49 protein-coding genes and 2 tRNA genes (1 of these 51 running past the window's edge) are annotated in these 57,671 nt (G+C 50.3%); 32 read left to right on the top strand and 19 right to left on the bottom strand.

All coding sequences use genetic code 11. The features are described from left to right. Nucleotides 1-175, top strand: a 175-nt coding sequence (locus HMPREF3119_RS19820) for an MT-A70 family methyltransferase (protein ID WP_246829274.1), incomplete at its 5' end; no start/stop codon positions are given. A gap of 486 nt (nt 176-661) precedes the next feature. Continuing rightward, nucleotides 662-1,825, top strand: a complete 1,164-nt coding sequence (locus HMPREF3119_RS11165; RefSeq protein ID WP_070579739.1) for a tyrosine-type recombinase/integrase — start codon at nt 662-664, stop codon at nt 1,823-1,825. 26 nt (nt 1,826-1,851) lie between these two features. On the opposite strand, the gene HMPREF3119_RS11170 is transcribed toward HMPREF3119_RS11165, so the two are convergent. Beyond that, nucleotides 1,852-1,927: transfer RNA gene (locus HMPREF3119_RS11170), tRNA-Thr, on the bottom strand. Between the two features lie 5 nt (nt 1,928-1,932). Further along, nucleotides 1,933-2,020, bottom strand: a tRNA-Ser gene (locus tag HMPREF3119_RS11175). Nucleotides 2,021-2,227: 207 nt separating this feature from the next. On the opposite strand from HMPREF3119_RS11175, the gene rcsD reads away from it, so the two are divergent. Both rcsD and rcsB read left to right on the top strand, forming a co-directional pair. After that, complete coding sequence (rcsD, locus tag HMPREF3119_RS11180) at nt 2,228-4,942, top strand: phosphotransferase RcsD (RefSeq protein ID WP_046024347.1); 2,715 nt, start codon at nt 2,228-2,230, stop codon at nt 4,940-4,942. After that, nucleotides 4,935-5,585: a response regulator transcription factor RcsB gene (gene rcsB / locus HMPREF3119_RS11185; RefSeq protein WP_004236763.1), complete on the top strand. Its 651-nt coding sequence runs from the start codon at nt 4,935-4,937 to the stop codon at nt 5,583-5,585. The genes rcsD and rcsB overlap by 8 nt, the downstream gene beginning before the upstream one ends. 70 nt (nt 5,586-5,655) lie before the next feature. Here the strand turns inward: rcsB and rcsC are convergent, their stop codons facing one another. After that, nucleotides 5,656-8,502 carry a two-component system sensor histidine kinase RcsC gene (rcsC, locus tag HMPREF3119_RS11190; protein ID WP_070579742.1) on the bottom strand — a complete coding sequence of 949 codons (2,847 nt, stop codon included), beginning with the start codon at nt 8,500-8,502 and terminating at the stop codon, nt 5,656-5,658. A gap of 174 nt (nt 8,503-8,676) precedes the next feature. After that, nucleotides 8,677-11,292, bottom strand: a complete 2,616-nt coding sequence (gyrA, locus tag HMPREF3119_RS11195; protein WP_004236765.1) for a DNA topoisomerase (ATP-hydrolyzing) subunit A — start codon at nt 11,290-11,292, stop codon at nt 8,677-8,679. Between the two features lie 187 nt (nt 11,293-11,479). On the opposite strand from gyrA, the gene ubiG reads away from it, so the two are divergent. The 5 genes from ubiG to tyrP all read left to right on the top strand — a co-directional run bounded on the left by ubiG (nt 11,480) and on the right by tyrP (nt 17,640). Next, nucleotides 11,480-12,205 (top strand): bifunctional 2-polyprenyl-6-hydroxyphenol methylase/3-demethylubiquinol 3-O-methyltransferase UbiG, encoded by a 726-nt coding sequence (gene ubiG, locus HMPREF3119_RS11200; protein WP_036418410.1) that lies wholly within the window; start codon nt 11,480-11,482, stop codon nt 12,203-12,205. Nucleotides 12,206-12,581: 376 nt separating this feature from the next. Further along, a complete protein-coding gene (gene nrdA / locus HMPREF3119_RS11205; protein WP_004236767.1) occupies nt 12,582-14,876 on the top strand; it encodes a class 1a ribonucleoside-diphosphate reductase subunit alpha in 2,295 nt (764 codons plus the stop codon). 12 nt (nt 14,877-14,888) lie between these two features. Next, on the top strand, nt 14,889-16,019 hold the full coding sequence (nrdB, locus tag HMPREF3119_RS11210; protein ID WP_004236768.1) for a class Ia ribonucleoside-diphosphate reductase subunit beta: 1,131 nt from the start codon (nt 14,889-14,891) through the stop codon (nt 16,017-16,019). Continuing rightward, nucleotides 16,019-16,285: a class I ribonucleotide reductase maintenance protein YfaE gene (yfaE, locus tag HMPREF3119_RS11215; protein ID WP_070579745.1), complete on the top strand. Its 267-nt coding sequence runs from the start codon at nt 16,019-16,021 to the stop codon at nt 16,283-16,285. The genes nrdB and yfaE overlap by 1 nt, the downstream gene beginning before the upstream one ends. A 209-nt stretch (nt 16,286-16,494) precedes the next feature. Then, nucleotides 16,495-17,640, top strand: coding sequence for a tyrosine transporter TyrP (gene tyrP, locus HMPREF3119_RS11220; RefSeq protein WP_247711739.1), 1,146 nt, complete (start codon nt 16,495-16,497; stop codon nt 17,638-17,640). A 36-nt stretch (nt 17,641-17,676) separates the two neighbouring features. Here the strand turns inward: tyrP and metC are convergent, their stop codons facing one another. Further along, nucleotides 17,677-18,870, bottom strand: a complete 1,194-nt coding sequence (gene metC / locus HMPREF3119_RS11225; RefSeq protein ID WP_004236772.1) for a cystathionine beta-lyase — start codon at nt 18,868-18,870, stop codon at nt 17,677-17,679. 208 nt (nt 18,871-19,078) lie between these two features. Between metC and HMPREF3119_RS11230 the strand changes: the two genes are divergently transcribed. From HMPREF3119_RS11230 to HMPREF3119_RS11260, 7 genes are all read left to right on the top strand, one after another. Further along, a complete protein-coding gene (locus HMPREF3119_RS11230) occupies nt 19,079-19,750 on the top strand; it encodes a CDP-alcohol phosphatidyltransferase family protein (protein ID WP_070579747.1) in 672 nt (223 codons plus the stop codon). Beyond that, complete coding sequence (locus HMPREF3119_RS11235) at nt 19,747-20,424, top strand: lysophospholipid acyltransferase family protein (RefSeq protein WP_004236775.1); 678 nt, start codon at nt 19,747-19,749, stop codon at nt 20,422-20,424. Before HMPREF3119_RS11230 ends, HMPREF3119_RS11235 begins: the two co-directional genes overlap by 4 nt. Then, nucleotides 20,414-21,340: a phosphatidate cytidylyltransferase gene (locus HMPREF3119_RS11240; RefSeq protein WP_004236776.1), complete on the top strand. Its 927-nt coding sequence runs from the start codon at nt 20,414-20,416 to the stop codon at nt 21,338-21,340. Before HMPREF3119_RS11235 ends, HMPREF3119_RS11240 begins: the two co-directional genes overlap by 11 nt. Further along, complete coding sequence (locus tag HMPREF3119_RS11245; protein ID WP_032098778.1) at nt 21,340-21,924, top strand: hypothetical protein; 585 nt, start codon at nt 21,340-21,342, stop codon at nt 21,922-21,924. Before HMPREF3119_RS11240 ends, HMPREF3119_RS11245 begins: the two co-directional genes overlap by 1 nt. 206 nt (nt 21,925-22,130) lie before the next feature. Continuing rightward, complete coding sequence (locus HMPREF3119_RS11250; RefSeq protein ID WP_024473826.1) at nt 22,131-22,898, top strand: basic amino acid ABC transporter substrate-binding protein; 768 nt, start codon at nt 22,131-22,133, stop codon at nt 22,896-22,898. Between the two features lie 68 nt (nt 22,899-22,966). Continuing rightward, entirely contained in the window at nt 22,967-23,731 is a 765-nt protein-coding gene (locus HMPREF3119_RS11255; protein ID WP_004240080.1) for an amino acid ABC transporter permease, read from the top strand. Further along, nucleotides 23,718-24,440, top strand: a complete 723-nt coding sequence (locus tag HMPREF3119_RS11260; RefSeq protein ID WP_070579748.1) for an amino acid ABC transporter ATP-binding protein — start codon at nt 23,718-23,720, stop codon at nt 24,438-24,440. Before HMPREF3119_RS11255 ends, HMPREF3119_RS11260 begins: the two co-directional genes overlap by 14 nt. A gap of 59 nt (nt 24,441-24,499) precedes the next feature. Here HMPREF3119_RS11260 and adeD read toward each other — a convergent pair whose 3' ends face one another. Next, entirely contained in the window at nt 24,500-26,266 is a 1,767-nt protein-coding gene (gene adeD / locus HMPREF3119_RS11265; protein WP_070579751.1) for an adenine deaminase, read from the bottom strand. Between the two features lie 221 nt (nt 26,267-26,487). Here adeD and HMPREF3119_RS11270 point away from each other — a divergent pair, with 221 nt between their 5' ends. Further along, entirely contained in the window at nt 26,488-27,822 is a 1,335-nt protein-coding gene (locus HMPREF3119_RS11270) for an NCS2 family permease (RefSeq protein WP_004240076.1), read from the top strand. A 38-nt stretch (nt 27,823-27,860) separates the two neighbouring features. On the opposite strand, the gene HMPREF3119_RS11275 is transcribed toward HMPREF3119_RS11270, so the two are convergent. Then, a complete protein-coding gene (locus HMPREF3119_RS11275; protein WP_070579753.1) occupies nt 27,861-28,274 on the bottom strand; it encodes a putative signal transducing protein in 414 nt (137 codons plus the stop codon). A gap of 382 nt (nt 28,275-28,656) precedes the next feature. Here HMPREF3119_RS11275 and HMPREF3119_RS11280 point away from each other — a divergent pair, with 382 nt between their 5' ends. Both HMPREF3119_RS11280 and HMPREF3119_RS11285 read left to right on the top strand, forming a co-directional pair. Continuing rightward, entirely contained in the window at nt 28,657-30,201 is a 1,545-nt protein-coding gene (locus HMPREF3119_RS11280) for a phosphoethanolamine transferase (protein WP_070579778.1), read from the top strand. A 208-nt stretch (nt 30,202-30,409) separates the two neighbouring features. Then, nucleotides 30,410-31,399: a glycosyltransferase family 2 protein gene (locus HMPREF3119_RS11285; protein ID WP_004236789.1), complete on the top strand. Its 990-nt coding sequence runs from the start codon at nt 30,410-30,412 to the stop codon at nt 31,397-31,399. A gap of 241 nt (nt 31,400-31,640) precedes the next feature. Here the strand turns inward: HMPREF3119_RS11285 and HMPREF3119_RS11290 are convergent, their stop codons facing one another. Continuing rightward, the gene (locus HMPREF3119_RS11290) at nt 31,641-32,153 is read right to left on the bottom strand and encodes a hypothetical protein (protein ID WP_225806412.1); all 513 of its coding nucleotides are present in this window, start codon (nt 32,151-32,153) and stop codon (nt 31,641-31,643) included. A gap of 462 nt (nt 32,154-32,615) precedes the next feature. On the opposite strand from HMPREF3119_RS11290, the gene cycA reads away from it, so the two are divergent. Next, entirely contained in the window at nt 32,616-34,013 is a 1,398-nt protein-coding gene (gene cycA, locus HMPREF3119_RS11295; RefSeq protein ID WP_004236791.1) for a D-serine/D-alanine/glycine transporter, read from the top strand. A 48-nt stretch (nt 34,014-34,061) separates the two neighbouring features. Here the strand turns inward: cycA and putP are convergent, their stop codons facing one another. Next, nucleotides 34,062-35,549, bottom strand: a complete 1,488-nt coding sequence (putP, locus tag HMPREF3119_RS11300) for a sodium/proline symporter PutP (protein WP_032098801.1) — start codon at nt 35,547-35,549, stop codon at nt 34,062-34,064. 527 nt (nt 35,550-36,076) lie between these two features. On the opposite strand from putP, the gene putA reads away from it, so the two are divergent. Next, nucleotides 36,077-40,051, top strand: coding sequence for a trifunctional transcriptional regulator/proline dehydrogenase/L-glutamate gamma-semialdehyde dehydrogenase (gene putA / locus HMPREF3119_RS11305; protein WP_070579755.1), 3,975 nt, complete (start codon nt 36,077-36,079; stop codon nt 40,049-40,051). A gap of 86 nt (nt 40,052-40,137) precedes the next feature. On the opposite strand, the gene fliZ is transcribed toward putA, so the two are convergent. From fliZ to HMPREF3119_RS11325, 4 genes are all read right to left on the bottom strand, one after another. Next, nucleotides 40,138-40,650 (bottom strand): flagella biosynthesis regulatory protein FliZ, encoded by a 513-nt coding sequence (fliZ, locus tag HMPREF3119_RS11310; protein ID WP_070579758.1) that lies wholly within the window; start codon nt 40,648-40,650, stop codon nt 40,138-40,140. A gap of 57 nt (nt 40,651-40,707) precedes the next feature. Next, entirely contained in the window at nt 40,708-41,430 is a 723-nt protein-coding gene (locus HMPREF3119_RS11315) for an RNA polymerase sigma factor FliA (protein WP_004240062.1), read from the bottom strand. Nucleotides 41,431-41,753: 323 nt separating this feature from the next. Beyond that, complete coding sequence (locus HMPREF3119_RS11320; protein ID WP_004236796.1) at nt 41,754-42,824, bottom strand: FliC/FljB family flagellin; 1,071 nt, start codon at nt 42,822-42,824, stop codon at nt 41,754-41,756. Between the two features lie 230 nt (nt 42,825-43,054). Then, complete coding sequence (locus tag HMPREF3119_RS11325; protein WP_032098787.1) at nt 43,055-44,206, bottom strand: FliC/FljB family flagellin; 1,152 nt, start codon at nt 44,204-44,206, stop codon at nt 43,055-43,057. A 329-nt stretch (nt 44,207-44,535) separates the two neighbouring features. On the opposite strand from HMPREF3119_RS11325, the gene fliD reads away from it, so the two are divergent. Genes fliD through fliT form a run of 3 tightly spaced genes read left to right on the top strand, consistent with a single transcriptional unit; the run spans nt 44,536 to nt 46,764 of the window. After that, the gene (fliD, locus tag HMPREF3119_RS11330; protein WP_015422629.1) at nt 44,536-45,981 is read left to right on the top strand and encodes a flagellar filament capping protein FliD; all 1,446 of its coding nucleotides are present in this window, start codon (nt 44,536-44,538) and stop codon (nt 45,979-45,981) included. Nucleotides 45,982-45,986: 5 nt separating this feature from the next. Continuing rightward, the gene (fliS, locus tag HMPREF3119_RS11335) at nt 45,987-46,385 is read left to right on the top strand and encodes a flagellar export chaperone FliS (RefSeq protein WP_004236802.1); all 399 of its coding nucleotides are present in this window, start codon (nt 45,987-45,989) and stop codon (nt 46,383-46,385) included. Then, a complete protein-coding gene (fliT, locus tag HMPREF3119_RS11340; protein ID WP_004240057.1) occupies nt 46,375-46,764 on the top strand; it encodes a flagellar protein FliT in 390 nt (129 codons plus the stop codon). The genes fliS and fliT overlap by 11 nt, the downstream gene beginning before the upstream one ends. 94 nt (nt 46,765-46,858) lie before the next feature. Here fliT and HMPREF3119_RS11345 read toward each other — a convergent pair whose 3' ends face one another. The 3 genes from HMPREF3119_RS11345 to HMPREF3119_RS11355 all read right to left on the bottom strand — a co-directional run bounded on the left by HMPREF3119_RS11345 (nt 46,859) and on the right by HMPREF3119_RS11355 (nt 48,071). Further along, nucleotides 46,859-47,257, bottom strand: coding sequence for a CrcB family protein (locus HMPREF3119_RS11345; protein ID WP_004236804.1), 399 nt, complete (start codon nt 47,255-47,257; stop codon nt 46,859-46,861). Nucleotides 47,258-47,267: 10 nt separating this feature from the next. After that, complete coding sequence (gene crcB / locus HMPREF3119_RS11350) at nt 47,268-47,648, bottom strand: fluoride efflux transporter CrcB (RefSeq protein WP_004236805.1); 381 nt, start codon at nt 47,646-47,648, stop codon at nt 47,268-47,270. Nucleotides 47,649-47,810: 162 nt separating this feature from the next. Then, complete coding sequence (locus HMPREF3119_RS11355) at nt 47,811-48,071, bottom strand: hypothetical protein (protein WP_226890186.1); 261 nt, start codon at nt 48,069-48,071, stop codon at nt 47,811-47,813. Between the two features lie 204 nt (nt 48,072-48,275). On the opposite strand from HMPREF3119_RS11355, the gene HMPREF3119_RS11360 reads away from it, so the two are divergent. After that, nucleotides 48,276-48,779 carry a DUF4377 domain-containing protein gene (locus HMPREF3119_RS11360; protein ID WP_004240055.1) on the top strand — a complete coding sequence of 168 codons (504 nt, stop codon included), beginning with the start codon at nt 48,276-48,278 and terminating at the stop codon, nt 48,777-48,779. Between the two features lie 65 nt (nt 48,780-48,844). Here HMPREF3119_RS11360 and HMPREF3119_RS11365 read toward each other — a convergent pair whose 3' ends face one another. Then, entirely contained in the window at nt 48,845-49,177 is a 333-nt protein-coding gene (locus HMPREF3119_RS11365; RefSeq protein ID WP_070579761.1) for an MliC family protein, read from the bottom strand. Between the two features lie 222 nt (nt 49,178-49,399). Between HMPREF3119_RS11365 and HMPREF3119_RS11370 the strand changes: the two genes are divergently transcribed. Further along, entirely contained in the window at nt 49,400-49,993 is a 594-nt protein-coding gene (locus HMPREF3119_RS11370) for a cytochrome b/b6 domain-containing protein (protein ID WP_070579763.1), read from the top strand. Between the two features lie 85 nt (nt 49,994-50,078). On the opposite strand, the gene HMPREF3119_RS11375 is transcribed toward HMPREF3119_RS11370, so the two are convergent. Both HMPREF3119_RS11375 and fliE read right to left on the bottom strand, forming a co-directional pair. Continuing rightward, nucleotides 50,079-50,771: a DUF7424 family protein gene (locus HMPREF3119_RS11375; RefSeq protein ID WP_036418438.1), complete on the bottom strand. Its 693-nt coding sequence runs from the start codon at nt 50,769-50,771 to the stop codon at nt 50,079-50,081. Between the two features lie 204 nt (nt 50,772-50,975). Next, nucleotides 50,976-51,287: a flagellar hook-basal body complex protein FliE gene (gene fliE / locus HMPREF3119_RS11380; RefSeq protein ID WP_004236811.1), complete on the bottom strand. Its 312-nt coding sequence runs from the start codon at nt 51,285-51,287 to the stop codon at nt 50,976-50,978. A gap of 274 nt (nt 51,288-51,561) precedes the next feature. Between fliE and fliF the strand changes: the two genes are divergently transcribed. The 6 genes in view from fliF to HMPREF3119_RS11410 are tightly spaced (at most 11 nt apart) and all read left to right on the top strand, a layout consistent with a single transcriptional unit that may run on beyond the window. Further along, nucleotides 51,562-53,262 carry a flagellar basal-body MS-ring/collar protein FliF gene (fliF, locus tag HMPREF3119_RS11385; RefSeq protein WP_036418440.1) on the top strand — a complete coding sequence of 567 codons (1,701 nt, stop codon included), beginning with the start codon at nt 51,562-51,564 and terminating at the stop codon, nt 53,260-53,262. Further along, nucleotides 53,259-54,251 (top strand): flagellar motor switch protein FliG, encoded by a 993-nt coding sequence (fliG, locus tag HMPREF3119_RS11390; protein WP_004236813.1) that lies wholly within the window; start codon nt 53,259-53,261, stop codon nt 54,249-54,251. The genes fliF and fliG overlap by 4 nt, the downstream gene beginning before the upstream one ends. Next, the gene (gene fliH, locus HMPREF3119_RS11395; protein ID WP_036418442.1) at nt 54,244-54,975 is read left to right on the top strand and encodes a flagellar assembly protein FliH; all 732 of its coding nucleotides are present in this window, start codon (nt 54,244-54,246) and stop codon (nt 54,973-54,975) included. The genes fliG and fliH overlap by 8 nt, the downstream gene beginning before the upstream one ends. Further along, the gene (gene fliI, locus HMPREF3119_RS11400; protein ID WP_004236815.1) at nt 54,972-56,336 is read left to right on the top strand and encodes a flagellar protein export ATPase FliI; all 1,365 of its coding nucleotides are present in this window, start codon (nt 54,972-54,974) and stop codon (nt 56,334-56,336) included. The genes fliH and fliI overlap by 4 nt, the downstream gene beginning before the upstream one ends. A gap of 11 nt (nt 56,337-56,347) precedes the next feature. Next, the gene (gene fliJ, locus HMPREF3119_RS11405; RefSeq protein ID WP_070579766.1) at nt 56,348-56,791 is read left to right on the top strand and encodes a flagellar export protein FliJ; all 444 of its coding nucleotides are present in this window, start codon (nt 56,348-56,350) and stop codon (nt 56,789-56,791) included. Continuing rightward, nucleotides 56,776-57,671 carry the 5' portion of a flagellar hook-length control protein FliK gene (locus HMPREF3119_RS11410; RefSeq protein WP_246829273.1) on the top strand. Its footprint extends 487 nt past the window's final position, so 896 of the gene's 1,383 nt are visible here — the first part of the coding sequence; the start codon lies at nt 56,776-56,778; its stop codon lies off the right edge, out of view. Before fliJ ends, HMPREF3119_RS11410 begins: the two co-directional genes overlap by 16 nt.

The raw sequence follows: 57,671 nt of genomic DNA on the forward strand, positions 1-57,671 counted from the left end.
CGTCCGGCAGATAGTGTATTCCTGCCTCGGCAAGCACAGCGAGAAACCGAAGGAGGTTCATCACCGACTGGAAGAGTTATATGGGGATGTCCCGCGCATTGAACTGTTTGCCAGGGAGAAATACGGCGAATGGGATGTGTACGGGGATCAGGTGGACGGAAGCGTTAAGTTATAACACCACAGAAAGCAGAGAACGGACGCAGACGAATAGCAAGGGATTGCCTTACGGAATTAATGCAGCACACATCAGACGAACAACACACCGCAATACTCGGCAAATACACACCGAAATTCAAACCACTTAATCACCCGTGCTTTCCTGAGAAGAAAGTGCCCGGGTATTACGTGCGTACGTTACAGCAGGAGGATGAAGTATGGGGGTTGCAACTAAACCCACTTTAACCAGAGGCAGAGCCCTAACTTTATATTGGCCGACGGTAGACTCCTACCCGATGGATAGCCGTGAAGCCTGTGCCTTCATGGGAATATCTTACCCTACCCTGAAAAAGTGGATTGATTCCGGCAGGCTGTCCGGTTCGAGAAAAGATCCGCTTAAGCCCAAATCGCCGTGGCAGTTTACACGGGCAAATTGCATTGCAGCCATCAACTACAAAATGCACAATACGCCGGAAAGCGTGATTAGTGCGGAAGAGGAAAGGATATGTCAATCTTCCGGAGAGGCGAGGTATGGTACGCCAGTTACTCGCACAATGGTAAAAGAATTAAGGAGTCGCTTGGTACAACGGACAAAAAACAAGCGCAGGAGTTGCATGATAAACGAAAGGCCGAGCTGTGGCGCGTAAGCTCACTGGGTGAAACTCCGAAGGTTACTTTTGAGGTTGCCTGTACGCGGTGGCTCGAGGAAAAATCAGGCAAAAAATCTCTTGATGATGATAAAACCAAAATACTGTTTTGGCTCGATCACTTTGAAGGGATGCACCTGGCAGATATTGATGAGATTAAAATCTATGATGCTGTCAGTAAGCTGAAAAATCAGAAGCTGAAAGAAAATTGGGAAAAGCATATTTCCGGCAGGAAGCGGCGCGCAGTCAGTAAAAAATCAGAGCCGGTTTCTGTAGCAACCAAATCTGCTTACCTGGCTTTCATCAAGTCACTGCTCCGCGCCGCTGAACGCGACTGGAAGTATCTCGATAAAGCCCCGAATATCCGGGTGCCAAAACCGAAGAATAACCGGGTCCGATGGCTCGAGCCACGGGAAGCGAAACGCCTGATCGATGAATGCAGTGAACCTCTTAAATCTGTTGTGACATTTGCTCTGGCTACCGGCCTGCGGCGCTCCAATATTATTAACCTGGAATGGTCACAAATAGATATGCCGAGAAAAGTAGCGTGGATTCCCCCGGATCAGACCAAATCAGGGAAAGCATTGGGTGTTGCTCTTAACGACACTGCGTGCCGCGTCCTGCGTGAGCAGATAGGCAATCACACAAAGTATGTTTTTGTGCATACGAAGGCTAAAAACAGATCTGACGGCTCAATGACTCCGGTTGTCAGAAAAATGCGCGTTGACGGTAATACTGCGTTCAGGACTGCACTTAAACGTGCCGGTATAGAAAACTTCCGTTTTCACGACCTTCGCCATACATGGGCGAGCTGGTTAATTCAGGCAGGAGTACCGCTGTCCGTATTGCAGGAAATGGGGGGATGGGAATCAATAGAAATGGTACGCCGGTATGCTCACCTGGCACCGGGTCATCTGAGCCAGCATGCGCAGCAAATCGATGCTGTTTTTGGTGAGGATGTCCCAAATATGTCCCACCCGACCCTGATCGTGGTTGGTGAGCACAAAAGAAAAACCCGCTAACTGGTTGAGAGTTAACGGGTTTAATATGGTGCCGGCTACCGGAGTCGAACTGGTGACCTACTGATTACAAGTCAGTTGCTCTACCAACTGAGCTAAGCCGGCGAATTTGGCGGAAGGATAGAGATTCGAACTCTAGGACGGTCTCCCGTCGGCGGTTTTCAAGACCGCTGCCTTAAGCCACTCGGCCATCCTTCCATGGGGCGCGATTATGCTGAAAAATGAGGAACCTGTCTACCCCTATATGCAAAAAAATCCGATTTTTTTGTCTGCCTGCTCAACATTCGTGCATCATACCGGCCCTGCGGCGGAATACTGCTGTTATTGTGACGGGAATTAGTATGATAGAATTAATTCCCGGTGAATTTACAGTCAAGTACTTACTATAAGGTCGCAACGGAACATATGTACAGACAGTCACATTCCAAGCCTTATGCGATACCCGGCTTTTATGCATCATTTGTTTCGTTATTAGTCTTATCTCTCTTTTTATACGGATATAACTATTACGATGCCTGGCTGGGAAGCAAAAAAGGCGCACTCTACAGTTTCAGCACACGGATAGAACATCAGGTTGAAACGTACCGCTATCAGTCCGCTGAGCTGTTCCGGCTCGCCAATACCACGGACACCGAGAAGCGGCCTGAGCTCGTTCCGCCGCATAAGATCCTGAATGATATTTACTGGATTGACAGCCGTGTACCGGTTGTGGATGCCATCCTGTTCGGCCAGACCAATGATGAGACCTACGCCATCGCACGGCGTTTTTCAGACTATCTGACCATTCTGTGGGGCGGTGAAAATCAGTTTAATTCTGTATATTACCTCAACGGACTGGATAACAGTCTGCTGCTGGTGACATCCCATTCTGCCCTGCGTCCGGAGCTGCGCTACCGCGAAAGCCCGCTGACATTGGGTGCCGATGAAAAACGGGCGGAAATGCTGGCGGATTCCACAGCGCTGGATGAGCGGGAAACCCTCTCCTCCTTTACCAAGATGCCGTCAGAATCAACCTATTACTATACCTACCGCGCAATGTTTAATAACCCCGGTCAGCTGACCAGCGTGGTGGCGTTTGATTTACCGGTGAATAACCTGGTGCCGGATAATCTGGATCTGTCCAATCTGTCACTGATCCCGGCCGAGACCCACACCCTCAGCAACCGTCCGAATGCGGTGCAGATCAGTATTAACGGCCTGTCACTGAAACTCAGTTACCGTCTGCGTGAAATGCCGTATCAGGTGGTTTATCAGCTCTCACTGCTATCTCTGGCCGAAGAGATGCTGGCGGCCAATATCTGGCTGTTAATTTCTGTCTTCCTGTTCAGTATGCTCTCCGTCGGCGGCCTTGTTTATATCCGCAAACGGTTCATTTCCCCGCTCAATACACTGGTCCGCCAGGCCAGAAACAGTGAGGCGATAACCAATGAAATTGTGGCGCAACTGCCTATCGGGCTGGCGATTTATGATTTTGCCGCCAATAAACGGCTGGTCAGTAATACCATCGCCAGTCAGTTGCTGACCCTCAGCGACCTGAACAAAACCCGCGATATGGCCCGCGAGCACCAGGGCCGGATCCAGACCACCATTGATAACGTGGTTTATGAAGTCAGTATGAATCCGGTCCGTAATATGAATGATACTTATCTGATTCTGTTCCGGGATGTGGATCAGGAAGCGCTGACCGCACGCCGCCTGCAATTGTCTGACCGTGAGTATAAGAAAAGTATCAAAGCCCGTCAGTCTGTGCTGTCAAATATCCGTTCAGAGCTGGTGGTGCCGGTCAAACAGCTCGGTAATGACCTGCATACGCTGGCACCGTATGTGACTGATCCCGCCGGCGGCATGCTGATGGATAAAGTGGTAACGGAATCCGGTTATCTGTGTGAGTGGATCGAAAATATTATTCTGCTGGCTGACCTGGAAAGTGATGACTGGAAACCGACCAATGATGAATTCCTGTTGTCACAGACCGTCGAAGATATCGTTAAACAATTCTCACGTCAGATAAATGACAAAGGCATTCCGCTTTATTTCCATAACAGTATTAATAAACAGCTGAATTACATTGGTGACGGCCCTATTATCAGTAAGATATTTTTATTATTACTGAATTATGCTGTCAGTAATTTAAAATACGGTAAATTGGTTATTCGCCTTAAGAATATATTTAAAGATGAACATAATAATATCAGATTGGAAATAATCGCCAGCGGCTCCGGTCTGCCGCAATCTGATCTCGTTAATCTGCACGATCCGTTTATGTTTCAGGTCGCGGAGACGGAAGGTCGTCCGAACTCGGGGCTGGCATTCTATTTGTGTGATTTATTATGTAAAAAACTCAGCGGAGAGCTGAAAATAGACAGTAAACCGGACATCGGCACACACTACACTGTTGAGTTGCCGCTGCCTGCCACCGAGATGATCGGTGAGCCGTCAGAGGTGCTGGAAGATACGCTGTTTAAGATCAATATCATTAATCCGAGTATTCGGGAAATAATTAACGCAATTATAATTGAAAACGGCGGAATTTTATTTGATAAAAATCGCGCATTATTGCAAGATGAATATGACATCCTGATAACTGACTTTGATAAGAAAGCGAGAAAGCCAATACTCTTTTTACGAAATGACATTATTGAACACAGAATGATTACGCCTTCCCTGGTGGAGTGTAATTATAATTTCAATGATGAAATTCTGAATGCTATTACGCTGCTTATCGAACAAAGCTTAACTTCGGATGAGTTTGATGATAGATTCTTACCCGGGAATCCGGGTATTAATACAGCAGCGCTTTCCGTCGGGGAAGTTGTTGCGTTATATAAAAATCAGCTGGCACAAAGTACGTATAAAGACTTGTTTGCCACCACAGTCCCTCCTGATATAAGTAAGATGTACACGGAAGCAGAATTAAGTGAATTGCAGCCACTGGCGCTGACAGTACATCGGGTCAAAGGGGTCTTTGCTGTGCTCGACTTTGATTATCTGAAATCACGCTGTGAAGATATAGAACGCTGTATCGCTGACAAAAACAAAATGAAGGTGGATGAAGGTATCCGGGAAATTGATGCCATTGTCACTGAATTGCTGCAGCAAGGTAACCAAGAGTATGAATAACCTGAATGTTATTATCGCTGATGACCATCCTATTGTTCTGTTCGGGATAAAAAAGTCCCTGGAACAGCTGGAAACGGTTAATGTTGTTGGTGAATTTGAAGATTCCACTTCACTCATCAATAACTTAGCACGCCTGGACGCGGATGTTCTGATCACTGACCTCTCCATGCCGGGAGATAAATACGGTGATGGCATCACGCTTATCAAGTATATCAAGCGCCATTATCCTGACCTGGCGATTATTGTGCTGACCATGAACAATAATCCGGCGATCCTCAGTGCCGTACTGGACCTCGATATCGAAGGTATCGTACTGAAGCAGGGTGCACCGGCTGATCTGCCGAAAGCACTGGCCTCTTTGCAGAAAGGAAAGAAATTCACCCCTGACAGCGTTTCCAAACTGCTGGAAAAAGTGAATGCCAACGGGTACGGCGATAAGCGCCTGTCTCCGAAAGAGAGTGAGGTTCTGCGTCTGTTTGCCGAAGGGCATCTGGTCACTGAGATTGCGCGTAAACTGAACCGCAGTATCAAAACCATCAGCAGCCAGAAAAAATCCGCCATGCTGAAACTGGGTGTGGATAACGATATCGCTCTGCTGAATTACCTTTCGTCTGTCACTATCGACAGCCACAGAGACGAGTAATCCGGACACGTTTTACAGTACTGATACAAAACCGCCATTCATCTGAACGGCGGTTTTTTTATGTGCCCGCTTATTCTGCCCCGGGCGGTGTGACCTGCGGGATATAATGCTGCATCATGGTGCGCAGCGCCTGCATAGAGACCGGTTTGGAGAGACAATCGTTCATGCCGGAAGCCAGACAGCGCTCGCGCTCTTCCGCCATCGCGTTGGCGGTGATCCCGATAACCGGCAGTGTCATCCCCTTCTCTCTCAGTGCACGGGTCAGGTCATAACCGTTCATATTCGGCATGTTGACGTCTGACAGAATAATATCCACCTCGTGGGTTTCGAGGAAGTCGAGTGCATCCAGCCCGTCATCCGCTGTTGCGGTGTGGAAGCCGAACAGATGCAGCTGATCTGACAGCAGATGGCGGTTAATCGGATGGTCATCCACAATCAGGATCCGGACATGTGCTGCCTGCTGACTGTCCGGCAGTGGCGGCGGCGGCAGATCATCGGCTTCCTGACGGCGGTTGTTCAGGCGGTCAGAGACAAAATCAAACAACCCGTCAAGCTGATGGGTATTATGCCGCCAGTGATTGCCGCCCATCGGCACCGGTTTGTCGGTATACCCGGCATCCAGTTCAATCAGCAGACGCGCCTGTTTCATCGCCGGGGTCACCACGTCCGTGATCACCACGGCACAGGCAATGTCAGGGCATTCAGACAACGGAACCGCTGCCGGGGCAATATCCTGCCAGTAACGCTGCATATAATCCGCCAGCACGCCATTGCGGAACTCAAAGACCAGCGGTACGGTCAGCGGCACAATATCCGCATGATGACCGGACGGATAGGCGGTATAGCACGGGAAGCGGATCCCGAACAAGCTGCCGACCTCTTTCTGCGATTCCACCATCATGTCACCGTCCATCAGTGAGATCAGTTTTTCACAGATAGGCAGCCCGAGCCCGGTACCCTGCGACGGGCTGTCCGTGTTCGGCATAATCTGATAGAACGGGTCGAATAACTGGCGCAGCTCGTCCTCACTGATACCGCCGCCGGTATCCTGAATATCCACATGCAGATATTCACCGCAGACATAGACGTGAATGCACACCATCCCGACATGCGTGTATTTAATCGCATTATTAAACAGGTTGGCGATCACCTGCTGCATCCGTACCGGGTCATTACAGACCAGCTCCGGCACATCTTTTTCAATAAAGCAGTACAGAGAAAGGTGTTTTTTCGCCACCAGCGGCAGGTAGTTTGCCACCACAAAATGAATATGTTCGCGGAAGTTAAACTCTCTCGGCTCAATTTTCAGCTGTTTGGATTCAATTTTGGAGAAGTCGAGAATATCACTGATAATTTTCAGTAATAATGACGAGGAGTTATTCATCGTACCGAGCAGGCGCTGGGCATCCCGCGAATGCGCCATGGACTGTAACAGCTCCAGGTTACCGATGATACCGTACAGCGGCGTGCGCAGCTCATGGCTGACCGTGGCAAGGAACATGGATTTCGACTGGTTAGCCTGCTCTGCCGCCTGTGCCGCATCCTGTAACGAGCTTTCCAGCTGCACACGGGCGCTGATATCCACCAGCACACAAATCGCCACTTCCTCGTTCTGGTAACGGGAATGCACAAAACTGACCTGAAGGTGCCCGCCGTTACGGGTCACCATATCTTCCATCCCCTGCCGTTTATCTTTTATCAGCAGGCCGATACGGTTGCGATCCTCAAACGAAAGCATACGCCAGTAATTATGAGCCAGCTCATTACTCAGCAGTGCCGTACCGTCGAGTGTGCGCAGAATGCAAATCCCGACCGGTGCGGAGGCCACAATTTTGTGGTTGAACTGCTCGTGCTCCTCCAGACGCATGGCGCTGTTTTCGGCCGGCATAAATATCCGCCGTTCCAGCAGCCAGGTAAACAACCCGATAATAATGGCAGAGATCAGATTAAGAATCGCCCCGTTGAGGATCTGAAATTTCAGTTTTTCATAGATTGAGCTCAGCGGCGTGGTATATACCACACTCAGCAGCGACGGCGTCAGTCTGCGTTTAAAGACCAGTTGGGTGAATTCGTCGTCATAGCCGAAATAATTATCGTCCACCAGATAACGGTCTTTATTTTTCTGTGTGTTAATTTCTTCCGGATAAGAGAGCACGACATCATCCTGCTCATTAATAATCACCATATTGGCCGGGAAATCGCGCAGGCGGTTAAAGTTTTCCAGCTGCAGATTACGCTCAATACCCATCAGTGCCAGAAAACGCCCGTCATAATACAGCGGCATCATCACAAACAGGCTGGCCATTCCCTGATTACTACCCGGCGCCGCCCAGTAAATGGTGCGCTCTTTCCCCTGACTTTTCAGGCGGAAATAGTTCTGAGAGTAATCATTGACCATTCTGCGCAACGTTTCGCTGCTGGTGGAAAGGTTGCGGATCGGAAATGACACCATACACAGGGTTTTTGAGCCGACCAGAAAGACCTGATTCAGCCCCATCGGTGCGGCGATATTGTTCTGCCAGTACGTCAGGAGATCTTTGAATGCAATAATATACGGGCCGCTGCCGGTGCGGAAGGCCGCGCAGTCGCCTTTGGTATTCAGTGCCCGGTAATCAATAAAAAAGCCGTCGGTGGTCCGGTCTGCGGGCTCTCCCGGCCGTACTTCTTTATTTTCGACAAACCGTTCATTCATATAACGGATATCGCGGGTCATATCGGTGGATTGCCGGAAATAGGCTAATAAGGCATCGTAATCGGAATAATATTGCTGGCGGATATCATTGCGCATCCCGTTATAGATATTCAGTAAATAGAATACCGTCACCAGCGCCCCCAGCCCCCATAACATCACACCGACGATCCGGAACAGGTAACGCGAAATTTTCAGTGATGTCTGGAAAGATGAAAAGTATCTCAAAGGGGCTCCGCCAATAATGAATCTGATATATTCACGAGGTTTCAGACTGTTATGTCTAGGATATACCACTGTGCAATGTTTACAAAACCCCCGGGGTAAATAAAAAGCAGGAACAATATTATTGTTCCTGCTTTATCGGTTTTTCTGATTTTATATTACCGGAAACCGGTGATATTAATCGTTATTCTCTTCTGCATTATCATCAGATGCCGCATCCGTCACTTCACCGTCTTCAGAGAAATCATTTTCATCCTCTTCCGGCTCCGCAACACGCTGCAGACCGACCACTTTCTCTTCTTCTCCGGTACGGATCAGCGTCACACCCTGGGTATTACGGCCCACGATACTGACTTCAGAGACGCGGGTACGGACCAGCGTACCGGCATCGGTGATCATCATAATCTGATCATCCGCACCGACCTGGATTGCCCCCACGACTTTCCCGTTACGCTCACTCACTTTAATGGAGATAACCCCCTGAGTGGCGCGGGATTTGGTCGGATACTCCGCTTCCGCTGTCCGCTTACCGTAGCCGTTTTCGGTGACCGTCAGAATTTCACCTTCACCACGCGGAATAATCAGCGACACGACCGCATCGTCGTCACCCAGACGAATACCGCGCACACCGGTGGCGGTACGCCCCATGGCACGGACAGCATCTTCCGCAAAGCGGACGACTTTACCGTCAGCAGAGAACAGCATCACTTCGTTGCTGCCGTCAGTCAGATCAACGCCAATCAGCTCATCACCCTCATTGAGGTTGACGGCGATAATACCGGCGTTACGCGGACGGCTGAAGTCCTGCAGGGAGGTTTTCTTCACGGTACCGCTGGCAGTCGCCATAAAGACAAACTTACCTTCCTCATATTCACGGACCGGCAGAATAGCGGTGATACGCTCGTTCTGTTCCTGATCCAGCGGTAATATGTTGATAATCGGACGACCGCGCGCACCACGGCTGGCTTCCGGTAACTGATACACTTTCAGCCAGTACAGCTTCCCTTTGTTGGAGAAGCAGAGAATGGTGTCATGGGTGTTCGCCACCAGCAGACGTTCGATAAAGTCTTCTTCTTTGATACGGGCAGCAGATTTGCCTTTCCCGCCGCGGCGCTGGGCTTCATAGTCGGTCAGCGGCTGATACTTCACGTAGCCCTGATGAGACAGTGTCACCACCACGTCTTCCTGACTGATCAGATCTTCGATATTGATATCCGCGGTATTTTCTGTGATATCAGTACGGCGCTTATCGTTGAACTGCTCTTTCACTGCCACCAGCTCTTCACGGATGACTTCCATCAGACGCTCAGGGCTTTGCAGGATATGCAGCAGACCGGCAATCAGTTCCAGTAACTCGCGGTATTCGTCGAGCAGTTTTTCATGCTCCAGACCGGTCAGTTTCTGCAGACGCAGATCCAGAATCGCCTGAGCCTGAACTTCGGTCAGATGATACAGACCATCGCGGATACCGAACTGCTCATCCAGACCTTCCGGACGGGCGGCATCATCACCGGCACCGGCCAGCATAGCGGCAACTGTGCCCAGTTCCCATGCCTGTGCCAGTAACCCGGCTTTTGCTTCCGCAGGCGTCGGCGCACGGCGGATAAGCTCGATAATCGGGTCGATATTGGCCAGTGCAATCGCCAGACCTTCGAGGATATGGGCGCGTTCACGGGCTTTGCGTAATTCGTAGATTGTCCGGCGGGTCACCACTTCACGGCGGTGGCGCACAAACGCACTGAGAATTTCTTTCAGATTGAGGATCTTCGGTTGTCCCTGATGCAGGGCAACCATATTGATACCAAACGTGGTCTGCATCTGTGTCAGCAGATAAAGGTTGTTCAGTACCACTTCACCGACCGCATCGCGTTTGACTTCAATCACAATGCGCATACCGTCTTTATCGGATTCATCACGCAGTGCGCTGATACCTTCCAGACGTTTCTCTTTAACCAGCTCGGCGATTTTCTCAATCAGGCGGGCTTTGTTCACCTGATACGGAATTTCATTAACGATAATGGTTTCGCGGCCGGTTTTTTCATCCGTTTCCACTTCAGCGCGGGCACGGATATGAATTTTGCCGCGTCCGGTGCGGTAAGCATCGAGAATACCGCGGCGGCCGTTGATAATCGCCGCAGTCGGGAAGTCCGGCCCCGGGATGTGCTCCATCAGACCTTCGATGCTGATATCTTCATCATCAATATAGGCCAGGCAGCCGTCGATGACTTCACCCAGGTTATGCGGCGGAATATTGGTTGCCATCCCGACAGCAATACCGGATGAACCATTCACCAGCAGGTTCGGGATGCGGGTCGGCATCACATCCGGGATCATTTCGGTACCGTCATAGTTCGGTACAAAATCCACGGTTTCTTTGTCGATGTCGGCTAACAGTTCATGGGCAATTTTCGCCATACGGACTTCCGTATAACGCATTGCCGCTGCGGAGTCACCGTCGATTGAACCAAAGTTACCCTGACCATCCACCAGCATATAGCGCATTGAGAACGGCTGAGCCAGGCGGACAATCGTTTCATACACAGCACTGTCACCATGGGGGTGATATTTACCGATCACATCCCCGACCACACGGGCAGATTTTTTATAGGCTTTATTCCAGTCATTACCCAGTTCTTTCATCGCGAATAATACGCGGCGGTGAACCGGTTTCAGACCATCCCTGACATCGGGGAGCGCGCGTCCGACAATAACGGACATGGCGTAATCCAGATACGAGCTTTTCAGCTCTTCTTCGATGTTAACGGGCAAGATTTCTTTGGCATTGTCGCTCATGGAGCCAGTATCCCTCATTACTCCGGATTCAAGGTGCGGAACTATACCACAAATCGCCAATGTTTAAAAAAGGAGATATAAAAATCGGGAGAGTATTTTATTTCTGACGCATCCGCGCCCGGCATTGTATACTGACGCCATCGCGTATTCCGGCAGGTTCTGCCGCAGCAAGAGAGAGAAAGAGACCATGAATGACACAGCTTCCCCGCTGACAGCCAATGTCGATCCTGCGGAAATCAAAAAGTTTGAGGATGTTGCCTCACGCTGGTGGGATCTTGAGGGTGAATTTAAACCGCTGCACCGGATCAATCCGCTGCGTCTGGCCTATATTCAGCAGCGGGTTAACGGTGTGTTCGGGAAGAAAGTGCTGGATGTCGGCTGCGGCGGCGGAATTCTGGCAGAAAGTATGGCGCGGGAAGGTGCGGACGTCACCGGGCTGGATATGGGCGCAGAGCCGCTTCAGGTTGCGCGTCTGCATGCACTGGAAAACGGCACTGATATCACCTATGTGCAGGAAACGGTGGAACAGCACGCAGAAAAACATGCACAACAGTATGATGTGGTGACCTGCATGGAGATGCTTGAGCATGTGCCGGATCCGGCGTCTGTGGTGCGTTCCTGTGCCCGTCTGGTCAAACCGGGGGGCGATGTGGTGTTCTCCACCATTAACCGCAACAAAAAAGCCTGGTTTATGGCCGTTATCGCAGCAGAATATATTCTGAAGATGGTACCGCCCGGTACGCACGATGCGAAAAAATTTATCCGTCCGGCAGAACTGATTGACTGGCTGAATAATACCGGTCTGCGCGAGCAGCATATGATCGGCTTACATTACAATCCGTTAAGCGATAAATTCTGGCTGGCACCCAATGTGGATGTAAATTATATGTTGCATACCCGTTTTATTTTATAGTGTCAAGTTAATTACTCCGGCGATTAATAAAACGCCAAACAAATCGCATTTTTCTAAAATTATCGCTTCGCGTAATAAGGTAAGCACAGTTTCATTTTGTCAGTGATCTCAGTGCTTACCACTCTGTCAGCGGGTGACTATCCTCAAGTTATCCACAAAAGATCCTGATTTTATACACTTGATCCTGAGCGCATTTATCATTATCTTGTTACCCATCTTTTACAGACACACTACATCTTGTGTTTAAATCGCTCAGCACCCGCTATTGACTTTCCCGGAACATTTGTTTCAGGGATCGTTTTTTATCGGGCGGATACACGTTATCGGCGCGTTAATCACAACAGAGTGTCATTTTCAAAACAGGGTATATCAACTGATGAACCAGAATCTGCTTGTTACCAAACGTGATGGTCACAAAGAACGTATCGATTTAGACAAAATCCACCGCGTCATTACCTGGGCCGCTGAAGGTCTGAATAATGTCTCTGTCTCCCAGGTCGAGTTACGTTCCCAGATTCAGTTCTATGACGGGATCCGTACCGCGGATATTCATGAAACCATGATTAAGGCCGCCGCCGATCTGATTTCCGCTGAAACGCCGGATTATCAGTATCTGTCTGCCCGCCTGGCTATTTTTAACCTGCGCAAAAAAGCCTACGGCCAGTTTGAGCCGCCGGCGTTATACGCCCATGTACAGAAAATGGTGGCTGCCGGTAAATATGACGAAAATCTGTTAACCGATTACACCGAAGCTGAATTTGACCAGATGAATGAGTTCATCGATCACTGGCGTGATATGAATTTCTCTTACGCCGCCGTCAAACAGCTGGAAGGGAAATATCTGGTTCAGAACCGTGTTACCGGCGAAGTGTATGAAAGTGCACAGTTCCTGTATATCCTGGTTGCGGCCTGTCTGTTCTCACATTATCCGAAAGAGACCCGTCTGGATTATATCCGCCGGTTCTATGACGCCACGTCAACCTTCAAAATTTCCCTGCCGACACCGATTATGTCCGGTGTCCGCACCCCGACCCGCCAGTTCAGCTCCTGTGTGCTGATCGAGTGCGGCGACAGCCTTGACTCCATCAACGCGACCTCCGGTGCGATTGTCAAATATGTGTCCCAGCGTGCCGGTATCGGTATCAACGCGGGCCGCATCCGTGCGCTCGGCAGCCCGATCCGCGGCGGCGAGGCATTCCACACCGGTTGTATCCCGTTCTACAAACATTTCCAGACCGCCGTGAAATCCTGTTCTCAGGGCGGCGTGCGCGGTGGCGCGGCAACGCTGTTCTACCCTATCTGGCATCTGGAAGTGGAAAGCCTGCTGGTACTGAAAAACAACCGTGGTGTTGAAGGCAACCGTGTCCGCCACCTCGATTACGGCGTCCAGATCAACAAACTGATGTATGAACGCCTGATCAAAGGCCAGGATATCACCCTGTTCAGCCCGTCCGATGTCCCGGGGTTATATGACGCGTTCTTCGCCGATCAGGATGCGTTCGAGCGTCTTTATGAGCAGTATGAGAAAGATCCGTCGATCCGCAAACAGACGCTGAAAGCGGTGGAGCTGTTCTCCCTGATGATGCAGGAACGTGCCTCTACCGGCCGTATCTATATTCAGAACGTGGACCACTGCAACACTCACAGCCCGTTTGATCCGTTTATCGCGCCGGTGCGCCAGTCCAACCTGTGTCTGGAAATTGCCCTGCCGACCAAACCGCTCAACGATATGAATGACCCGAACGGGGAAATCGCGCTGTGTACGCTGTCCGCATTTAACCTGGGTGCCATTGAAAACCTCGATGAGCTGGAAGAGCTGGCTATCCTGGCAGTACGTGCCCTGGATGCCCTGCTCGATTACCAGGATTATCCGATTGAAGCGGCACGCAAAGGCTCAATGGGCCGCCGTACCCTGGGTATCGGGGTGATTAACTTCGCTTACTACCTGGCGAAACACGGTGTGCGCTATTCCGACGGCAGTGCCAATAACCTGACTCACCGCACCTTTGAAGCTATTCAGTATTACCTGCTGAAAGCCTCCAATGAGCTGGCAAAAGAGTACGGTGCATGCCCGTGGTTTAACGAAACCACCTATTCACAGGGTATTCTGCCGATCGACACTTACAAGAAAACCCTGGATCAGCTGACGAACGAGCCGCTGCATTATGACTGGGAAGGCCTGCGCGAAGAGATCAAAAAACACGGTCTGCGTAACTCCACCCTGTCTGCCCTGATGCCGTCAGAGACATCCTCGCAGATCTCCAATGCCACCAACGGTATTGAGCCGCCGCGCGGCTATATCAGCGTGAAAGCCTCGAAAGACGGCATTCTGCGCCAGGTCGTGCCGGAGTATGACCGTCTGAAATCCGCCTATGAGCTGTTATGGCAGATGCCGGGCAACGAAGGTTATCTCCAGTTGGTGGGGATTATGCAGAAATTTGTCGATCAGGCGATTTCGTCCAACACCAACTATGATCCGACCCGGTTCCCGAGCGGCAAAGTACCGATGAATCAGTTACTGAAAGATTTGCTGCTGGCCTATAAATACGGTGTGAAAACACTTTATTACCACAATACCCGCGATGGCGCGGAAGATACCCAGGAAGACCTTCCTGAGGAAGTGGTCATCGCCGACGATGATGGTTGTGAAGGCGGCGCGTGTAAAATTTAAGGTGAATAAATAATGTCTTATACAACATTTTCGCAGGTACATAATGATCAGCTGAAAGAACCGATGTTCTTCGGCCAGCCGGTGAACGTCGCCCGTTATGATCAGCAAAAGTACCCGATTTTTGAATCACTGATTGAAAAACAGCTCTCCTTCTTCTGGCGTCCGGAAGAAGTGGACGTATCCCGCGATCGCATTGACTACAATGCCCTGCCGGATCACGAAAAGCATATATTCATCAGCAACCTGAAATACCAGACCCTGCTGGATTCCATCCAGGGCCGCAGCCCGAACGTGGCGCTGCTGCCGCTGATCTCCATTCCGGAGCTGGAAACCTGGGTGGAAACCTGGTCTTTCTCGGAAACCATTCACTCCCGTTCTTACACGCATATTATCCGTAATATCGTGAATGATCCGTCAGTGGTATTCGATGATATCGTGGCAAACGAAGAGATCATCAAACGCGCGGAAGATATTTCCGGCTATTATGATGATCTTATCCGTATGACCAATGAATATCATATGTTCGGTGAAGGGACGCATACCGCGAACGGTAAAACCTTTACCGTTACCCTGCGCGCCCTGAAACGCCAGCTGTATCTGTGCCTGATGAGCGTCAACGCACTGGAAGCGATCCGTTTCTATGTCAGTTTCGCCTGCTCTTTCGCCTTTGCCGAGCGCGAACTGATGGAAGGTAATGCGAAAATCATCAAACTGATCGCCCGTGATGAAGCGCTGCACCTGACCGGCACCCAGCATATGCTCAACCTGCTGCGCAGCGGCCAGGATGATCCGGAAATGGCGGAAATCGCCAAAGAGTGCGAGCAGGATTGCTACGACCTGTTTGTCCGTGCGGCGGAGCAGGAAAAAGAGTGGGCAGATTACCTGTTCTGCAACGGCTCGATGATCGGTCTGAACAAAGATATCCTGTGTCAGTATGTGGAATATATCACCAATATCCGCATGCAGGCGGTGGGTCTGCCGCTGCCGTTCAAAGTCCGCTCGAACCCGATTCCGTGGATCAACGCCTGGCTGGTATCCGATAACGTCCAGGTGGCGCCACAGGAAGTGGAAGTCAGCTCCTATCTGGTCGGTCAGATTGACTCTGAAGTCAACACTGACGAACTGAGTAACTTCGAACTCTGATGCCCCGCTATAAAATCACCCTGCATGGCAACATGCAGGGTATTCAGCTGCATTATGTCAGTGAAGAACATTACAACCTGCTCAATACACTCGAACAATCCGTCCCAGTGGAATACCAGTGCCGTGAAGGCTATTGCGGTGCCTGCCGTGTCCGCCTCAAACGCGGTAAAGTCGGTTACCGGCAGCGGCCGGTTGCGTTTATTAATGACGGTGAAATTCTTCCCTGCAGTTGCTACCCGCTGAGTGATATCGACATCGAACTGTAAGCTGTTTTGTGACCGGATCTGCAATCCGGTTTTTTTACGCCTTTAATGTAACGATATCTTTACGGTATACGTAATTTAAATTTGACACCTTTCCTGTTTTTCATTACGCTTTGCGCACATATTATTGATTGAAATATCATGAGGTTTTGGTGAAAAATCGTACACTCGGCAGTGTTCTGATTGTTGCGGGAACAACGATCGGTGCCGGTATGCTGGCAATGCCCCTGGCGGCTGCGGGGATCGGTTTTCCGGTCATTGCGGTTATTCTGATCGGCCTGTGGGCTATCATGAGCTACACCGCCTTACTGATGGTTGAAGTGTATCAGTACAGCTCACCGGACACCGGTTTAGGCAGCGTCGCCCGTCAATACCTCGGATTACCGGGTCAGCTCCTGACCGGCTTCAGCATGTTGTTGCTGATGTATGCCCTGACCACTGCCTATATCGGCGGAGCCGGGGAAATGATCTCCGCCAGCCTGCAAAGCTGGTGGCAAATATCTGTTACACCGGGTACGGCGACCATTATCTTCACCCTCGTTGGCGGCCTGGTAGTGTGTGTCGGGACGCACTCGGTTGATTTTATCAACCGTATCCTGTTCACCGGTAAAATTATCTTCCTGATCATCATGCTCGCCGTCATGATGCCGCATGTGAATATGACCAACCTTGTCAGCATGCCGATTCAGAACGGACTGGTGCTTTCTGCTATCCCGCTGGTGTTTACCTCTTTTGGTTTCCACGGCAGTGTGCCGAGCCTGGTGAATTACATGAACGGCGACAGCAAAAAGCTGCGCTTTATTTTCCTCACTGGTAGTGCTATTCCGCTGGTGGCGTATCTGCTGTGGCAGGTTGCGACCCTCGGCGCGATCCCGTCCGATACCTTCTTTGGTATTCTGGCGCAGAAATCCGGCCTGGACGGCTTACTGACGGCGCTCAGTGAGACCGTGGCCAATAAATATGTGGATATCGCGGTCAGCCTGTTTATGGATCTGGCACTGGCTACCTCATTCCTGGGTGTGGCGCTGGGGTTATTTGATTACCTGGCCGACCTGTTCCGCCGCAAAAATTCCGCCTTCGGCCGTACGCAAACCGGGATCCTGACCTTTGCCCTGCCGCTGATTTGCGCCCTGTACTACAAAAGCTTCACCGGTGCGCTGGCGTATGCCGCAATGGCGCTCTCCTTCCTGGCGCTGATCCTGCCGTCATTATTAGCATGGAAAGTACGGCAGAACCCGAAAGCCGGTGCTTACCGTGTTGCAGGCGGAAACGGTGTGCTGATCTTTATCTTCCTGTTCGGCCTGCTGGTGATCTCTATCGAGTTCATCAAAAGCGCCGGTTATCTGCCGAACATTTAATACCATTGTTCTGAAAGCAAGCCCGGATTTCCGGGCTTATTTTTTTTGTCCGTGTGCGGCATTCAGCCGTTCAAATCCGGCGGTCAAATCCGCAATCAAATCCTCCGTATCTTCCAGGCCGATTTGCAGACGCAGTGTCAGTCCGCCCGGCTGCCAGTCAGTAACCGTCCGGTAACGGCTACAGTCAAACGGCACTATCAGGCTTTCAAACCCACCCCAGGAATAGCCCATCGCGAAAATATCCAGCCCGTCGAGCATGGCCGCCAGGTCGTCTGTGGTGTATTCCGCATTCAGAACCAGCGAGAACAGGCCGGAAGAGCCGGTGAAATCCCGCTTCCAGATCTCATGCCCCGGACATTCCGGGAAGGCAGGATGCAGCACTTTGCTGACTTCCGGGCGGGACTGCAGCCACTCCGCGACTTTCAGCGCCCGGTGCTGTGCTTCCTTCAGGCGGATATGCAGAGTGCGCAGACCGCGCAGCACAAGGAAACAATCCTCAGCGCCCGGCAGCATCGCCATCTGATCATAGGTTTTGCGCAATTCCGGCCACCACTGTGCATTAGCGGAAACCAGTCCCATCAGCACATCCGAATGACCTCCGGGGTATTTGGTACCGGCTTCAAGGGAGATATCACAGCCGTGTTCATGAGCGCGGAAAAAGAGCGGGGTCGCCCAGGTATTATCAATAACGGTTGTCACATGATGGCGTTTCGCCACGGCAGTGATCGCCGGAACATCCTGCACCTCGAACGTCTGGGAGCCGGGGGATTCAAGGAAAATCACGGTTGTTTCCGGGCGGATAAGCGATTCAATCCCCGCGCCGATCAGCGGATCATAATAAGTGGTGGTAATGCCCATCTTTGCCAGCAGACCGCCGCATAACTGCCGGGTCGGGTGATAAACAGAATCGGTCATCAGCAGATGATCGCCGCTTTTCAGAGTGGTCAGCAGCGCCAGTGTCACCGCGCCCAGTCCGCTGGGGGATAACACCGTACCCGCCGCACCGGTCAGTTCACTCCAGGCATTCTCCAGTGCCGCGATCGTCGGAGTGCCGTCAGTGCCGTAATGAAATTCAGCACGGCGGTTGATCAGGGCATCATACGTCGGGAAGACCACCGTCGAGCCGCGGTATACCGGGGTATTCACAAATCCGTGCTGTAATGCGGGGTTACGGCCGCTCTGCGTCAGCCGGGTTTCTGTCCGCAAAGGACGGCGTGCATGTTCTGACATAATCACCTCAATAATAGTCTGCCTGGTTATGCTGTTATCCTGCCATAAGGGCGGCGGCTTTCCTTAGTCACTTTTCAGCTAAGATATACCGTTATCCTCACCTGCCGTGGTGTAAAGAAATATTTGGCAATTTTGCTGCACTACTATTATTAATAAGTTACGAAACCTTATATTATCAACAGATTAATTTTCACATGACGGAAAGGATATGGAATCAGAAGAAATCAGGGACCGACGTCCGATTAAAGCCCGGCAGACCCGCTGGGCGACCTCAGCCGCCCGTCTGCTGCAACAGCGCGGTGCAACCCCTAACGGTATCTCTGTCGCCAGTTCAGTCTGTGCATTATTTGCCGCTGCCGCCTTTTACGGTGCTCTGAACAGCGAGCTCACCGTACTGCGTATCATCCTGTTTCTGCTGGCCGCACTGATGGTACAGGGACGGCTTATCTGTAATCTGCTTGACGGTATGGTGGCGGTCGAAGGCGGCCTGCGCAGCCCTGTTGGTGCCGTATTTAACGATTTGCCGGATCGCGTTTCGGACAGCCTGATCCTCATCGGTGCCGGTTACGGACTGGCCGGTTTTATCGCTTATGCCCCGCAGCTCGGCTGGGCGGCGACGCTGATGGCAGTGATGACCGCCTATGTCCGGGTGCTCGGCGGCAGTTGTGAGCAGCCGCAGAAATTTTCCGGCCCGATGGCCAAACAGCACCGGATGGCGCTGCTGACCGCCGGTGCCGTTGCCGCCTGTTTTCTCCCGCTGTATCAGGCTCAGTGGTTGTTTCTTATCATACTGTGGGTGATTACCCTCGGCGCACTCTGGACCGCCGTGCGCCGTACCCGCATACTGATGGCTGATTTACGTAAGGATAATAAAGGATGACCCGTAAAACGTTTTCGCCGGATCAAAAAATTGTCTCGGCGCTGCTGGTGTCGGTATGCCGGTTTCTGACCGGGATCCGCGCAAAGCAGAACGCCCCGCTGCCGGAAGGTAAACCCTGTATTTACTATGCCAACCACTCCAGTCACCTTGACGGACTGGTGATTTGGTCCTGCCTGACCGGTGCGGCGCGAAAACGCGTTCACCCGGTGGCGGCGCAGGATTACTGGGATAAAACCGGGTTCCGTCGTTATATTGCCAAACGTATTTTTGGTGCGGTGCTGATTGCACGCGGTAAAAAAATCGAGCCGGCAACAGAGGATGAACAACAGGAGACCACGCCGGCGGAGAATCCGCTGGATGTGATGCAGAGTGTTCTCGATACCGGGGATTCCCTGATTCTGTTCCCGGAAGGCACACGCGGCGACGGTGAAAAGATTCAGGATTTCAAAGCCGGGCTCTGGCATTTATCCCGCAATAATCCGGATGCGGTGCTGGTGCCGGTCTATCTGGAAAACCTCAACCGCGTCCTGCCGAAAGGCTCGCGGCTGGTTGTGCCGATTATCTGCACTGCCACATTCGGCGCTCCGGTTGAACCGGCCGGGGAAGAAGAGAGCAAAGCGGACTTTTTAGTGCGGACCCGCCAGGCGTTAGAGGCAATACATAATGAAAGATAATGAATTATTCTGGATCTTCAGCGGGCTGTTCGGGTTCCTGGCGGTGGCAACGGTTATCGGCCTGATCCTGAAGCAGGTTAAGGGAAACACCTCGGTTATCAGTAACCTGAATGCCCGTATCCGCGCCTGGTGGCTGATGTGTATTATCGCCGCCGTGGCTATCAGCATCGGGCCCATCGGCTCTGTGGTGCTGTTTGCTTTTATGTCCCTGCTGGCACTGCGTGAGCTTATCACTCTGACGCCGACACACCGCGCCGACCACGGTGCCCTGTTCTGGTGCTTCTTTATCATTCTGCCGGTACAGTATGTGCTGGTCGGTGTTCAGTGGTATAACCTGCTGGCGGTCTTTATCCCCGTCTATGCGTTCCTGTTTATCCCGACCCGCATGGTGCTCTCCGGCGACACCCGCCACTTCCTGGAGCGCATGGCAAAAATCCAGTGGAGTGTGATGATTGCGGTTTACTGCCTCAGTTATGCTCCTGCACTGCTGGTACTGCCGATTCCGGATTTCACGGATAATATCAACCTGCTGCTGTTTCTGATGATCGTGGTTCAGATTTCTGACGTGCTGCAATATGTGTTCGGTAAACTGTTCGGCAAACGCCCGATTGTACCGAAACTCAGCCCGAACAAAACCGTTGAAGGCTTTATCGGCGGGATCCTCAGTGCGAGCTGTGTCGGTATGGCACTGTGGTGGGCCACACCGTTCAGCCCGTGGGCGGCATTCCTGCTCTCACTGTTGATTTGCCTGGCCGGTTTCGCGGGCGGGTTGTGTATGTCCGCCATCAAGCGGGACAGCGGGATCAAAGATTTCGGTGCCATGATTGAGGGTCACGGCGGCATGATGGACAGACTGGATTCCCTCTGCTTCGCAGCCCCGGTTTTCTTCCATGTGCTGAAATATTTTTATACCTGATGATTCAGGAAATTCTGCTGATCCGCCACGGTGAACCGGTGCCGGACAGAAAAACACCGCTGGCCCTGCGCAACCTCTGTGCCTGGCTGGCGGAATATGATGCGGGCGGAATTATCCCGCCGGCCGCTCCGCCTTTATCGCTGTCCGCTGAAGAATTGTCCCGTTATTTCCCGGTAGCCAGTCCGCTGTTTCGTACCACGGCATCCCTGGCCATTCTCGGGATCACACCCCGCGCCATTGTTGATGAACTGCATGAAGCAGTACTTCCCCTGTTCTCTCCTGCACTGCTGATGCCGGTAAAACTGCCGCCGATGTGGTGGGTAACCGCATTCCGGCTGCTGTGGCTGGCGGGTGGCGGAAAATCTGTTCCCTCTGTGGCACAGGTACGCGGACGGGCACAATGTGCCGCACAAATCCTCTCAGACTATGCACAGGAACATGGCGCTGTACTGGTCATGGCGCACCGGATTATCAATCACGCCCTGCGCCCTGCACTGGAACAATCCGGCTGGCAGATGACAGAAAAAACACATAACAGCTACTGGGGAATGATGCGGTTCACCCGTGACGCACCACACCGGTAATGTCAGCCGGTGTATTCTGAACCGTATACCTCCGCACGTTTCGCCACATCCGCTCTGTTTTGCTCACTTTCCCGTATAAGACTCTGCCTGCTTTGTTCCGCAGGCTGATCATCTGCTGCTGCCTTGCTTATTTTTAAATAGTTATTGCCATCAAATGAATATTTATGTATTTTTAATTAAAAATCACGCATAAAAATGAGGTTGTCATGTTTAAAAAATTAGTCTTTGCAGGCTGTTTATCATTATTAGCATTCACCGGGGTAAGCCAGGCCAAAGAAACCTATGTGGTCGGTGCAGGCGGTACCTATCGCCCGTTTGAATTTGAAAACAGTGAAAAACAACTCGAAGGGTTTGATATCGATATTATCAAAGCGGTTGCTGCCGCCGAAGATTTTGACGTCAAATTAATCAACACGCCGTGGGAAGGTATTTTCGCCACACTGTCCGCCGGGGATCGCGATATTTTAATTTCCGGTATTACCATCACCGATAAACGCAAACAGATGGTGGATTTCTCCGCCCCGTATTTCCCGGCAGAACAGGCAATTGTGGTGAATGAAAATTCACCAATCAGCGCGTTATCTGAACTGAGTAAATATAATGTCGGTGTGGTGAACTCCAGCACCGGGGATATTGTGGTTTCTGATGTGCTCGGCAAAACCAGCACCGCCATCAAACGCTTTGATAATACTCCGCTGCTGTTACAGGAATTATATGAAGACGGCGTGGATGCGGCGGTCGGTGATGTCGGTGTGGTGAAGTTTTATATTAAAACCCATCCGGACAAGAAATTTAAACTGATTTACGACAATCATTTTGAAAAACAGTATTTCGGCATTGCCGTCGCTAAAGGTAATACGGAATTACAGGAAAAAATTAACCGTGGTCTGGCAAAAATTATTGCCGACGGTACTTACGCCAAAATCTATCAGAAATGGTTCGATAACGACGTACCTTCCCTGCCCGCGCAGTAATTCATTATTTATCTGATTAAAAACCCGCTTCTGCGGCGGGTTTGATCTGTTTTTTCAGGATGGATGTTATGTCAGCTTTCCGCTGGGAAATTATAGAAGAATACGCTCCGTTATTTATGGACGGGGCACTGATGACAATAAAATGTACCATTATCTGTGTCATCCTGGGGACTCTCTGGGGACTGACGCTCGGCCTCGGCCGGACAGCCCGTGCCGAACGCGGCCCGGCAAAATGGCTGCTGCTGTTCTTTGTGCAGTATCCGGTGCGGTTTTATGTCAGTGCATTTCGTGGCACGCCGCTGTTTGTGCAGATCATGGTGGTTCACTTCGCACTGGTGCCGCTGTTTATCAACCCGCGTGACGGCCTGATGGTCACCAGCGGTATTATTACCTCTGATACGGCCAGAATGCTGCGTTCCGAATACGGCGCATTTCTCTCCTGTATTGTTGCTATCACACTCAATGCCGGGGCGTATGTTTCCGAGATTTTCCGCGCCGGGATTCAGTCCGTCGATCGCGGTCAGACAGAAGCCTCCCGCGCACTGGGCATGAGCTGGGGAAAAACCATGCGTAAGGTGATCCTGCCGCAGGCTTTCCGTCGTATTCTGCCGCCGCTGGGTAACAATGCGATCGCGATTGTCAAAGATTCCTCCCTGGCCTCTGCTATCGGCCTTGCCGACCTGGCATATGCCGCGCGGACGGTATCCGGCGCGTATGCAACTTACTGGGAGCCGTACCTGGTCATCTCCGTTATTTACTGGATGCTGACATTCCTGCTGGCGCAGCTGGTTCAATACACCGAAAGAAGGTTGAGCAGAAGTGATTCACGTTAATAATTTACAGAAAAAATTCGGCAATACTCATGTGCTGCGCGGTATCAGCTGTGATATCCGTCCGCAGGAAGTTGTCTGTGTGATAGGGCCGTCCGGCTCCGGAAAAAGTACCTTTCTGCGCTGCCTGAATGCCCTGGAACGCCCGGATTCCGGTGAGATTGTGGTAAACGGCACCGATGTGTGTGATCCGAAAACAGAACTGAACAAAATGCGCGAACATACCGGTATGGTATTCCAGCGCTTCAATCTGTTTCCGCATATGACGGTGCTGGATAACATTACCATGGCGCCACTGATGGTGTCCGGGCTGAAAAAAGCCGATGCGCTGCTTAAAGCGGAACGGTTACTGGAAAAAGTCGGGCTGCCGGATAAAATTGATGCCTGGCCGGAGAGTTTATCCGGCGGTCAGCAGCAGCGCGTGGCCATTGCCCGTGCCCTGGCGATGGATCCGACGGTACTGCTGTTCGATGAACCGACTTCTGCGCTCGATCCGGAGCTGGTCGGTGAAGTACTGAATGTGATGAAAGCGCTGGCCCATGAGGGTATGACAATGGTGATTGTGACCCATGAGATGAATTTTGCCCGCGAAGTGGCAGACCGCGTCTTTTTTATCGACCAGGGGATCATCCAGGAGTCCGGCACACCGGAGCAGATATTTAATCACCCGCAAAACCCGCGTACCGCCGCGTTTCTCAGCCGCGTGCTGTAGTTTTCGCTGCAGTGAATAGTGACTAAGGACAGAGACAAAACGTCTCTGTCCTTTTCTGTTTATGCGGTTAACTCACTGTGCGTAAAAACAAATTTGTTCACATCATATAACCCGAGACTGGTGAGTTTCAGTGTCGGGATCACCGGCAGAGACAGGAATGCCATCTGAATAAACGGCTCATCCAGCATCACCCCGCAATCGCGGCAGGCTGCTTTCAGCGATTCAATTTCAGCGGCGATTTCATCCGCCGTTTTATCACTCATCAGCCCGGCAATCGGCAGTGTCGCATGGCTCAGCACCCGCCCGTCCGCGACCACACACATCCCGCCGCCACCGGCAATCAGCTGATTCACCGCCAGCGCCATATCCATCGGATCAATACCGGCGACAACAATATTATGGCTGTCGTGGCTGACCGTTGACGCCAGAGCCCCGCGCGTCAGACCGAAATTATGCAGTAATGCGGTTGCCGGTGGTGTCTGGCGGCCATAGCGCTCAATCACCGCAAGCGAGCAGATATTATCGCAGTCATAGCGGTGTCCGTCCCAGCTGACCCGCTGCTCACAGGTGATCAGTTCATTCGGGATCACACTGATAGCACGGTACTCATGACCGGCAACCGGCACAAAAGCAAGAGATTGTGCTGTCACGGCCTGACGGCGGACAGTATTCTGCATTGGCGGACGTGATGCTGCCTGTTTAGCCTTCCGCTCACGCAGCAGCGCCGCTTTATCCACCCAGCGCCCGCCGCACATAACCGCCTGAATATCGACTGTTTTCTCGTCCCGCAGCAGAACCAGATCCGCCTGTTTACCCGGCGCCACCAGCCCGAGGTTTTTCAGCCCGAAATGCCGGGCGGCAGACCAGCTGGCAACACGGTAAGCAATATGTACCGGAATCTGATGCTGATTGATCAGACGATACACCAGCGCATTCATATGCCCCTCGTGAATGATTTCCCATGGATTGCGGTCATCGGTGCATAACAGACACTGCGGGCTGCTCATCGCGGTGATAAGCGGTGCCAGTGCATCCAGATTCCGTGCCGCCGACCCTTCGCGGATCATCAGCGCCATTCCCAGTGCCAGTTTTTCCAGCCCTTCCTCATAACGGTGCGATTCGTGACAGTTTTCAATCCCCCCGGCAATATAGCCGTTGAGATCTTTCCCGGTGACCATCGGGCAGTGACCATCCAGCGTCATATCGCGGAATGCATCCAGTTTATCCAGCGTTTCTGCCTCACCGGCAATCACCGCCGGGAAATTCATCATCTCCGCCAGTCCCAGCACATGGGAATGATCCTTGTATTTCAGCATCTCTGTCAGCGGGAAATCCGCGCCGTTCACATCACTGCCCGGTAATGCCGGTACACAGGAACTCACCTGAACAAACTGATTCTGCTGTGCCTGTTCCGCGCAGCGCAGAAACCATTCAATTCCCTCTTCGCCCATGACGTTCACGATTTCATGCGGATCACTCACAATGGTCGTGACTCCCAGCGGCAGCGTGGCACTCTCAAAGGTGACCGGGGTCATCATGCCGGATTCAATATGCAGATGTGCGTCAATAAATCCGGGTACGACCACCGCATTTTTACCGTCGATGACCTGATGCGCCGGTGCATCCTTATACACCGTACCGACACCGGCAATGGCATTTCCGCTTATCACTACCGGGCCCGGAAATTCACCACCGTTAATCAGATCCAGAATCCGGACATTATCAATACGATAATCCGCCGGTGCCTCACTGCGGGCCACGGCGAGGAGTGTTGTCATTTCTTCGCGGCTGCGCGTGCAGGTGCGCTTATTTTTCTCACTGTTCATCACTGTCCCCTGTTTTTCTCTCACATTGATAATGCGAATTCGCGGTGTTCTCTCTGTCCTGTGAGGTGTACCGGAATAAAGGTGATCCCCGCCGCAATTGTTACAAATTATTGCGACACAACCGGATGATTACGGTTTCTCACGGAATGTCATTACGATGCTGGCATTGATTATGCATTTATCAGACCAGTTATCTTTTCCCCGGGAGACAGGAGCATAAAATGGATAGTCAAACACCGGAAACCATCCGGGAAACAGGTGTACTGGGACGTTTATTCCGTTTACAGGCACACGGTACCACGGCACGAACCGAAGTTATCGCCGGTATAACCACCTTTCTTACCATGGTGTATATCATTTTTGTTAACCCGCAAATCCTCGGCGCTGCCGGGATGGATACACAGGCTGTCTTCGTCACCACCTGTCTGATTGCGGCATTTGGCTGTATTCTGATGGGTTGTCTGGCAAATCTGCCGGTCGCACTGGCACCGGCAATGGGGCTGAACGCCTTTTTTGCTTTCGGTGTGGTCAGCGCCATGGGTTACTCCTGGCAAATAGGGATGGGGGCTATCTTCTGGGGTGCACTCGGCATGCTGCTGCTGACGGTCTTCCGCATCCGCTACTGGATGATAGCCAATATCCCGCTGAGTCTGCGGGTGGGGATCACCAGTGGTATCGGGCTGTTTATCGCTATGATGGGGCTGAAAAATATCGGCCTGGTTGTGGCGAATCCTGCCACGCTGGTCTCCATGGGGGATCTGACCGCCCACTCCGTCTGGCTCGGCGCACTGGGCTTTTTTATTATCACGATTCTGGCCTCCCGCCGTATTCACGCAGCTGTGCTGATCTCCATTGTGGTTACCACACTGATTGGCTGGTGGCTGGGGGATGTCACCTATAACGGTATTTTCTCCATGCCGCCGGATGTTACCAGCGTGCTGGGTAAAGTGGATGTGGCCGGTGCCTTTAATATCGGGCTGTCAGGGATTATTTTCTCGTTTATGCTGGTTAACCTGTTTGACTCATCGGGTACCCTTATCGGGGTAACCGATAAAGCCGGACTGGCAGATAAAGACGGTAAATTCCCGAATATGCAGAAAGCCTTGTATGTGGACAGTGTCAGCTCCGTGATCGGCGGGTTTATCGGCACATCATCTGTCACCGCGTATATTGAAAGTACCTCAGGGGTTTCTGTCGGCGGCCGGACCGGGCTTACCGCCGTGGTGGTCGGGATCCTGTTCCTGCTGGTGATTTTTCTCTCCCCGCTGGCCGGAATGGTGCCAGCCTATGCGGTTGCCGGTGCGCTGATTTATGTCGGGGTGCTGATGACGTCGAGCCTGGCACGGGTAAACTGGAATGACCTGACTGACGCGGTACCTGCCTTTATCACCGCGATTATGATGCCGTTCAGTTTCTCCATCACAGACGGTATTGCGCTTGGTTTTATCTCTTACTCTGTGATGAAGCTGGGGACCGGGCGCTGGAAAGAGCTGAATCCGTGTGTGATTCTGGTTGCCCTGCTGTTTGTGCTGAAGTTTGTGTTTGTCGACCACTGATGTTTCTGCCGGATGGCGGGTTTCCGGTCATCCGGGCATTATTTTGTTTTCTCTTTCAGGCGATGATGCAGCGCCTTAAACGGAATAGCCAGGCCGAGCGTCAGGAAAATAAGAAACACAAACCCTATATTGACATAATCTTCTTTACTGTTTTCAGTCACCGGTTCCTGCTCAGCCGCCGCCGGTTCCCCTTCCTCATTAATCCCGAAATCCCCGTGATGATAATCCGCCAGAATCTCCTGTGCTCTGGTTAACTCATCCTGATTAACCAGCAACTTCACACCGCCGACAGCCTGAGCATACATCTGGTTATTCCAGACAATATTTTCATCCAGCAGCATTACCTCAATCCCTTCGGATTCCAGCAATCCGGCTTCAATCCTGGCATCCAGCGGCGACAGATACTGAGCCAGTAATGCATAGCGACTGCGTGTCGGGTGTATATTCCACATAATACCTCCTTCGGTTGGCTGCCCTGACTGAATAGCCCGTATTCCGGCCGGCGTCAGTGCGTAATAGCAGAAAGGATCGGCGATAATTTCCGGGAAAACAACCTGAATTTAGCCTTTTTGCAGCAGGAATAAGTTTAATGACCAGTTTCGCTATAACACTTTAAACTGTTCTAATCCAGCCGGGTGATATAAAAAAACATCAATAACTTCCCTTTATGATACTGACAACATAAATTTCTTATGGAAGATTTTAATAATGAATTATTTGATTAATAAAATATGAAGAACACTATTCTTACAGCCATTGTATTCCCGCCAAATATCCTTTAGCATTTAGTGCTGAAAAAACTTAATCCTATTCCGAATATTGATCTTTGACCTGATGCTGAAAAAATATAAATACCCGCTGTTATTTGTCGCTGCCATACTGTTGAGTTATCTCACCAATACATTCTTGTATCAGCGTGATTCAACCGGCCCGCATTTAGCCACCCTGTTTTTGGTTTTATGCACCATTATTCTTCTGAACTGTAAACACTGGCTGCCTGCCGTTGCAGGATTTATTATTACACTGATTTTTTCACTGGAAGTCGGTTATTTCACCGAATTCCACGAACGAATTTCTGCCGGTGTTCTCGATTCAGCACTGGAAACAAATAATTCTGAAGCAACACTGATGCTGGGGCACTATTTATATTCCATCATATTGCCTGCCCTGTGCATAAGCGTATTAATTTTTATCTGCTTCCGGAGAAAAAGACTCCGCCTTCCCCGCTGGTTTACATTATCACCGGTGTTCATTTTCGGCTTTCTGATGATTTCCCTGCTCCGTGAAGTCATCCCGGAATACCGTAATTTATCCATTAATTTCAGCGAAGACCCTTATGAACTGGGGACGTATCTCCGCGAGAAATTTCCTGTTGTCGCCGGAAATATTATGTATGTTTCCTCCGTTGCTCTCAGCCATGACAAGTATACGGAGAATTATCCTGACCGGAAACCAAACCGGGTGCTGGCGTCTGCCGGAAAACCACAGAATAAACTCATCATCTTTATCATCGGAGAATCATCATCTCCGTCCAGATATCATATCTACGGGTATTCCAAAGAAACAACACCGGAAATGGAACGCATTTTTCAGGGTGACAAGGCCTGCGTGACAGACAAAGTGCATTCATCCTCCCCGATAACACGGGATTCCATTTCATTGTCACTTTCATTTTACACACCGGAAAGCGAAGAAAATTTATTCCGTCAGAAATCGGTTATTGAAATAGCACAGGATCAGGGATACAAAACTTACTGGCTGGGCGCTCAGTCTCTGGTCGGCGTTAACGGTTCAAAATATGGCTATCTTGCCCGGCGGAATAATACTGTTATTGTGGAAGAAAACAATGACATGAAACTGCCTGAGTTATTAAAGCAGGCGCTGGCCGAGCCTGATGAATACAAATTTATTATTCTGCATTTATGGGGCAACCACATGCCTTATACAAATTATACAGAAACAGAAAAGCAGCAGCTGAATGACGCCAGTGACTATGATCTGACCATTCGTCACACCGATAATGTGATTGGCCGTCTTTATGATGAAGTTGAATCAGTAACCGATGACTATATTTTCATCTACACCTCCGATCACGGAGAAATTGTCGGTAAAGGCCACGGTTTTTCCAAAGGCGCGGATCAATTCCTGATTCCGTTTTTATATAAATCAGGGAATCCGTCTTATGGCTGTGAATTTATTGAAAAATACCGCAATCAGGATGGCTGGATCAGCGGATTAATGAACAAATATATTTTATCTGAACTGCTTGGTTATTCATTAGACCAGTCGATTGCGGAACCGGATAAACAGCATGATCGGATCCTTTCAACTGACGGTTATGCGATTCCGTTTTCATCTTATTTCAACAAGAATAAGTAAGCAGCCGCATACTGTTCAGTTATAAAATGCCGGGCAAACCGGACGCAGTATACCGGTCTGTCACTTCCGGTATGCTGTCCCCGCCATTAAAGATTGACAGGACAGAACGGAAATGGTTTATTTCGTTGCAGGCGTCATTTTTACATCAGTATCAGACATATAAAAATCCTGTGACTGAATAACCAGCAATATGCTAAGAGTCGATTATATGAGCAGCAACGCTTTAGTCTCGGTCATCATTCCGGCATACAATGCTGAAAAATTCATCGGCCGCGCTCTGGACAGTGTGATAAAACAGACCTGGCCGTCGGTCGAAATAGTCATTATTGATGATGGTTCGTCAGATAATACCGCCGCCGTCTGCCGGGAGTATATGAGCAGCCACGATCACATCCGGTATATCCGGAAACAGAACGGCGGCGTTTCATCCGCACGTAATGAAGGTATTAAAGCGGCCTCCGGATGCTATATCTGCTTTCTGGACAGCGATGACACTTATGAACCGGACTTTATCCGGACACTGGTGAGTAAAGTCACACAGGATGACCGGGATTTCGCCTACTGTTTATTCAGAAAAATACATTCCGACGGCCATATTACACAGTCAGTATGCTATGACAACACAGATACCGTTATTACCGACTTTCTGAACTTTGATTATTTTGATATCTGCTGTTTAATGCTGAAAAAAGAGTTTCTGGATAAGAATAATTTATTTTTTGATTCATCCATGGTTGTGGGTGAAGATGTTTTATTTATCCTTGAATGTCTGAACAAAGGCGCCTTTTCCTATATTAAAGAGTATTTATACAATTATATTTATCACAGTGAATCACTGATGAATAAAAAATGGAAGAAGGCGGATTACATCAGTGACCTGGATGCCTGGAAAAAAATTCTTTCTTACATCGCTGAGACGTATAATAAACCGGATAAATCATCCGTTTTCAGTAAAGTCCGCGCTAAAGTATTAAGCCTGCAGATTCAGTTTATGTGGAACATGCTGGCTACCGGTCTTTACCCGGATTTAAAGTCTTATATCAAAGACTTCAGCTACCATAAATCTGATTTTACATTAATCAGAAAACCGGGAAAAAACAAATTCCGTCTGAATATTGTATTATCCGGTAATATTTTCGTGTGGCGTATAGCACGTAAATTTCTGACAAAGAAAAAAAACATCATCCCTGCCGGTTAGGTATATATAACAGGGAGTGTCAGATTATAATGTTATCTGAACATTCCCTGTTATCCTGCATGAACCTGTTATGACAGCCCCTGTCAGATTAATCCGTAAAAATCTTTTTAGGTTGAGCATTTCATTACCGTCGAGCCGCGCGCTGATAAGGCGATTGCCAAAAAATAACCTGCGATTCCGCCATCTGAATAATACCAGTCCGGAAAATTCCCCGCAGATAATATGCACTGCGGGGATCGTTTTATATTGCCAGTAATTTATCCAGCCCTGCCATTTTCACTGAGCCATGTGAAATAAAACAGAGCTGATACCAGAGAGAACCACTTTCTGACTGCAGTTTTTCCGTATAAAACGCATTGGCTGATAATGCACGGATAAGCAATCCTGTCCGGTAAAGCATGACGGCTATAATAATGGCGGATAATCCCGCAAACAGGGTGGTCAGGCTGACGATATCCGTATCTGTCCGGATATACTGAATCAGTAACAGCACAATAAAACCCAGTTGAGTGATACCTTTCAGTAACAGCAGGCGGAAGAAAAAATCCTTCATATTTTGTTCAAGTGCAAAACACGGATTTTTTAAAATCGCCCGCTCTTCTTTCACCGGTATGCTGTAAACATACACTATCCAGTGGCTGATATCATGGCTGCGGGAAACCAGCCCCTTCTCTTTTAATGTATGTAACCGGAGAGAAACCACCAACTGCCAGACAATTCCGTGAAATAACAAATAAAGCAGAAATGCATTCATGCCCCAAAAACCGGTAAGCACCGCGAGTAATATAAAAAAGGCAACTCTTCCTGAATAGATCCAAAAAGGGACAACCTGGTAATTCATCGTCATTCCCTGTGTTTTTTTGTCCATAAATACCATTCCGCAATAAAAAACACCCCTGAAATATATCACCAGTATAACCGGAAAATCCCCAAAATATACTATTCTGACCCGTTACCGCCGGTTTGGGTTTTCTTATTAATGTTACTGCAAAAAATGCCCTTTTCTGATGTTTCGTAAACCAGCGTGACATTATTTTCACCCATAAAAAAACTAATGCGAAACAATAGCCTGCAGGCTATGTCACACACCAACCCCATGAATTTAACGGAAAATTTCTCGTTACTCATTCTGAGAAATGTGTCACACTATTCGCTTACAGCACCATTTTTGAATGAATAAAAATAATGGTTATTTTTTAGCTTAACGGATTTGTTTATGGACGAAAAAACGCCTGCCACGCCGCCACGCGGCGAACTCAAACGCAGTTTAACCAACCGGCATATTCAGCTGATTTCCATCAGCGGAGCAATCGGCACCGGGTTATTTATGGGCTCCGGTAAAACGATTTCACTGGCAGGCCCTTCGGTATTATTTGTCTATATGATCATCGGGTTTGTCTTATTCTTTGTCATGCGGGCAATGGGCGAGATCCTGCTGTCAAACCTGAATTATAAATCGTTCAGTGATTTTGCCGGTGACCTGATTGGCCCGTGGGCCGGTTTTTTTGTCGGCTGGACATACTGGTTCTGCTGGGTAATAACCGGTATTGCCGATGTGGTGGCCATTACCGGCTATATCATGCACTGGGCACCTGATTTTCCGCGCTGGGTCAGCTCGCTGCTCTGTATTTTACTGTTACTGTCCCTGAACCTGGCAACGGTTAAATTATTCGGCGAGATGGAATTCTGGTTTTCCATGATAAAAATTGTCGCAATTGTCGCGCTGATTATTATCGGCGGCATTCTTATCGGCACACATTTTGTTTCACCGGAAGGGCATGAGGCGGCGTTATCCAATATCTGGTCCGACGGAGGCATGTTCCCGAAAGGGATAATCGGATTCTTTGCCGGGTTCCAGATAGCCATTTTTGCCTTTGTCGGTATCGAACTGGTGGGTACTGCCGCAGCGGAAACCCGTGACCCGGTGAAATCCCTGCCGCGTGCCATTAATGCTATTCCGTTCCGGATTATTGCATTTTATGTGCTGGCGCTGATTATTATTATGTCTGTCACGCCGTGGCGCTCCATTCCGGCAGATAAAAGCCCGTTTGTGGAACTGTTTGTTATGATCGGCGTTCCGGCGGCAGCGAGCCTGGTGAACTTTGTGGTGCTGACAGCCGCCGCATCCTCCGCAAACAGCGGTGTGTTTTCCACCAGCCGGATGCTGTTCGGGTTAGCCAAACAAGGCAGCGCACCAAAACAATTCTGCCGTCTGTCAAAACAGGCAGTACCGGCCACCGGACTGATTTTCACCTGCATCTGTTTGTCTGTCGGGGTGATTCTGCTCTACTTTATCCCTGATGTGATGCATGTGTTTACTCTGGTAACAACAGTATCCGCTATCCTGTTTATGTTTATCTGGAGCATGATCCTGTACAGCTACATTATGTTCCGCCGCCGTCGTCCGGAGCTGCATGCCGCATCAGTCTATAAAGTACCGTTCGGCAGCTGGATCCCGTGGGTGTGTCTGTCCTTCTTTGTCTTTGTAATTGTATTGCTGACACTGGAGAGTGATACCCGTCAGGCACTGCTTGCCACGCCGTTATGGTTTATCCTGCTGGCAGTCGGTTACCGGAATGTCAGAAAGCACCGCCTTGCGGAAACACAAAAGTAGCGGACAAAAAAATCCCGGCAACGCCGGGATTTTTGTTTTTATACTCTGTTACTCAGTCCGTCCGAGGTAACGGTCTTCCGCCTCAGCGAAACGTCCCTGAACTGATTTGTCCGGCTCACGGCCTGCCAGGCTGACCACCACAATAGCAATACCGGCCAGAATAAAGCCCGGGATAATTTCATATAAATTAAACCACTTATATTCTATCCAGATAAGAACCGTCACCGCGCCGGTAAACATCCCCGCCAGTGCGCCGTTACGGGTCATCCGCTTCCAGATAACAGAGAACAGGATAACCGGCCCGAATGCTGCGCCGAACCCGGCCCATGCGTTACTGACCAGCCCCAGCACTTTGTTATTTTTATCCATCGCAATGTAAATAGCGATCGCCGCAATCACCAGCACCATAATGCGCCCGACCAGCACCATCTCTTTCTGTGAGGCATTCTTACGGAAAAACGGTTTGTAGATATCTTCCGTCAGGGCACTGGCACTGACCAGCAGCTGACAGCTCAGGGTACTCATGACCGCTGCCAGGATGGCAGAGAGCAGAATACCGGCAATCCACGGATTAAATAAGATAGAAGTCAGGCTCATGAAAATCCGCTCGCGGTTTTCAGTCACCGAGCCCGCCAGTTCCGGGTTCTGCTGGAAGAAGGCAATACCGAAGAAACCGACACAAATGGTTCCCGCAAGGCAGAGGATCATCCAGGTCATACTGATACGGCGTGCACTGCGGATGGTGTGATGAGAATCCGCCGCCATAAAGCGCGCCAGGATATGCGGCTGCCCGAAATAGCCCAGTCCCCAGCCCAGCAGGGAGATAATCGCGACAATATCCAGCCCGCGGAACATATCCACATACGCCGGGCTTTTTGCTTCGATAATTGCCAGTGCAGTATCAAACCCGCCGACAGACACAATCACCATAACCGGTGTCAGGATCAGGGCGAAAATCATCAGTGTCGCCTGCACGGTATCTGTCCAGCTTACCGCCAGGAACCCGCCGAGGAAGGTATAGGCAATAGTTGCCCCTGCCCCGAGCCACATGGCTTTTTCATAACTGATACCGAAGGTGCTTTCAAACAGCAGACCACCGGCCACGATGCCGGAAGCACAGTAAATGGTGAAGAAAATCAGGATCACGGCTGCAGAGACAATCCGCAGAACACGGCTTTTATCCTCAAAACGCTGCGTAAAGTAATCCGGCAGCGTCAGCGCATGGTTGACTTCCGTCTGAAGGCGCAGACGACCGGCAACAATCCGCCAGTTAAGCCAGGCACCGATACACAGACCGATGGCAATCCAGGATTCGGAAATACCGGAGAAGAAAACCACACCCGGTAATCCCATCAGCAGCCAGCCGCTCATGTCGGATGCACCGGCGGATAATGCAGTCACAAAACTGCCCATCCGGCGGCCGCCGAGAATATAGTCGTCGAAGTTATTGGTGGAGCGGTAGGCCATATAGCCGATGAACAGCATCCCGGCGATATAGACAATAAATGTCACAATCAGCGGTGTGGTCAGCGTCATTGTCATAATTAAGTTCCTGTACTGAATTTATAGTCCGTCACGTATCAGCATTGCGTGTACCAATCGCTGTACAGGATGCGCGTCACACCGGTGTTACTGTGTTGCACATCGCCTCAGCCATCCCTGGTCTGCACAGACAATGCCCCGTCAATTATCATTATTTGTTAAATCTGTGATGAGTTGTGTTCAGCCCGATAGTAACGACAATAACAATAAAACAACAATTAATTAACGATACTAAAGTGAAGATTTGTGATTTTTATCACGGGATATGTCATCAGAAAGTGATGCGGTTAATCACCTGATTTAATCATTATACGCCTTAAAACCAGCAATATACTATTGTTATATAATGATTTTATTTTAACCAATACGGTTTATTTCTTAATCGTTTTCTCAGATCAGTATAAAACAGCGACATTATTCACACTTTGCACATCTCTTTATTTAACAATGTTGCACAAAGTTGCAACCTCATAGATATTAATGTGCAACGCATGACCTGTTGCCGTTTATGAGGAGTGAACATGGTGAGTACCACAATGGGCGTCAGACTGGATGATGAAACCCGTGAGCGGATCAAAGCCGCAGCGCAAAAAATTGACCGCACGCCGCACTGGCTGATCAGACAGGCTATTTTTGATTACCTGGCTCAGCTCGATTCTCTGCCGGACGGCACACTGCCTGCTGCAGGAACACCTTCCGCACAGGAAGATGACACCGCACCGGCTGAGCCGCCGGTCAGCTGCCAGCCGTTTCTGGAGTTTGCCGGTGATATCCTGCCGCAATCCGTGACCCGCGCAGCTATCACATCCGCATACCGCATTCCGGAGCCGGAAGCGGTCGCTATGCTGCTGCCGCAGGCGCAACTCTCCCCGGATGCCGCACAGGCCACCCATAAACTGGCTTACGGTCTGGCAGAAAAGCTGCGTAATCAGAAAAACAGCAGCGGACGCGCCGGGCTGGTACAGGGACTGCTTCAGGAATTCTCCCTCTCCTCCCAGGAGGGGATCGCGCTGATGTGCCTGGCGGAAGCACTGCTGCGTATTCCGGATAAAGCCACCCGTGATGTGCTGATCCGCGATAAAATCAGCCACGGTGACTGGAATTCTCATCTCGGCCAGAGCAAATCCATGTTTGTCAATGCCGCCACCTGGGGGCTGCTGTTCACCGGAAAACTGGTTGCCACGCATAATGAAGCGGGACTGAGCCGCTCACTGAACCGCATCCTCGGCAAAAGCGGTGAACCGCTGGTACGCAAAGGCGTGGATATGGCAATGCGCCTGATGGGCGAACAGTTTGTTACCGGTGAAACCATCGCCCGTGCGCTGGCAAACGCCCGCAAAAATGAAGCCAAAGGCTTCCGCTATTCATACGATATGCTGGGCGAGGCCGCACTGACAGCCGCAGATGCACAGGCCTATCTGGTCTCTTATCAGCAGGCTATCCACGCCATCGGCAAAGCCTCCGCCGGACGCGGTATTTATGAAGGGCCGGGTATCTCCATCAAACTCTCCGCCCTGCACCCGCGCTACAGCCGCGCGCAGTATGACCGTGTAATGTCCGAACTTTATCCGATCCTGCGCGATCTGGTGGTGATGGCGCGTCAGTATGATATCGGTATCAATATTGATGCGGAAGAAGCTGACCGTCTGGAAATCTCCCTCGATTTACTGGAAAAACTCTGTTTTGATCCGCAGCTGGCGGGCTGGAACGGCATCGGTTTTGTTATCCAGGCTTATCAGAAGCGCTGCCCGGTCGTGGTGGATTATCTGATTGACCTGGCATCGCGTAGTCAGCGCCGTCTGATGATCCGTCTGGTGAAAGGCGCTTACTGGGACAGCGAAGTCAAACGCGCCCAGGTGGACGGGCTGGAGGGTTATCCGGTCTATACCCGTAAGGTTTATACGGATATCTCTTACCTCGCCTGTGCCCGTAAACTGCTGTCAGTACCGAATCTGATTTATCCGCAGTTCGCCACCCACAACGCCCACACCTTATCCGCGATTTATCAGCTGGCGGGCAATAACTATTATCCCGGCCAGTATGAGTTCCAGTGCCTGCACGGCATGGGTGAACCGCTGTATGAGCAGGTGGTCGGCAAAGTGGCGGACGGCAAGCTGAACCGGCCGTGCCGTGTGTATGCACCGGTCGGCACTCATGAAACGCTGCTGGCTTACCTGGTCCGCCGCCTGCTGGAAAACGGCGCGAATACCTCCTTTGTCAACCGGATCGCCGACGGCACTATTCCGCTGGAGATGCTGGTGGAAGACCCGGTTGCGGCAGTTCAGGCAATGGCCGCCAAAGAAGGTGCTGTCGGTCTGCCGCATCCGAAAATCCCGCTGCCGCGCAATCTGTACGGCAATACGCGGGTCAATGCCGCCGGTCTGGATCTGAGTAACGAGCATCGTCTGGCGTCACTGTCGAGTGCCCTGCTCAGCCACGCCGGGGACAATCTGCTCAGTGAACCACTGACCGGCGGAACATTTACACCGTCCGCACCGGCAGAGCCGCAGCCGGTCAGAAACCCGGCGAATCATCATGATATTGTCGGTCACGTTCGTCCGGCCACTGAAGATGAAGTGGATCATGCCCTTGCCACCGCCTCCGGTGCAGCGGAGATCTGGTTCGCCACACCGGCACAGGAACGGGCGGACATCCTTATCCGCGCCGCACAGCTGATGGAGGAGCAGTTGCAGCCGCTGCTCGGGATCCTGGTGCGGGAAGCCGGTAAGACCTTTGCCAACGCGATTGCCGAGGTCCGTGAAGCCGTTGATTTTCTCAACTATTACGCCTCTCAGGTGAAAACTCACTTTGCCGGTGATACGCACCGTCCGCTGGGGCCGGTGGTCTGTATCAGCCCGTGGAACTTCCCGCTGGCAATTTTCACCGGTCAGGTAGCCGCTGCCCTCGCCGCCGGAAACCCGGTACTGGCGAAACCGGCAGAGCAGACTCCGCTGGTGGCAGCTGTTGCCGTTTCACTGCTCCATGACGCCGGTGTCCCGCGTGAGGTGCTGCAACTGCTGCCGGGTGACGGCGAAACCGTCGGTAACCAGCTGGTGTGTGATCCGCGTGTTCAGGGCGTGATGTTTACCGGCTCCACCGCGGTCGCGAAGATTTTACAGCGCAATCTGGCCGCCCGTCTCAGTACCGAAGGCCGTGTGATCCCGCTGATCGCCGAAACCGGCGGCCTGAATGCGATGGTCGTGGATTCCTCCGCCCTGACAGAACAAGTGGTCACCGATGTGGTCAGTTCCGCTTTTGACAGTGCGGGTCAACGCTGTTCAGCGCTGCGTCTGCTCTGCATCCAGGAGGATGTGGCCGATCGCACCATTGAAATGCTGAAAGGCGCGATGGCGGAATGTCGTCTCGGCAACCCGGACATACTGGCAACCGATATCGGCCCGGTGATTGATGAAGAGGCACATAACGGTATCCGCCAGCATATTCAGCAGATGCGTGGTAAAGGCAGACCGGTGTATCAGTCCTCCTTCGGGATGGAAACCGGCTCACCGGCGATTCTTAACGGCACCTTTATCCCGCCGACGCTGATTGAGCTGGATGATGTCTCTGAACTGACACGGGAAATTTTCGGCCCTGTCCTGCATGTGGTCCGCTACCCGCGTGACACGCTGCCGGAACTGGCGGAGAAAATTAATGCCGCCGGTTACGGGCTGACATTCGGTATCCATACCCGTATCGATGAAACTATCGCACAGCTTACGCAACAGATTGAAGCCGGGAATATTTATGTCAACCGCAACATTGTCGGTGCGGTGGTCGGTGTTCAGCCGTTCGGCGGCGAAGGGCTTTCCGGCACCGGTCCGAAGGCAGGCGGCCCGCTTTATCTCCACCGTCTGCTGGCGGAACAGCCTGATGATTCGGTGGTCAGCCTTCTGGCAGAACAGGATGATCTCAATCCGCCGGATGTCACTCTGCGGACACAGTTACTGGCGCCGTTTGATACTTTCCTCAGCTGGCTGGAAGCGCAGCGCCGCCACGATGTGCTGACAGCGGTTATCCGTTACGGCGAGTTATCACAGGCCGGTACCTGCCGTCTGCTGCCGGGGCCGACCGGGGAGCGCAACAGTTATTATCTGCTGCCGCGCGGAACCATTCTCGGCCTGAATGATTCAGAACAGGATGCTTTGCTGCAACTGGGTGCCACACTGGCAGCGGGCTGCCGTCAGCTCTGGCCTGCGGCGGAACATACCCGTTCACTGTATAACACTCTGCCGGACAGCGTCCGCGCGCAAATCACACTGACAGAAGAGTGGTCAGCGGATGGTGTGGTCTTTAACGGTGTGATTTTCCATGGTGACAGTGACCTCCTGCAGGCAGTAAACCGGGATGTGGCTGCACGCGGCGGTGAAATTGTGCCGGTTGCCGGGCTCAGTCACGGTGATACACAGATCCCGCTGATGCTGTTACTGCATGAGCGTGCGGTCAGTGTGAATACCGCAGCGGCGGGCGGAAACGCCAGTCTGATGACTATCGGCTGATAATCACGGAGTCTTAAAACGGAAAAAGGGAACGAGAGTTCCCTTTGTTTTATCATTTACTGATAAAAAATGGTCTGACTGATAAATCAGTGTTTGCCCTGCCAGTCAAGATACTGTTCGTACTTGCGCAGTGCGATGTTGTAGTTGCTCAGGGCGGAGTCAGATAAATCTTCACTCAGCTGAGCCTGGATAATTTCAGTGGAGAATTCTGTGGTGGCCGGGAAGGCTTTGGAGGACAGCAGTTCATCGAGACGGCGCAGACGGACAACATATTCGCGCACGGTACTGTGGCTCATTTCCGTTTCTTCAAACAGATACTGTTTGAATGCCATGATATCGAAATAATCGGTTGCACTGTTGCAGTAGATCTCGCTGCAGAAACGGCAGAGTGCCACAAATTTGTCCTGTAATCCCATCCAGGTGCTGTCATCGATCATATCTGTCATTTCAGAAATAGCTTCTTTATTGATCAGCTGACCGTTGAAAACCAGGGAGATGCGATCGAGGGTTTTGTGACAATGACTGCAGTGAGTCTGACTGTGTTTGAAGTCTTTAATGTAACGGCTTACGGGCCGTTTCTTTTGTTTTGAAACAGACATATTCTGGCGCCTTGTGTAGTCTAGTCTAATAAAAATAAATCAAAGATAAAGTCAAAGTTACTTCATGGATTTTAAGCGCGCCCGCAGCCTTTTGATTGCCTGGCTGTGTAACTGGCTGACGCGGGATTCCCCCACTTCCAGCACTGCGCCTATCTCCTTGAGGTTCAGCTCTTCCTGATAGTAAAGAGTCAGAACCAGTTTTTCACGTTCAGGCAGTTGTTTTATCGCCTCAACCACCTGGTGACGCAAACTCTCGTCTACCAACAAACCGAGCGGGTTGCCCCCGTCATCATCATCACGGACGGGTTCGCAGCTCTCACCGTGGATTTCGTGCCACTCATCGTATGAAAACAGCTGGCTGTTATTGGTATCGGTTAAGACCTGACGGTATTCTGCGATATCCATCTGTAACGAATCAGCGATTTCCTGCTCTGCGGCTGCACGCCCCAGAGACTGTTCGAGCGCACGCACGGCTTTGGTTATTTCCCGCGCCTGACGGCGCACACTGCGGGGGGCCCAATCTCTTCCCCGCAATTCATCCAGCATTGCCCCGCGGATCCGTTGTACCGCATAGGTTGCAAAGGTGGCACCCTGCATGGCGTCAAAACGCTCCACTGCATGCAGCAAGCCGATACCCCCGGCCTGAATTAAGTCGTCAATATCAACGCTTGCCGGTAATCTAACCTGCAACTTCAGGGCTTCGTGCCGGATAAGGGGATAATAACGCTCCCACAGGCTATTTTTGTTGATAACACCTTCGGCGGTATACAAATCACTCACAACCTGAAACACCCTTCGAGATTCATGAAAGGCTTTTATTATCGTGCCCTGAAAAGAATTCAATCCGGTGAGTAGTGAGGTAAATCACGCCTTATTTGCCTTATCCTAAATCACCTCATTAACAAATAGCAATACTCTCTTTCATTTTTATCATAAATTTTGCAAAATTCCGGTTATTTTATATGACAAAAAGAAAAATAGGCGTTCATTAATAGAATAAAAAAACAAATAGTTAGAATATTATTTGTTCTGTTATGGGTAACACCTATAAAAAAAGGTCAGAATATTCTGACCTTTTAAACACGCTAAAGCAACTACGTAAATTAACGTAACAGGCTCAGAACACCCTGAGGAACCTGGTTTGCCTGTGCCAGAACAGCGGTACCCGCCTGCTGCAGGATCTGACCACGGCTCATGTTAGACACTTCTGTTGCGAAGTCAGCGTCCTGGATACGGCTGCGTGCTGCGCTCAGGTTGTTAACAGAGTTGTTCAGGTTGTTGATGGTAGACTGCATACGGTTCTGGAATGCACCCAGTTTTGAACGGTATGAGTCAACAGTTTTCAGTGCTTCGTCCAGTTTTTTGGTGGTTGCATCGTTGACTTTGTCAGCATCTGCTTTGGACTTGATATCAGTCAGTTTATCACCAACGACCAGGTTACCTTGTGTCGCTGTAGTTCCGTCTTTTTCGAAGGTTTTCACTTCAAAATAATCCGCACCTTTCTTAGCAACGATAGTACCGGTTGCTGTTTCAAACAGTTCGTGGCCTTTCAGATCAACAGTCGTAAATGTTGCATCTACTTTAGCAGCCTCTGCTTTTTCTGCTGTTGCATCAAGCTTAGTATCTGATTTCAGAGCAGTATAAGTCGGCAGTTCGAAATCTTTCAGACCCAGTTTAGCCAGATCAATTTTCTGCATATCCAGTTCAATGACTTCACCGTCGTTTGCACCAACCTGGAAGTTCATTTTAGTGCCCTGCTCCAGCACTTTAATGCCGTTGAACTGAGTTTGTTCAGAAATACGTTTGATTTCTGACAGGCGCTCGTTCACTTCTTCCTGGATAGAACCGATATCGCTCTTGGAGTTAGTGCCGTTTTTCGCCTGAACAGTCAGTTCACGGATGCGCTGGATGTTGTCGTTGATTTCGTTAACAGCACCTTCAGCGGTCTGTGCGATAGAGATACCGTCGTTAGCGTTACGGGAAGCCTGTGCCAGGCCTTTTACGTTAGCGGTGAAACGGTTGGCGATTGCCTGGCCTGCAGCGTCATCTTTTGCGCTGTTGATGCGGGCACCTGAAGACAGACGCTCAATTGCAGTGCCTAATACGCCCTGTGAACGGTTTAAGTTGTTCTGAGTAACCAGAGACAGAACGTTAGTATTGATAACCTGTGCCATGATATATGTCCTTGTTATTGAAAATAATAAACAGCGTTTATCTGTTTGGCTTTCTGATTTTCGCCAGCAATAACACTATCGGCACCCTGAGAGACCACTTTAGGTTTTTTGGTAAATATTTTTAGAAAATTGTCGCAGAAATGATTTACTCAGACATAAAAAAAGCCGGAACAGAAGTTCCGGCCAAATCATAACACAGAGGAATTGCCTGATTTATAATGAAATAATGATTAACGCAGTAAGCTCAGTACTGACTGTGGTACCTGGTTTGCCTGCGCCAGTACAGATGTTCCCGCCTGCTGCAGAATCTGGCCACGACTCATATTAGACACTTCAGTTGCGAAATCAGCATCCTGAATACGGCTGCGGGCAGCGCTCAGATTGTTAACAGAGTTGTTCAGGTTATTGATGGTGGACTGCATACGGTTCTGGAATGCACCCAGCTGGCTGCGCTGAGTATCCACTTTGGCCAGGGCATCATCCAGCGTCTTCAGGATTTCATCTGCCGGAGGTTTCGTACCTGCTGCCAGTACCTTGATTTCACGGCTGGTATCAACACTGACGTTAGCATGATAATCTGTACCGGTAGCATCTTTTTCCACACCGGTTACTTTTGCTTCATAAGTAACATCTTTCGTTCCCCCTTTACCGTCATCTATTTTACCGGTGACCAGGTAGGTATCTTTTATTGCAACGCCGTTTTCATCTTTGGCTTCTTTCAGCTCTGTCGGTGCTGTAGACCAGGTCACACCTGAGAATTCAAATGATGCTGCTTTATTTGGCGTTGAGGCACCATCGTCAAATTCATCTGCAGTTTTCGTTGCACCTTCCTGACGATACACGGCACTCAGTGTGGAGAAATCCATACCTTTCAGACCCAGCGCCTCACGGTCAACTTTCTTCAGATCAATATCGATTGTTTCACCATCATTGGTACCAACCTGGAAACTCATTTTTTTATCGCCGGATAAAACTTTGATGCCGTTGAACTGCGTTTGTTCTGAAATACGGTCAATCTCTGCCAGGCGCTGGTCAACTTCTTCTTTTATAGAGTTGATATCGCTTGCCGAGTTAGTGCTGTTTTTGGCCTGCACACCCAGCTCACGAATACGCTGGATGTTATCGTTGATTTCATTGATAGCACCTTCCGTTACCTGCGCCAGTGAAATACCGTCACTTGCATTACGGGATGCCTGGGTCAGACCTTTCACATTGGCGGTAAAGCGGTTGGCAATCGCCTGACCTGCAGCATCATCCTTTGCACTGTTAATACGGGCGCCGGAAGAAAGACGTTCAATGGCAGTTCCTAACACGCCCTGAGAACGATTTAAATTATTCTGGGTAACCAGTGACAGAACATTGGTATTAATAACTTGTGCCATAACGATATTTCCTTTTTTTGTATGAAATAATGTGAGTTATTTTTGCCGTCGCTGCGGAGTAATACTGTTAACGGGCGATAATTCACTTTATTTACAGACAAAAAGTCGTCATTTTATCAATATCAGGCACATTTATCCGGATAACGCATTTTGTGAGTTTTGTAATCAAATTGCTGCCCCCGACGCTCATTTTTGTTTCTTTATCTTAATGGTGACAATAACCCTGCTTTCCCTGCGCAACTCTGCCCATCATTTTTTGCCGTTAACGCTAAAATTCTTCCGCTGCCAACCGATAACTATGTAAAACCAATCAAATTCAGGAGAAGTACATGGCAGGCATAGCATCGTTAGGCGTCGGCGCAAATATGGACCTTAATCAGCAAATGGACATGCTGGAAAAAGCAGAAATGCGCCGTCTGGAGCCGTTAACTGCCCAAAAAACAGCGTGTGAAGCACAGATTAGTGCTTTCGGAAAGTTACAGTCTTCACTGGAAAAATTAAAATCCGCCTCTGAAGCACTGAAAAAATACGGTGATATCAGTACCACCAAAGTCAGTGAAGAAAATAAATACTTTGGTGTGTCCACCACAGGTAAAGCACAGCCGGGTCAGTATGATGTCAGCATCGAGCGACTGGCTAAAAACCAGACCTTATCCGGAAAAGGTGTTGCTGACGGTAAGACATCAATGGGTAACAGCAACGCTGAACGAACTGTTTCCATTAAAATCGGTGACGGCAGTGATGCGAAAAAGAATTTTGATATAAAACTGAGCAGCGATAAAACATCGCCGATTGAAGTCGCTGATGCCATAAATAAAGCGGATAAAGGCGTCTCTGCCAGTGTGGTAAAAGATAAACAGGGTGAATACCACCTGGTGTTAATCAGTAAAACCCAGGGGACCAATTCTGCTATCAGTATTTCTGTTACCGGCGATGATGATCTGGATAAAGCCATCGGCGGAAAATCAGAAAAACAAACCGACGGTACCGTTAAATTTATCAGTAACGGCGGCATGAAGCAGACGACCGCACCGGAAAACGCACTGTTCACTGTAAATGGTATCGAACAGGAATCACAGACTAACGAAGTCAAAGATGCTTTTTTTGGTCTGACACTGACACTGAAAAAAACCACTGAAAAAGACAGTGCCGGAAAACCAATTACTGAACCGCTGGTTGTTTCTTCTGATATTGAACCGGCGAAAAAGAAAATTAAAGAGTGGGTGGATGCTTATAACGAGTATCAGAAACTCTGTAAAGATCTGACCAAATATACCAAGACAGAAAAAGGTGAGGCGGCGGATAAAAGTAATGGTCCGCTGATTGGTGATTCCACGGTACGCGGTATCCAGAATACCATCCGCGGGCAAATCAGAACACCGAATGGTGACGGTACACTCAACACCATGAGCAAACTCGGTATCAAGCAAAAGTTAGACGGTACCCTGGAGATTGATGACAAAGTTCTGGATAAAGCATTAAAAGAAAATGGTTCCAGTGTTAAAGAGTTCTTTGCGGGGGACGGAAAAGAGACCGGTTTTGCCACTGAAAACTTTAATTATCTGAAAAAGACATTAGACAGCCGTGAAGGTACGATTCATAACGCCACCGACGGTCTGGAGAAAAAGAAAAAAGGTATCGATAAACGTATCGAACAAACCAATAAACAGATCGAAAACACCATGGATCTGTATCGCCGTCAGTTCCAGAATCTGGACAAAATGATGAACTCCCTGAGTGGCACCACACAAGCACTCGGCAGAATGTTAGGTTAAAAATAATGTATCAGCGCAAGGCAAATCAGGCTTATCAGCAAGTTAATCTTGAAAGTGAAATTACCAATGCCTCGCCTTATCAGTTGATCCGGATTTTGTTTAACGGGGCGCTCAGCGCCCTTCGCCGCAGCGAAATCTTTATGGAGCAAAATGATATTGCCGCCAAAGGTAAGGAACTGTCGAAAGCGATTAATATTATTGATAATGGTCTGAAACAGGCTCTGGATTATGATGCCGGCGGTGAGCTGGCACATAATCTGGCCTCTCTGTATGACTATATGATTATGCGGTTACTCAACGCAAATATCGAAAATAACGTGACCTACGTAAAAGAGGTCTATCAACTGCTCTCCGATCTCGCGGCAACATGGCAACAAATCGGGGCAAATGTGGATGAAAGATAATCAGGTGAGTATTCAAACGACCATCAATTTACACGATATATATCAACATGTACTGACACTGAGTGAAGAACTCGTTACCCTGGCCAGAAACAGTGAATGGGATGATTTGATTGCCCGTGAAACTGATTATGTTTGTGCAGTTGAACACCTGACACAGTTATCTCATGAACTGGAAAAAGAACAGCCGGTGACCGGCGAACTGGTGGAAATACTGCAGGCTATCATTGAAAATGAACGGGTAACAAAAATTTATTTGCAGGATCACCTCAACTTTCTGAGTAAAGAAATAAAACAGCTTGACCAACAACGGGTGATTAATAAAAGTTACGGGCAATTCACTGACCCGGATTATTCGATTCATGTTAAACCAGTAGAATAAGTTTTTTTGATCAGCGCGGTGTCTTAAAATAATGAAAAAATGGCCTGATCTGTTCCGGCCGGACAGTCGTTCCCTGCCCGGCCGGAACGTTTTGCTATTCAGCGGTATTTTTTACACCGGGTTTCACACAATTTCCCAGATATAACCCCGCCATGACAGCTGCAAATCCGCCGATCACACTGACCAGCAAATAAGTTATTCCGGTACCCAGTAACGCCGGGGATGACATTATTTCAAAGGTTCCGTACACAAAGCTGCTGAATGTGGACAATCCGCCCATAATACCGGTTGCCACCAGCGCATTGACATACTGATTAATCCGGTTGCGCTGTAATAATGCCGCCGTTATTCCCAGCAGGAATGAGGCAATAATATTAGCCGCCAGAATATCAAGCGGAAATCCGTCATGCAGAGACGGCACACCAAGCATCAGTAATTCACGGCAGATTGCACCGAATGCCCCGCCAATAAAAATAAGAATCACCATATTCATATTGTTATCCTCATGCCGCCAGCCAGACACCCAGTGCGGCAGCAGCCAGACCCGCCACAACAGAGATAAGCAAATAACCGAAAGCCAGCATCCGCTGTTTTGAATTCACCAGTTTTGCTGCATCCAGCTGCATACTGCTGAAGGTGGTGTAACCGCCGAGAATACCGGTCAGAACAGCCGCATGCAGGAATGAACCGAAGCGGTCATGCCAGTCAATCACGAATAACGTGCTTAAGAAGCCGATAATGAAAGCACCCGAGATATTAATAATAAAGGTGCCCAGCGGAAAATGGCCGTGATAACGTTCGCCTGTCAGTTTACCGACCCACCAGCGCAGTAATGAACCGCTGCCGCCGCCGATACCGACCCAGAAAATATCAATTGCTGTCATATAACCTCACCTGTAAATAGCATCGTCAGGAGAAATACGTACAGCGGATAGTGTAGATCCTCTTTCTTTACTTCACAATTCCCTGATTGAAACCGGCTGAATTTATACAAAGATGCCGGATCTGAAGTCCGGTTACAGGTTATACCCTGTAATATTCTGTGACTATACGGAGAACGGATACCAATAACTGACGGTCAGCAGGAAAATAGCCACACCACCTGCCAGTGCGGTAACCGTCAGATAAAAACGAGTCCGTGGTACAGTTATTACCGGGTGCCGCCGGATATTACGGTAAAAACGAATCAGATCACCCGACAATACCAGCAGCAGAATGACCACCAGGAATTTACCGGCCAGGTATAATGAATCCCAAAATTCAGCAGAAACCGGCGGTTCCCGCAGGTTATTATTTATCCGTTGCACCAGTGTAATCCCGGTTGCTGTATACAACCACACACGGAAATAAAAACCGGCCAGCATTATCACGCTTGTCACTACTGTTTTATATCTCTTCATTTGTACTCTTTATACAGATAAAAAATCGCCGATACGGAACTAATAGTATTTTTGTGCTGTCAAAAACAGAGTAAAAACACACTACTTTAACACACTCATTAAGGACAACTGATGAAATCAGCCTATGTTATTGCTCCGCTCTTCTTATTAATGGCAGGATGCAGTCAGAATGCACGGACAGACCAGGCAGCAGAGAATACCAGGACATTATATATTGACTCTGAACTCGCCGATTGCGTGGGTGTTGCGCCGATGAAATGCATGAAAATAAAAGAATCCCCTGATGCAGAGTGGGAATTTTTCTATCAGAGCATCGACGGGTTTACTTATGAGCCGGGATACCAGTACCGGGTGTCCGTTAAAACAACGAATGTTCCGAATCCGCCTGCGGATGCACCCAATATCCGTTATCAGTTAATTTCCGTACTGAGTAAGGATCCTGTACCGGCGAAAGGTACAAACGTTGGTATGGCAAACCCGGCATCCGTTTATTGTGAACAATCCGGCGGTAAAACAGAAATCGTTAAAGCGGCATCCGGCTGGACCGGTTACTGTAATTTACCGGGCGGTGAGCGGGTCGACGAATGGACTTACTACCGTAAAAACCATAAATAAACAGATCAAAAAGAGCGGGAAACCCCGCTCTCTTTATGTATCCGGTATAACAAAAATTGTCTTTGTTATTTCACTAATTTACAGGTACGGCCTTTATCTTCGGCAACTTTGCCTTTCACCGCATCATCCTCTGAGATGCTGGCCAGATTCAGTTCATTTTTTCCGTTTGACCAAAGCTGGAAATTTTCGCCGACATAACGGGCACCGCTGGCAGCAACAGCTGCTTTCAGAACAATAATTTCATCGCTGTATACCATCACTGCAGTTTTGGCATCCGGGAAAGCAACTTTAATTTTTTGCCCGTCACAGTTATAGGTATCCGTTTTGGCCGCAAATGCAGGGCTTGCCAGTAATGCAGAAACTAACGCAACAGCAGACACAGACAGAATTTTACGCATCGAATGCTCCTGAAAACGAGCAATGCAACCGTTAATATTATTGCGCTTTGATTATGCACCCGCCATCAATAACCAATATAGGATATCTCTGTAATCCCGTTTCCCGGTTAATTTTTCCGCTGTTGCCCGGTGATATTTAAATCGCTATTCCGCCGAACGGTGCTATTATCAGTATAATTACGCAGACATTATTTAATCTTTATTACAGGCGGAGTTATACCAATGATAATATTCTCATCTCTGCGGCAGTTTATGCGTATTTATCAGTCACCGGCAGTATTGATATTGCATTTCATTATCATTATATCCGTTATTCTTCAGATTTTGATCAGCAACTGGATGTCTGTTTCCGTCACCGGCGTTATTCCCGCAAGCGGCTATCGCTTATTTTTTACCTGGCTGCATATTATTACCGGTCTTTCATTCTGGGTTTCCGGTACCCTGCTTATTGCTCTCTGCTTTCATCAGCGGGGAATAAAGCACTATTATCCGTGGGCTTTCGGCTGTTTTTCGCAGATAGCGGCAGACTGCCGCGCCCTGCTGCACGGGAAATTACCGGAATCCGCTCCCGGAGGTCTGGCAACCAGCGTTCAGGGGCTGGGTCTCGGTGCACTGGTACTGGTCGTGCTATCCGGTACAGCCTGGCTTATATTATGGGCGGCGGGGTCAGCTTATGCCGGTGAAATACGTAACCTGCACAAAACGCTGACGGGACTGATTGAAGCGTATATTATTGGTCATGGTGCAATGGGGTTATTGCATTTTATAGTCTGGCTGCGGAAAAAATCAGTTTATGATAATAATCAAACCCGTTGATGTTCTATCCGGAGATAATGTATCCTCAGCACCGCTGTAAAATAATAAGCCCCTCCGGGGCTTATTATTTTTACGGCAACAGCAGCTAGTCATTTTTCTTCAGATTCGCCACTAACTTTTCCAGCATCTCTGCTTTGTATAATACCGGTGCAATATTGCCGCTCTCAAGTAACGCATTAGACACGTCAGATAACTTAAAGCGTACTTCTTTCCCGACGATACCCACACGGCTCGCAATCAGCGGTTTATTTTTCGCTTCCGTACCGGTCATGAACACACTCATCGCCGCAATATTCGGGATCGGTAATTTACCTTTTTCCAGCACCAGCGTCATTTGCAGTTTCAGATCACCGGGAGCAGACTTTTTGGCCGACTGCAAACGTTTAATCGTTTCCGGCGTGATCATCACACCGGCATAGAGCTCGTCATTTGAAAAAATATAAATCCCGGCATTTACCGCCTTCATATCATCAGCGATAAACCCGACCCCGACAGGAACGATAAAACTGGCATAGGAATTAAATTTCTCTTTATAACATTCCTTGTATTCCGCACCGGAGAAGACAGCCGGCATCTGCTCTTTAATTCTGATAAGACTTTTTGATTCTTTCCGTGAATCTTCGAAATCATTACAGGCCGGTACTTCCACATTGATATTACCGGCGACCAGTTTGTGTTCATGAGAGACCAGGTCATCCGTATTTACCGTGGTTTCAACATCCACTTTACACCCTGCCAGAAATAAAACAGCGATCAGTACAGGAAGAATTTTTTTCATTTTTTCACCAATATGTATTTATGATTCATTTATTTAAACACACATGCAGTGAGATTAAAGCGATTCGGGAAGTTTTTGTGACAATGCAGATAAAAACGGGGTAATTGAAAAGCATATAACCGGAATTTTTTTAATAAATAACCCCGTATTGGCAGAATACTTAAATATGAAAGCCCGCAGCTTCGGGCATTCATATAATAATATTTACACCGGCATTGACATAATTTCCTGATAAGCAGCCACCAGTTTATTACGTACCTGAATACCCATTTGCAGGCTCAGGCTCGCTTTCTGCATGTCCACCATAACATCATTAAGGGAAATATCGGCTTTGCCGAGTGTGAAATCTTCCACCTTTTTTGCTGAATTAACGCGGGTGGTATTGATCTCATTCACTGCTGAGATCAGGTGATCACCAAACCCCGGTGCATCAACGACCGGTTTCGTCTGGCTTGCTGCCTGTGCTGCTGTTACATTCAGCTGGGAGACGACTCCCTCAATTGCCTGAATTGTCATGTTTTTTCTTCCGTTAACAGGGATAAATGTGCACTGCGGAAGCCATTTTCTGCTGAAAAAGACACCGGTCACATCCTATTGCCTGCATACCCTAACACACCCTTTTTAACTTGAAGCCCGTAAATAACACCAAAATCACAGGCTGATTCTGTCATTAGATTTGTTATTTGCAGGGAATAATAGCAGCGTAAAAAAGTGACGTTACAAAGAGGGAAATTACGTTGTTTCGCCAAAACTATTTTCACCCGTCAAATCTGCAAGGCAGGGAATGTTTATGAGTGCCGCACCACAAGACACCGGAGATACCAAAAAGGGATTCGCCCTGATTATTGACCGTATTAAGGCTGATCCGAAGGTTCCGCTGATGGTCGCCGGCGCGGCTGCAATCGCCGTTATTGTTGCGCTGTTCCTCTGGATGCGCAGCCCGGATTACCGCGTTCTGCTCAGTAACCTGAGTGCCAAAGACGGCGGCGATATTGTCAGTCAGCTGACACAAATGAATATGCCTTACCAGCTCGCGGATAACGGCAGTGCCATTCTGGTACCTGCTGATAAAGTGCATGAGCTGCGTCTTAAACTGGCTCAGGCCGGTCTGCCGAAAGGCGGGAATACCGGTTTTGAACTGCTGGATAAAGAGCAGTTCGGTATCAGTCAGTTCAGTGAACAGGTGAATTACCAGCGCGCCCTCGAAGGGGAACTGTCACGCACTATCGAATCACTCAGCCCGGTACAGACCGCGCGGGTGCATCTGGCGATCCCGAAACCGACCCTGTTTGTCCGCGAGCAGAAATCACCGACAGCCTCCGTCACCGTCGGATTGCTGCCGGGCCGCGCACTGGATGAAGGCCAGATCAGCGCAATTGTGCATATGGTCTCCGGCAGTGTGTCAGGATTAACCTCCTCCAACGTTATTATTGTTGACCAGACCGGACGTCTGCTGACAAACAATGATAACAGCCAGCAGTCTGTCAGCACGTCGCAGATGCGTCTGACCCAGGAAACCGAAGCACGTCTCAAGCAGCGTATTGAAGACCTGCTTGCCCCGCTGGTCGGCCGTGCCAACGTACAGGCGCAGGTAACCGCTCAGGTAGATTATTCCAAAGTCGAACAGACCGCCGAAGAATACAAACCAAACCAGCAGCCGGATTCCGCCGCTGTCCGCTCGCGTCAGAGCAGCCAGAGTCAGCAGAACAGCAACGGCGGCCCGGGCGGCGTGCCGGGGGCATTATCCAATCAGCCGGTCAGTGCCCCTTCCGCCCCTGTTGAAACAGCAAAAGCGGATACAAAAGATAACAAAAATGCATCTCCTGCCGATAATAAAAGTAACAGCAACATTAATTCGCAGAGTGATGAGACCACAAACTACGAAGTGGATCGCAAAATCAGTCATACCCAGCGCCAGATTGGCGTGGTTGACCGTCTCTCTGTCGCGGTAATTATTAACTGGCTGCCGCAGAAGAAAGAAGACGGCACCGAAGAAATGCAGCCGCTGCCGCCGGAAATGATTAAAGAGATTGAATCGCTGACCCGCGAAGCGATGGGGTATTCCGTCAGCCGCGGTGACAGCCTGAGCATAACCAACTCCCGCTTTACCGATGAAGGTCAGCTAACTGAAGAGCCGTCGCTCTTCACAAGCCCGGTCATCATTGCGCAGGCACTGGAGTACGGCAAGATCCTGCTGCTGTTACTGGTGGGCTGGCTGCTGTGGCGCAAAGGTATCAGACCGCAGTGGCAGCGTTACCGCAAAGCACAGCAGGCGGAAGCAGAAGCCCGTATGTTTAAGGCGACTCAGATGAAGACCCCGCTCGTGGCTGATGATGTTATCAGTGACGATATGGACGAGAAAACCCGCCGCCGCCTGACCCGTCAGCGTGTCAGCGCCGAAATTCAGAGTCAGCGTATCCGTGAGATGGCGGATAAAGATCCTCAGGTTGTGGCAATGGTTATCAGTCAGTGGTTAGGAAAAGCACAATGAATTTAAGCGGAACAGAAAAGAGCGCCGTCATGCTGATGACGCTCGGTGAGGACCAGGCCGCCGAGGTCTTTAAACACCTGAACAATAAAGAAGTCCAGCAGCTGAGTATGGCGGTCTCCAACATGCGTCAGGTCTCCAATGCCGAGCTGGCGGAAGTCCTGACGGAGTTTGAGGAAGCGGCGATTCAGTATGCGGCGCTGAACATCAATACCAATGATTATCTGCGTTCCGTGCTGGTTAAGGCGCTGGGTGAAGACCGCGCCGCCAGCCTGCTGGAAGATATCCTCGAGAAGCACGAAAGTGCGTCCGGGATCGAAAGCCTCAACTATATGGAGCCGCAGACTGTGGCCGATATTATCCGCGACGAACATCCGCAGATTATCGCCACCATCCTGGTGCATTTAAAACGCAACCTGGCCGCCGATGTGCTCGAACTGTTCGACGAACGCCAGCGCAACGACATCATGCTGCGTATCGCCACCTTTGGTGGTGTGCAGCCGGCGGCACTGGCGGAACTGACCGAAGTCCTCAACAATCTGCTGGACGGCCAGAACCTCAAGCGCAGCAAAATGGGTGGCGTGAGAACCGCAGCCGAGATCATCAACCTGATGAAAAGTCAGCAGGAAGAAGGTGTTATCGGGGCAATGCGCGATTACGACGGCGAACTGGCACAGCGGATTATCGACGAAATGTTCCTGTTCGAGAACCTTATCGAAGTGGACAACCGCAGTATCCAGCGCATCCTTCAGGATGTCTCCAACGACTCGCTGGTTATTGCACTGAAAGGCTGCAACGAAGAGCTGCGCGAACACTTCCTGCGCAATATGTCCACCCGTGCGGCTGAGATTGTCCGTGATGATCTGGAGTCCCGTTCACCGGTGCGTATGTCTCAGGTTGAGAATGAACAGAAATCTATTCTGCTGATTGTCCGCCGTCTGATGGAAACCGGCGAAATTGTGATTGGTGGTGGTGACGATGTCTATGTCTGATAAGGAAAACACCGGCCTGCCGTGGAAGCGCTGGCAGCCGCGGGAGCTGAATCAGTGGGATCTGAATTCCTCTGTGCTTCCTGCCCTGTCCGATGAGCCGGAACCGGAAAAACCCAAAGTACCCTGCCTGGAGCCGAAAGAGGTGCTCGAGCAGATCAATCTGCTGGATAATCTGAAAGAAGAGGCGCAGCGCAGCGGTTTTCAGTCCGGCCATGAGCAGGGACAGAAAGCCGGTTATGATGCCGGATTTACTCAGGGTCTGCAGGACGGCGCTGAACAGGGCCGTCAGCAGGTACTGGCAGAACAGCAACCGGTCACGGAAGCGTGGCAGAAACTGTTATCCGAGTTCAGTTATTCTCTCGACAGTTTTGACAGCGTGGTAACCACCAAACTGCTGCAGATTGCCCTGACCGCCGCCCGCCAGGTGCTCGGTCAGCCTGCCGTCTGTGACGGAACCGCACTGCTCGAAGAGATCAGCCGCCTGCTTCAGCAGAAACCGCTGTTTGCCGGTCAGCCGGAGCTGCGGGTCAACCCGGCACATGTTGAGATGATCGAGCAGCATATCGGTACCCAGCTCAGTCTGAACGGCTGGCGTCTGGTACCGGATCCGCAGCTGCATGCGGGCGGATGCCGTGTGGTGGCGGATGACGGCGAAATCGATATGAGTGTCGCCACCCGCTGGCAGGAGCTGTGCCGGTTATACGCGCCGGAGACCTTGTTATGACCGCGCGGATTGGCCGCTGGATAGGCGCACTGGAAGGTTTTGAATCCCGGATGTCCGGCGTGGCGATGACCCGCCATTACGGACGTCTGACCAAAATCACCGGGCTGGTGATGGAAGCCGAGGGCATCAAAATGCCGCTCGGCGCCACCTGTTTTATCGAGCGCGTGATCAACGGGAACACCGAAGAAGTTATCTGTGAAGTGGTCGGTTTTAACGGGCCGCGTATGCTGCTGATGCCGCTGGCAGAGCTGGAAGGTATCGCGCCGGGTGCCCGTGTCTATGCGCAATCCACCGGAAGCGGCGGGCAGACCAGCCGCCAGCTGCCGCTGGGTGATGAACTGCTCGGCCGTATCCTTGATGCCTCCGGTAACCCGCTGGACGGCAAAGGGCCGCTGGAAGCCAAAATCCGCGCCCCGCTGATTACGCCGCCAATCAACCCGCTGGAACGGTCGCCGATTAACAGTGTGCTGGATGTCGGTGTCCGCGCTATCAACGCCCTTCTGACCGTCGGACGTGGTCAGCGTATGGGGCTGTTTGCCGGTTCCGGTGTCGGGAAAAGTGTGCTGCTCGGCATGATGGCGCGTTTCACACAGGCGGACATTATTGTGGTCGGGCTGATTGGTGAGCGCGGCCGCGAAGTAAAAGATTTTATCGAGAACATCCTCGGCGCGGAAGGACTTCAGCGTGCGGTGGTTGTCGCGGCACCGGCGGACGTTTCCCCGCTGCTGCGGATGCAGGGTGCCTCCTATGCCACGCGGATCGCGGAATATTACCGTGATCTGGGTCGCAATGTGCTGTTAATTATGGATTCACTGACCCGTTACAGTATGGCACAGCGTGAAATTGCGCTCGCCATCGGAGAACCGCCGGCGACAAAAGGCTATCCTCCGTCGGTGTTCGCAAAATTACCGGCACTGGTCGAACGGGCAGGCAACGGTAAAAACGGCGGTTCTGTCACCGCGTTTTACACTGTACTGACCGAAGGGGATGACCAGCAGGATCCGATCGCTGACTCCGCACGGGCCATTCTTGACGGCCATATCGTGCTTTCGCGTTCCCTGGCGGAATCCGGACACTACCCTGCTATCGATATCGAAGCCTCCATCAGCCGTGCCATGACCGAGCTGATTGAGAAAAGCCATTACCGGAAAATTCAGCGTTTCAAACAGCTGACCTCCGCTTACCAGCGCAACCGCGATCTGATTAATGTCGGTGCCTACGCGGCAGGCAGTGACCCGATGCTGGATGAGGCCATTCAGCTGTTCCCGTATATGGCGAAGTTTCTGCAGCAGGATATCGATGAGCGCTGTGACTACCCGGCCGCCTGTGAGCAGCTCAGTCAGGTGATACCGGACGCATAACGAGGTCGTCAATGTCAAACACGCATGCACTCACCACGTTGTTAAATTTAGCTGAAGAGGCCGCCGAAGAGGCGGCTAAAGTGCTGGCGCAGGTTCGTCAGACCCACACACAGATGAGTCAGCAACTGACCATGCTGGAGAATTATCAGGCTGATTACCGGCAGAAGCTGAATCAGACACTGCATACCGGGATGGCTGCCGATAAATGGCAGAACTATCAGCAGTTTCTGGTCACTCTCGAACTGACCATTGAACAGCAGCAGGGTCAGCTGAACCTGTGGGAGCAGCGCGTCAGTGATGCCAACCGCCACTGGCAGGAAAAACAACAGCGCGTCAATGCCTTCGATCCTCTGATCCGCCGTGCGGATCATGCAAAAAATCAACGACAAAACCGGCTGGAGCAAAAGCAGATGGATGAATTTGCCCAGCGTGCGACTTTATGGAGAACCCGTTAATGGATGTCAATGCCGGTACCAAAGTGGTCAGTTCTGCTGACAACGCATTGAATAAACAGGAATCACCGCGTGCGGAAGATGCACAGGCAACCGCCCTGCCGTTTCAGGCCGTAATGGATGCACAGCAGCCGCGCCCGGAAAAACCGGCACAGGCTGTACATGCGGTAAAACAGACCCGTAATGACACTGCCGCGCATAAACAGGCCGCAGAGGGTAAAGCGGTCTCCGCACAGGAAAAACAGACCGGTGCCGACACCATGGCACAACTGAATTTCTCTCGCCGCCTTGCCGGGGATGCTGCCGCTCCTGAGCTGGATGCAAAATTGCTGACCAGCGGGGATGATGCACCTGCATTACCGCAAACAGAAGGTGAAACGGACAATGCCCTGCCCGCGGCACTGAAAGAGCGCCTGAGCGGACGGGACAGCCGCGCGGCGGAGAAACCGGCCGCGGACACAAAGCTGCAGATTGATGACAGCGGGAAAAACGTCACCAAAACCACAGAGCTGCCGGAAGACATACTGGCTAAAACCGGTAATAAACCGCTGATCACGGATGAAAATAACGACGCACGCACCCTGTTTACGGATGACAAATCCAAACCGCGTGTGGATCAGCCGCGTTTTTCACTGACCGATGCACAGAAACCGGACCCGAAAGCACTGCCGGAGGATTTTTTACCGCTGAATAAGAAATCCGCTGACACTTCCGTGCCGTTATCGCTGGCGTCCGCCACTGATACCACCGGTGCGGATAACAGCAAAAGCGCATTCAGTATCAAAACAGAAAGCAGTGCCTTTCAGACTGTCACCGCACCGGGCAGCCATACTGCCGTCCAGAGCCCGGTACTGATGCCGGCGGCGGCTCAGAGTACCGCCGC

The sequence above is a fragment of the Morganella sp. HMSC11D09 genome, from assembly GCF_001807955.1.
In the GTDB taxonomy this organism is placed as follows: Bacteria; Pseudomonadota; Gammaproteobacteria; order Enterobacterales; family Enterobacteriaceae; genus Morganella; species Morganella morganii.

Coding starts and splice junctions, on each gene's coding strand:
- HMPREF3119_RS11165 (WP_070579739.1), top strand. CDS start 662: ATGTCAATCTTCCGGAGAGGCGAGGTATGGTACGCCAGTTACTCGCAC.
- rcsD (WP_046024347.1), top strand. CDS start 2,228: ATGTACAGACAGTCACATTCCAAGCCTTATGCGATACCCGGCTTTTAT.
- rcsB (WP_004236763.1), top strand. CDS start 4,935: ATGAATAACCTGAATGTTATTATCGCTGATGACCATCCTATTGTTCTG.
- gyrA (WP_004236765.1), bottom strand. CDS start 11,292: ATGAGCGACAATGCCAAAGAAATCTTGCCCGTTAACATCGAAGAAGAG.
- ubiG (WP_036418410.1), top strand. CDS start 11,480: ATGAATGACACAGCTTCCCCGCTGACAGCCAATGTCGATCCTGCGGAA.
- nrdA (WP_004236767.1), top strand. CDS start 12,582: ATGAACCAGAATCTGCTTGTTACCAAACGTGATGGTCACAAAGAACGT.
- nrdB (WP_004236768.1), top strand. CDS start 14,889: ATGTCTTATACAACATTTTCGCAGGTACATAATGATCAGCTGAAAGAA.
- yfaE (WP_070579745.1), top strand. CDS start 16,019: ATGCCCCGCTATAAAATCACCCTGCATGGCAACATGCAGGGTATTCAG.
- tyrP (WP_247711739.1), top strand. CDS start 16,495: ATGCTGGCAATGCCCCTGGCGGCTGCGGGGATCGGTTTTCCGGTCATT.
- metC (WP_004236772.1), bottom strand. CDS start 18,870: ATGTCAGAACATGCACGCCGTCCTTTGCGGACAGAAACCCGGCTGACG.
- HMPREF3119_RS11230 (WP_070579747.1), top strand. CDS start 19,079: ATGGAATCAGAAGAAATCAGGGACCGACGTCCGATTAAAGCCCGGCAG.
- HMPREF3119_RS11235 (WP_004236775.1), top strand. CDS start 19,747: ATGACCCGTAAAACGTTTTCGCCGGATCAAAAAATTGTCTCGGCGCTG.
- HMPREF3119_RS11240 (WP_004236776.1), top strand. CDS start 20,414: ATGAAAGATAATGAATTATTCTGGATCTTCAGCGGGCTGTTCGGGTTC.
- HMPREF3119_RS11245 (WP_032098778.1), top strand. CDS start 21,340: ATGATTCAGGAAATTCTGCTGATCCGCCACGGTGAACCGGTGCCGGAC.
- HMPREF3119_RS11250 (WP_024473826.1), top strand. CDS start 22,131: ATGTTTAAAAAATTAGTCTTTGCAGGCTGTTTATCATTATTAGCATTC.
- HMPREF3119_RS11255 (WP_004240080.1), top strand. CDS start 22,967: ATGTCAGCTTTCCGCTGGGAAATTATAGAAGAATACGCTCCGTTATTT.
- adeD (WP_070579751.1), bottom strand. CDS start 26,266: ATGAACAGTGAGAAAAATAAGCGCACCTGCACGCGCAGCCGCGAAGAA.
- HMPREF3119_RS11270 (WP_004240076.1), top strand. CDS start 26,488: ATGGATAGTCAAACACCGGAAACCATCCGGGAAACAGGTGTACTGGGA.
- HMPREF3119_RS11275 (WP_070579753.1), bottom strand. CDS start 28,274: ATGTGGAATATACACCCGACACGCAGTCGCTATGCATTACTGGCTCAG.
- HMPREF3119_RS11280 (WP_070579778.1), top strand. CDS start 28,657: ATGCTGAAAAAATATAAATACCCGCTGTTATTTGTCGCTGCCATACTG.
- HMPREF3119_RS11285 (WP_004236789.1), top strand. CDS start 30,410: ATGAGCAGCAACGCTTTAGTCTCGGTCATCATTCCGGCATACAATGCT.
- HMPREF3119_RS11290 (WP_225806412.1), bottom strand. CDS start 32,153: ATGAATGCATTTCTGCTTTATTTGTTATTTCACGGAATTGTCTGGCAG.
- cycA (WP_004236791.1), top strand. CDS start 32,616: ATGGACGAAAAAACGCCTGCCACGCCGCCACGCGGCGAACTCAAACGC.
- putP (WP_032098801.1), bottom strand. CDS start 35,549: ATGACGCTGACCACACCGCTGATTGTGACATTTATTGTCTATATCGCC.
- putA (WP_070579755.1), top strand. CDS start 36,077: ATGGTGAGTACCACAATGGGCGTCAGACTGGATGATGAAACCCGTGAG.
- fliZ (WP_070579758.1), bottom strand. CDS start 40,650: ATGTCTGTTTCAAAACAAAAGAAACGGCCCGTAAGCCGTTACATTAAA.
- HMPREF3119_RS11320 (WP_004236796.1), bottom strand. CDS start 42,824: ATGGCACAGGTTATCAATACTAACGTTCTGTCTCTGGTTACTCAGAAC.
- HMPREF3119_RS11325 (WP_032098787.1), bottom strand. CDS start 44,206: ATGGCACAAGTTATTAATACCAATGTTCTGTCACTGGTTACCCAGAAT.
- fliD (WP_015422629.1), top strand. CDS start 44,536: ATGGCAGGCATAGCATCGTTAGGCGTCGGCGCAAATATGGACCTTAAT.
- fliS (WP_004236802.1), top strand. CDS start 45,987: ATGTATCAGCGCAAGGCAAATCAGGCTTATCAGCAAGTTAATCTTGAA.
- fliT (WP_004240057.1), top strand. CDS start 46,375: ATGAAAGATAATCAGGTGAGTATTCAAACGACCATCAATTTACACGAT.
- HMPREF3119_RS11345 (WP_004236804.1), bottom strand. CDS start 47,257: ATGAATATGGTGATTCTTATTTTTATTGGCGGGGCATTCGGTGCAATC.
- crcB (WP_004236805.1), bottom strand. CDS start 47,648: ATGACAGCAATTGATATTTTCTGGGTCGGTATCGGCGGCGGCAGCGGT.
- HMPREF3119_RS11360 (WP_004240055.1), top strand. CDS start 48,276: ATGAAATCAGCCTATGTTATTGCTCCGCTCTTCTTATTAATGGCAGGA.
- HMPREF3119_RS11365 (WP_070579761.1), bottom strand. CDS start 49,177: ATGCGTAAAATTCTGTCTGTGTCTGCTGTTGCGTTAGTTTCTGCATTA.
- HMPREF3119_RS11370 (WP_070579763.1), top strand. CDS start 49,400: ATGATAATATTCTCATCTCTGCGGCAGTTTATGCGTATTTATCAGTCA.
- HMPREF3119_RS11375 (WP_036418438.1), bottom strand. CDS start 50,771: ATGAAAAAAATTCTTCCTGTACTGATCGCTGTTTTATTTCTGGCAGGG.
- fliE (WP_004236811.1), bottom strand. CDS start 51,287: ATGACAATTCAGGCAATTGAGGGAGTCGTCTCCCAGCTGAATGTAACA.
- fliF (WP_036418440.1), top strand. CDS start 51,562: ATGAGTGCCGCACCACAAGACACCGGAGATACCAAAAAGGGATTCGCC.
- fliG (WP_004236813.1), top strand. CDS start 53,259: ATGAATTTAAGCGGAACAGAAAAGAGCGCCGTCATGCTGATGACGCTC.
- fliH (WP_036418442.1), top strand. CDS start 54,244: ATGTCTGATAAGGAAAACACCGGCCTGCCGTGGAAGCGCTGGCAGCCG.
- fliI (WP_004236815.1), top strand. CDS start 54,972: ATGACCGCGCGGATTGGCCGCTGGATAGGCGCACTGGAAGGTTTTGAA.
- fliJ (WP_070579766.1), top strand. CDS start 56,348: ATGTCAAACACGCATGCACTCACCACGTTGTTAAATTTAGCTGAAGAG.